Origin of the sequence: Actinokineospora spheciospongiae (assembly GCF_003182415.1) — a bacterium.
GTDB lineage: Bacteria > Actinomycetota > Actinomycetes > Mycobacteriales > Pseudonocardiaceae > Actinokineospora > Actinokineospora spheciospongiae.
Genome location: NZ_QHCP01000003.1, coordinates 680,264 through 725,013, shown reverse-complemented (window position 1 = coordinate 725,013; position 44,750 = coordinate 680,264). Strand labels below are relative to the sequence as shown.

At 73.3% G+C, this 44,750-nt stretch carries 22 protein-coding genes (1 of these 22 cut by a window edge); 4 read left to right on the top strand and 18 right to left on the bottom strand.

What is annotated here, in order from left to right; all coding sequences use genetic code 11:
• The 6 genes from DFQ13_RS33725 to DFQ13_RS10760 form a co-directional block, all read right to left on the bottom strand.
• Nucleotides 1–10,279: SDR family NAD(P)-dependent oxidoreductase (locus DFQ13_RS33725; protein WP_181399914.1), on the bottom strand; the 10,279-nt coding region annotated here is incomplete at its 3' end.
• A complete protein-coding gene (locus DFQ13_RS10780) occupies nt 10,276–23,877 on the bottom strand; it encodes a non-ribosomal peptide synthetase (protein ID WP_267897645.1) in 13,602 nt (4,533 codons plus the stop codon). The genes DFQ13_RS10780 and DFQ13_RS33725, both read right to left, overlap by 4 nt.
• Nucleotides 23,878–24,080: 203 nt before the next feature.
• Complete coding sequence (locus tag DFQ13_RS10775; RefSeq protein WP_110079644.1) at nt 24,081–24,953, bottom strand: DUF6039 family protein; 873 nt, start codon at nt 24,951–24,953, stop codon at nt 24,081–24,083.
• Nucleotides 24,950–27,274 (bottom strand): ACP S-malonyltransferase, encoded by a 2,325-nt coding sequence (gene fabD / locus DFQ13_RS10770; RefSeq protein WP_110079643.1) that lies wholly within the window; start codon nt 27,272–27,274, stop codon nt 24,950–24,952. The genes DFQ13_RS10775 and fabD overlap by 4 nt, the downstream gene beginning before the upstream one ends.
• A gap of 4 nt (nt 27,275–27,278) precedes the next feature.
• Complete coding sequence (locus DFQ13_RS10765; RefSeq protein WP_035283252.1) at nt 27,279–28,049, bottom strand: enoyl-CoA hydratase-related protein; 771 nt, start codon at nt 28,047–28,049, stop codon at nt 27,279–27,281.
• Nucleotides 28,050–28,053: 4 nt separating this feature from the next.
• Complete coding sequence (locus DFQ13_RS10760) at nt 28,054–28,953, bottom strand: DUF6039 family protein (protein WP_110079642.1); 900 nt, start codon at nt 28,951–28,953, stop codon at nt 28,054–28,056.
• A gap of 178 nt (nt 28,954–29,131) precedes the next feature.
• Between DFQ13_RS10760 and DFQ13_RS10755 the strand changes: the two genes are divergently transcribed.
• Nucleotides 29,132–30,328: a cytochrome P450 gene (locus DFQ13_RS10755; RefSeq protein WP_110079641.1), complete on the top strand. Its 1,197-nt coding sequence runs from the start codon at nt 29,132–29,134 to the stop codon at nt 30,326–30,328.
• 10 nt (nt 30,329–30,338) lie between these two features.
• Nucleotides 30,339–31,157 carry a PIG-L deacetylase family protein gene (locus tag DFQ13_RS10750; protein ID WP_110079640.1) on the top strand — a complete coding sequence of 273 codons (819 nt, stop codon included), beginning with the start codon at nt 30,339–30,341 and terminating at the stop codon, nt 31,155–31,157.
• Here the strand turns inward: DFQ13_RS10750 and DFQ13_RS10745 are convergent.
• Nucleotides 31,111–31,857: an AraC family transcriptional regulator gene (locus DFQ13_RS10745; protein WP_110079639.1), complete on the bottom strand. Its 747-nt coding sequence runs from the start codon at nt 31,855–31,857 to the stop codon at nt 31,111–31,113. The two genes, DFQ13_RS10750 and DFQ13_RS10745, sit on opposite strands and share 47 nt — an antisense overlap.
• Before the next feature lie 54 nt (nt 31,858–31,911).
• Between DFQ13_RS10745 and DFQ13_RS10740 the strand changes: the two genes are divergently transcribed.
• The gene (locus tag DFQ13_RS10740) at nt 31,912–32,289 is read left to right on the top strand and encodes a VOC family protein (protein ID WP_110079638.1); all 378 of its coding nucleotides are present in this window, start codon (nt 31,912–31,914) and stop codon (nt 32,287–32,289) included.
• Nucleotides 32,290–32,343: 54 nt separating this feature from the next.
• On the opposite strand, the gene DFQ13_RS10735 is transcribed toward DFQ13_RS10740, so the two are convergent.
• From DFQ13_RS10735 to DFQ13_RS10720, 5 genes are all read right to left on the bottom strand, one after another.
• Nucleotides 32,344–32,967, bottom strand: coding sequence for a hypothetical protein (locus tag DFQ13_RS10735; protein WP_146241189.1), 624 nt, complete (start codon nt 32,965–32,967; stop codon nt 32,344–32,346).
• A gap of 19 nt (nt 32,968–32,986) precedes the next feature.
• Nucleotides 32,987–33,469 carry a hypothetical protein gene (locus tag DFQ13_RS33055; RefSeq protein ID WP_146241188.1) on the bottom strand — a complete coding sequence of 161 codons (483 nt, stop codon included), beginning with the start codon at nt 33,467–33,469 and terminating at the stop codon, nt 32,987–32,989.
• Between the two features lie 284 nt (nt 33,470–33,753).
• On the bottom strand, nt 33,754–34,968 hold the full coding sequence (locus tag DFQ13_RS10730; protein WP_110079636.1) for an acyl-CoA dehydrogenase family protein: 1,215 nt from the start codon (nt 34,966–34,968) through the stop codon (nt 33,754–33,756).
• Nucleotides 34,969–35,000: 32 nt separating this feature from the next.
• On the bottom strand, nt 35,001–36,296 hold the full coding sequence (locus tag DFQ13_RS10725; protein ID WP_035283244.1) for an acyl-CoA dehydrogenase family protein: 1,296 nt from the start codon (nt 36,294–36,296) through the stop codon (nt 35,001–35,003).
• A gap of 233 nt (nt 36,297–36,529) precedes the next feature.
• The gene (locus DFQ13_RS10720) at nt 36,530–37,504 is read right to left on the bottom strand and encodes a D-2-hydroxyacid dehydrogenase (RefSeq protein WP_035283243.1); all 975 of its coding nucleotides are present in this window, start codon (nt 37,502–37,504) and stop codon (nt 36,530–36,532) included.
• Nucleotides 37,505–38,025: 521 nt separating this feature from the next.
• Between DFQ13_RS10720 and shbA the strand changes: the two genes are divergently transcribed.
• A complete protein-coding gene (gene shbA / locus DFQ13_RS10715) occupies nt 38,026–38,673 on the top strand; it encodes an RNA polymerase sigma factor ShbA (protein ID WP_267880600.1) in 648 nt (215 codons plus the stop codon).
• A gap of 135 nt (nt 38,674–38,808) precedes the next feature.
• On the opposite strand, the gene DFQ13_RS10710 is transcribed toward shbA, so the two are convergent.
• The 6 genes from DFQ13_RS10710 to DFQ13_RS10685 form a co-directional block, all read right to left on the bottom strand.
• Complete coding sequence (locus tag DFQ13_RS10710) at nt 38,809–39,423, bottom strand: class I SAM-dependent DNA methyltransferase (protein ID WP_233438343.1); 615 nt, start codon at nt 39,421–39,423, stop codon at nt 38,809–38,811.
• A gap of 33 nt (nt 39,424–39,456) precedes the next feature.
• Nucleotides 39,457–40,686, bottom strand: coding sequence for an alpha/beta hydrolase (locus tag DFQ13_RS10705; protein ID WP_110079634.1), 1,230 nt, complete (start codon nt 40,684–40,686; stop codon nt 39,457–39,459).
• Between the two features lie 60 nt (nt 40,687–40,746).
• Nucleotides 40,747–41,604 carry a MaoC/PaaZ C-terminal domain-containing protein gene (locus DFQ13_RS10700; RefSeq protein ID WP_110079747.1) on the bottom strand — a complete coding sequence of 286 codons (858 nt, stop codon included), beginning with the start codon at nt 41,602–41,604 and terminating at the stop codon, nt 40,747–40,749.
• 11 nt (nt 41,605–41,615) lie between these two features.
• The gene (locus DFQ13_RS10695) at nt 41,616–42,659 is read right to left on the bottom strand and encodes a ferredoxin--NADP reductase (RefSeq protein ID WP_110079633.1); all 1,044 of its coding nucleotides are present in this window, start codon (nt 42,657–42,659) and stop codon (nt 41,616–41,618) included.
• Nucleotides 42,660–42,797: 138 nt separating this feature from the next.
• Nucleotides 42,798–44,042 carry a hypothetical protein gene (locus DFQ13_RS33710; RefSeq protein WP_181399913.1) on the bottom strand — a complete coding sequence of 415 codons (1,245 nt, stop codon included), beginning with the start codon at nt 44,040–44,042 and terminating at the stop codon, nt 42,798–42,800.
• Nucleotides 44,039–44,750, bottom strand: partial view of an OmpA family protein gene (locus tag DFQ13_RS10685; protein WP_146241187.1) — the 3' portion only. 455 nt of this gene lie beyond the right edge of the window; 712 of the gene's 1,167 nt are visible here — the last part of the coding sequence; its start codon lies beyond the right edge, outside the window; the stop codon is at nt 44,039–44,041. Before DFQ13_RS10685 ends, DFQ13_RS33710 begins: the two co-directional genes overlap by 4 nt.

Here is a 44,750-nt window from a genome sequence, read left to right as displayed (position 1 = left end):
GCTCGAACCGGGAGATGATGTTCAGGCTGACCAGGGAATCCACCCCGAAGTTCTCGAACGTCGCGTACTCGTCCAGCGACGCGGCGTCGGACTTCAACACCTCCCCGAACACCGACCGCAGGTAGGTGCGCACGAGTTCGTCGGTCACCTCGCCGGGCAGGCTGCCCGCGTCGGTGTCCGGCGCGGAGTCCTCGACCGGCAGCTTCTGCGCGACCAGCAGGCACTGCTCCAGGTCGTCGGCGGGGGTGCCCGGGTAGCCGTCGACGCGGACCACGCGGAAGCCCGCGGCGGCCAGCACCTCCCGCCACTTGGTGGGGCTGAGCAGTGGGGCGTGCTCGATGCGGGTGTCGTCGGTGTAGCGCCACCAGCCGCCGGTCTGGCCGAAGGTGAGGGTGAGGAAGTCCGAGCGCCGGGTGACCTCGTTGACCAGCACGACTCCGCCGGGGCGCAGCATCTTGGCGATGTTGGTCATGGTCCGGGTGATGTCCTGGGTGGCGTGCAGGACGTGGGTGCCGAAGGCGACGTCGTAGCCGCCCGCCTCGAACCCGTGCGTCGCCGGGTCGTCCTCCACGTTGAGCAGCCGGAACTTCGCGAACGGGTTGTCCGCGCCGTAGGTCCGCTCGCCGAGCCGCAGGAACGACGCGGAGATGTCGGTGTAGTGGTATTCGACGTCGGCCCCGGAGTTCCGCAGCGCGGGGAGGACGAACACCGAGCTGGCCCCGGTGCCCGCGCCGATCTCCACGACCCGGGCGGTGCGGTCGCCGGCGCCGCGCACGGCCTCGGTGACGCCGGTGGCGAGCAGGCCGTTGTAGTAGTCGGACACGGCCTGGCCCTTGTAGATGGCCTCCACCAGCTCGGCGGAACCCTTGGGGAACAGCACGTCCATGGCGTTGCGGCGCCCGTCGAGGACCTCGGCGAGGGCGTCCACGCAGGTGCGCAGCAGCCGGATGTGCCCGGCCAGCTCGGGGAACTCGGCGGTGAACGCGGTCGGGTCCGCGGAGCCGGGGGTGCCGTCGAGCAGGGTGAACACGTCGCCGGTCTGGGTGGCGTGGCCGTCCTGGACGAGCATGGCCAGCACGGCGCGGAACAGCCGCTCGTACTCGGCGCGCACGCCCAGGGAACGGATCAGCGCGGGGACGGCGACCGGCGAGCCGACCTCGGGCCGCCCGGTCCACTGCGCGAACGCCTGCCGGAACAGCGCCCGGGACAGCGCCTCCAGCCGGGTGTAGCCGGTGCGGGAGTGGGACAGCCCGGTGTCGGGCGTCGCCACGGCGGGCACCACCGGCGCGGGCACCGCCTGCGCGGGAGCCCGGGTGCCGACGACCTTCGCCAGTGCGTCGGCGCGGGTCTGCAGCAGGTGGGTGGCGAGTTGGTCGATGGTCAGGTGCTCGAACAGCAGCGTCGAGGGCAGATCGCCCAGGTCCTGCTCGAACCGGGAGATGATGTTCAGGCTGACCAGGGAATCCACCCCGAAGTTCTCGAACGTCGCGTACTCGTCCAGCGACGCGGCGTCGGACTTCAACACCTCCCCGAACACCCGCCGCAGGTAGGCGCGGACGGCGTCCGCCTCGGCGGGCCCCTCCACCACCGCCTGCTCGACCACCGGCGCCGGGGCCAGCCCGGAGACCTGGATGCCCATCTCCGGCAGCCGCGCCCGGTCGCCCTTCATGACCAGCACCTGCGGCAGCCCGGCGTTGATCACCCGGCGCAGCGCGGCCATGCCGTCGGCGGGCTCGATCGACTCCACGCCCAGCCCGGCGAAGACCGCCCGCATCCGGTCGGTGGCAACAGCGCCCACGCTGCCCCAGAACCCCCAGTTGACAACGGAAACGGGGTGGTCGCGGCGCAGGTTGAGCCAGTGGGCGAAGGTGTCCTCGAAGGTGCTGGCCGCCGCGTAGTTGGCCTGCCCGCCCGCCTCCACGAACGACACCGCGGAGGAGAAGATCAGCAGGAAGTCGAGCGGTTCCCCGGCCAACACGTCCGCCAGCGCGGTGCAGCCCGCCACCTTGGGCGCCAACCCGGCCTCGAAGGTGTCGACGTCCATGTTGGCGATCGTGCGGTCGCGCAGGTCGAGCGCGGCGTGCACGGCGCCCCTGATGGGGCCGAAGGTGGCGCGGGCCTCGGCGACGGCGGCGCGCAGGGCGGTCGCGTCGGCGACGTCGGCGGACAGGTAGAGCGCCCGGCCGCCCAGGGCGGCGATCTCGTCGACCTTGCGCCGGTGGTCGGGGCCGAACGGGCTGCGGCCGATCCACACCAGGTTCGCCCCGGCGATCCGGGCGAGCAGCCTGCTCAGCGCGAAGCCGATCCCGCCTGCGCCGCCGACCAGCAGGTACGTGCCGCCCTCGACGAACGGGGTGGCGCCGACCGGTGGGGTCAGCCTGCGCGGCTCGAACTCGCGGACCAGCCTGCGGCCCCCGCGCAGCAGCACGACGTCCTGCGCGCCGGGTTCCGCGACGACCCGCTCGGCGGGCACCCCGGCGAGGCCGACGTCCACGCACCCGACGGTCCAGCGCGGGCACTCGGCGGCGACGGCCCTGGCCAGGCCGAGCAGCCCGGCCGCGTGCGGGCGGACCTGCTCGTCCGGCGCCGCGCCGAGCGCCCCGCCGAGCACGATCTTCACCGTGATCCGGTCCTTGCCGCGACCGGCGTCGAGCAGGCGCTTGACCAGGCGGAACAGGCCCAGCGTGCTGCGGTCGGCCTCCGGCGCCACCCCGGGTTCGGCAACGCGGGCGACGTAGTACAGCGTGTTGAAGGGGGCGTCGAGCGCGGACAGGTCGGGGTCGCCGACGTCCGGGACGACCACGGTGACCGCACCGCGCAGCCCCGCGGCGAAGGCGCCCGCGTCGGCGGTGTGCACGACGGCGACCCGACCAGGGTCGACGGCCGGGGCCGCGGGCGCGTCCCGCCAGACCGGGACGTAGAGGGTGTCCTCGATCGGGTTGCGCTGGGCGCGCAGGGCGAACCCGGTGTAGCGGACCAACACCCGACCGGTGCTGTCGATCAGCCGGACCGTGTAGGTGTGTTCGCCGCCGGAGCGCACAACATGTGAGTACGCCGGGACGACGTGCGGGTGGAACACCTCGACGGTGTCGATGGCGAACGGGATCAGCGGCGCGTCGCTGCGCGCCTCCAGCGCGGCGACGGTCTGCTGGGCGCCGTCGAGCAGGTTGGGGTGCAGGGCGAAGCCGAGGTCGGTGCCCGCCGGGAGGGCCAGCGCGCCCAGTGCCTCGTCGGCGCCGAACGCCACCTCGGTCAGCACCTGGAACGCGCGGCCGTAGTCGATGCCCGCGGCGGTGAAGTCCTCGTAGTGGCGGTGCGCGGGCACGCGCCCGGCGCAGCGGGCGCGGATCGCGGCGACGTCGACCGTCTCGGTGGTGCCGGTGAACGGCGCGACGGTGCCGCGGGCGCTCGGGGCGGCGGGATCGTCGGCGTAGAGGGAGAAAGCGGTGCCGTCGACGCGCAGGCGCAGGGTGCGGGTGGTGTCGGCCTCGATCAGGCGCAGCCACCGGACGTCGGACAGCCGCACCTGCTCGGCGCCCGCCCGGAGCGCGGCGGACACGGCGAGGTCGATGCCCGCGGCGCCGGGCAGCACGTTGTGGCCGCCGATGCGGTGCTCGCCGACGACCCAGTCGGTGGGGCCGAGGGTCAGGGTGAACACGCCGTCCACCGGTTCGCCGAGGTAGGGGTGCGCCGATCGCGGCGCGTCGAGGACCCAGTGGCGGTCGCGGGCGAACGGGTAGGTGGGCAGCGGGACGCGGCGGCCGGTGGCGGGCCACACCGGGTCCCGCCCGGCCACGTACTCCTGGGCCAGTGCGCTGGTGCGGGTCGGGCCTGTGGACAACTGTTCGCGCAATTCGGCGACGCTGCCTACGGTGAACGCCGTCCGGACCGCGAAGTGCGTGCGTCCGGTTTGGAGGGTGAACGCGAGATCGGCCAACGACAGGTCTTCGGTCAGGGCTGCGCGCAGCCGGTCGAGCGTTTCGGCCAACGCCCGCTCGGTGCGGGCGGAAAGGGGGATGACGTGATCGCCAAAGGACGGGGTCTTCGCCGCGGCCGGTGGTTCGGCGACGACCAGGTGGGCGTTGGTGCCGCTGAAACCGAAGCTGGACACGGTGGCGACCCGCCTGCCGTCGACCGCCCACGGGCGTCGGTCCGACACCACCTCGAACGGGCTGCTGTCCAGGTCCGCCTTGGGGTTCGGCTTGTCGAAGCCCGGTGCGGGCGGCAGCTCGCCGTGCCGCAGCGCGAGCAGGACCTTGAGCAGACCGGCGATCCCGGCGGCCATGGTGGTGTGGCCGATGTTGGCCTTCACCGAGCCGATCGCGCAGTAGCCGACGTCGGCGGAGGACCGGCGGTGCACCTCGGTGAGCGCCTTGACCTCGATCGGGTCGCCCAGCGCGGTGCCGGTGCCGTGCGCCTCGACCAGGCTGATCCCGCGCGGGTCGAGCCCGGCGCGGCGGTAGGTGTCGGCGAGCAGCGCGGCCTGGGAGGCGGCGCTGGGGGCGGTGATGCCGTTGGTCTTGCCGTCGCCGTTGACGCCGGAGGCCAGCAGCACCCCGTGCACGGTGTCGCCGTCGGCAATGGCCCGGTCGAGCCGCTTGAGCACGACCACCCCGACGCCCTCGCCGAGCACGGTTCCGTCGGCGGAAGCGTCGAACGGGACGCAGGTCTGACTCGGCGAGAGCATCCCGACCCGGCTGCCCCGCACGTGCAGTTGCGGGGTGACCATCAGCGCCACCCCGCCCGCGACGGCCATGGCGCACTCGCCGCGGCGGATCGCGTCGGCGGCCAGGTGCACCGCGACCAGCGACGACGAGCACGCGGTGTCCACGGCCATGGTCGGGCCGTCGAGGTTGAGGAAGTAGCCGATGCGGGCGGGCAGGATCGAGCTGGTGGTGCCGAGGAACGCGTGGCCGCTGTCGGCCCGGCCCGCCTCGGCCAGCAGCAGGCTGTAGTCGCCGGGCGCGCAGCCCACGAACACGCCGCAGCTCGTCTTCTCCGCCTTGCCCACCGCGTAGCCCGCGTCCTCCAGCCCGGCCCACGCCTGCTGCAGGAACAGCCGCTGCTGCGGGTCCATCGCCTCCGCCTCCAGCGGCGAGAGGTTGAAGAACGCCGCGTCGAAGCGGTCCACATCGGACAGCATGGCGCCGACCCTGCTATAGGTGCGGCCCTCGGCGAGCCGGTCGGTGCTGTGCACCGCGTCGACGTCCCAGCGGTCCTTGGGCACCGGGCGGAAGCTGTGCCTGCCCGCGACCAGGTTCGCCCAGAACTCGTCCAGGTCCTCCGCGTCGGGGAAGCGGCCGGACATGCCGATCACCGCGATGGGCGCGTCGGCGGCCGCGGGCCCGGTCGGCACCGGGGCCGGGCGGGGGGCGGGCCCGAGGTCGAGCACGTGGGTGGCCAACGCATCCATCGTCGGGTGGTCGTAGACGGCGACCGGGTCGACCTCGACGCCGAACCGCTCCCCGACCTCCCGCACGACCTCCACGGCGCCGACGGACTCCAGGCCCATCTCACTGAAGCTCAGCCGCGCGTCCACCTCGTCGCGGCGCAGGTACAGCCGCGCGCACACGGCGTCCTCGATGGCGGCCAGCACCTCGACGCGCGTGGCGCCCGCCACCGACGGCGAAGCCTCGGATCGCGGCTCCGCCACGGGTTCCGGCTCGGGTTCGGCGGCGATTTCCGGCTGGGGGGCGGCGGCCTTCCACTCGCCGAGCCAGTAGCGCTCCTCCTTGAACGGGTACGTCGGCAGCGGCAGCCTGCGGACCTGCCTGCCCGCGTGGCAGCGCGACCACGGCACGTCGGCCCCGCCGACCCAGCGCTCGGCCAGCTCGGCCAGCTCCCCGGCGGCGAACAGGTCCACCAGCTCGTCGGCGGTGGAGGCGTCGTCGCCCGCGCGGGCGGTCCACAGGCCGGGGGCGCGTTCACCCGCCAGGTAGTCCTCCAGCTTGCTGCGCAGCTCGCGGGCGGTGGTGGCCACGACCGCCACCCGCTCGGCCAGCATCGGGCGGCCGGTCTGCACGGTGTGGGCGATGTCGGCCAGGCTGACCGAGGGCGTGGTGGCACCCGCGTGCGCGGTCAGCTCGGCGCAGGTGCTCGACGGGCCCAGTTCGGCGACGGTCCCCGGCGCCCGCTCGGCCAGCAGCGCCCGGACCCGGTCCAGCCCGAGGGCGTCGACCCCCAGGTCGGCCAGGGACTCGTCGGCGGCGACCGCGTCCTCGGGCACGCCCAGGACGTCCGCGACCAGCGTCGTCAGGGCCGCGACCAGCGCCGGGTCACCCACGGCGTCGCGCTGCTCGATGGCGGCGAACAGGTCGACGAACTGCCCGGCGTAGGTGTGCAGGACGTCGCGGTCGCGGGCGCTGAGCACGAACAGGTGCGGCCCCGGCGTGTGCTCCGGCGGCGCGGGCGGCGGCGCGCTCTCCAGCACGACGTGGGCGTTGGCGCCCCCGGCCCCGAACGCGCTGACCCCCGCGCGCAGCACCGACTCCCCCGCCACCGGGTGCCAGGGGGCGCGCTCGCGCTGCACGGCGAACGGGGACGCGGCGAAGTCGATGTGCGGGTTGGGGGTGTCCGCGTGCAGGGACGGCACCAGCTCGCGGTGCAGCATCTGCATGACCACCTTGCTGATGCCGGCGATCCCGGCGGCGCTCTCCAGGTGGCCGATGTTGGACTTGACGCTGCCGATCGCCCGGCCGCCCGGCTCCAGGTCGCCGAAGGCCCGCCGGACGCCCTCGATCTCGATGGGGTCACCGAGGGACGTGCCGGTGCCGTGGGCCTCCAGGTAGCCGATGGTGTGCGCGGGGACACCGGAGTCCTCGACGGCCCGGCGGATGACCCCGGCCTGCGCGGTGGGGCTGGGCACGGTGTAGCCGCTGCCCTTGCCGGTGTGGTTGAGCCGGGTGCCCTTGATGACCCCGAAGACGAAGTCACCGTCGGCCCTGGCCTGGGCGAGGGGCTTGAGCAGCACCGCGCCGACGCCCTCACCGGGGACGTAACCGCTGCCCCCTTCCCCGAAGCTGCGGCACCGGCCGTCGGCGGAGAGGAACTGGCCCGCGCTGAGCTGGACGTACTTCTGCGGGTGGACCGACACGTTGACCCCACCGGCGATGGCCATGGTGGCCTGCCCCGCGCGCAGCGCCTCCACCGCCAGGTGCACGGCGGTGAGGCTGGAGGAGCAGGCGGTGTCGACGGCCATGCTCGGGCCGCTGAGGTCCAGGCAGTAGGAGACGCGGTTGGCGACGGTGCAGTGCATGGCGGTCGGGTGCACGCCGTCGGCCTCGAGCAGTTGGTAGTGGTTCCACATCACCCCGACGTAGACCCCGACGGTGTGCCCGGCGATGGCGTCCGGCCGGTACCCGGCGTTCTCGACGGCGCGCCACGCGGTCTTGAGGAACAACCGCTCCTGCGGGTCCATCCGCTCCGCCTCCCGGCGGGAGATGCCGAAGAAGGGCGCGTCGAACCGGTCGACCCCGTCGAGGAACGCGCCCCAGCGGCTGTAGCTGCGCCCGTCGGTGCCCTTGTCCGGGTGGAAGAAGTCGGCGTGCGCCCACCGGTCGGCCGGGATCTCGGTGACGCTGTCGACGCCGTCGGCGAGGTTGTGCCAGAAGGTGGTGAGGTCCGGCGCCTGCGGGTACTCCCCGGCGATCCCGATGATGGCTATGTCCTTGTCCTGCCCGTCCCGGGAGTCCGCGACGAGCCGCGACCCGGGCGCCTGCCCCGCTTCCCGGCCCGGCTCGGTGCCGTGGCTGTGCTGCTCGCCCTGTTCCTGCTGGGCTTGCGGCTGCGGGAACAGCGCCAGGACCCGGTCCGCCTCACCGTGGGAAACGACGAGGCGGCCGGTGCCGCCGAGCGCCGACCAGAGCAGGTCGAGGCCGACCTCGGTGGGCAGCGGCCAGGTGCCGGTGGCCTTCCCCGCCCGGAGCAGGGTCTCGTCGTCGACGCGCATCCCACCGTCGGCCCAGAAGGGCCAGCCGATCGCGAGACCGCCGTGCGCGGCGGTGAGGTGCTCGGCGTAGGCGTTGCCGTAGGCGTAGTCGCTCTGCCCGATGTTGGCCAGCGTCGCCGAGACCGAGGAGAAGGTCACGAACGTCTCCACACCGCCCGCCGCCTCGAGGAGGTTGCGCGTCCCCGCCGTCTTCGCGGCCAGGACCCGGGCGACGTCGGCGTCGTCCTTGCGGAAGAACAGCCCGTCCCGCACCAGCCCGGCGCAGTGGAAGACCCCGTCGACGGCACCGAAGACGGCCCGCGCGGTGGCGATGGCCGCCCTGGCCTGGGTCGCGTCGGCGATGTCGGCGCGCAGGTACTGGACCTGGGCGCCGGTGTCCTCCCAGCCCGCGATCCGGGTCGCCAGCTCCGGTGTGATCGACCGGCGCCCGATGAGGACGAGCCGGGCCTGGTACGCGGTCGCCAGCCGGTCGGCGAGGTGCAGCCCGAGCCCGCCCGCGCCGCCGGTGATGACGTAGACCCCGCGCTGCTTCGGCGTTCCCGGCGTGGTCGCGGCGGGCGCGAACCGGACCACCTCGCGGCGCCCCCGCACCCAGCGGACCTCGGAGTCGGCGAAGCCGTCGGCCAACTCCGCGAGGACGGTCTCGGCCGTGGGGTCGGCCTCGACCACCTTCGTGGTGAGCAGGGAGGTCTCGGCCGTCACCGTGCGGGCGAGCGCGGCCACAGCCGCGTTCTCCGGCCCACCCGGGTGCAGGAACACCACCCGGGCAGGCACCTTGGCCTCCACCAGCGACTTGGCCAACTCGGTGAACGCCCGGTACGCACCGGGAATCCCGGCGCCGACCGCTGCGGTGGTGCCTGCGGCGCCAGTGCCGGGGTCGGGGTCGGTCGGTGAGGGGGCGATGAGCACGTAGTCGGTCGCACCCCCGTCGACCAGGGTGAGGTGCCTGCCCAGCTCGGCCTTGAGCGCCGGGGTGGCCCCGAGCACGGTGACCGCGGTGGGCGTGGCGCCCGGGGTGGTGTCCTGGCGGGACCACACCGGGGTGAAGGCGTGCACCGTCAAGTCGGTCGGGATCGTCGTGGTCTCGGCGGTTCCCGGGGCGGCACCCGACTCGGGCGCCTGTGGGCTCGCGGCGGGTTTGTATGTGCCATGCAAGTGCTGTGCCAGGGAGGCGATGTCGGAGAACTCGAACAACAGGGTGGGGTAGAGCGCCGCCCCCACGTACGCCTCCAGCTCGCGGCTCATCCCGAGCATCGCGACGGAGTCCAGGCCCAGGGCGTAGAAGCCCGCTTTGGTGTCGACGGTGGACTTGTCGACACCGAGGGACGCCGCGACCATGCCGCGCAGGTGGTCGACGACCACCGCCAGCGGGGCAGGCCCCTCGGCCTGCGGCTGGGACTGGGGCTGCGGCTGCGACTGCGGCTGGGGTTGCACGGCTGCCTGCTCGGGCGTGGTGCGCGGGCCGGGTGCCGGCTGCGGGGCGGTGGGCTCGACGTCCAGCAGGCGGGTGATCAGCCCGGGGAAGCGGATGCGCTTGCAGGTGAGCTTGCCGAACGACGCCAGGAACCGGCCGTGCTCGTCGACGATCGTGTAGTCGTTGTGCATGACGTCACCGGACTCGGCGATGACCTCGGGGTGGGGCACGTAGGCGAACACCCGGCCGGTGATGGGGCGGGGGGCGCGGAACTCGCCGATGTGGACGGGGATGAAGGGTTCCTCGTTGAGCGGGGCGATCTGCCCGAACGCGGCGAGGGTGGAGCAGTCCAGCTTCGCCGGGTGGGCGTGGAACGCGCCGTCGGTGGCGGCCGTCTCCGCGTCGAGGGACAGTTCGGCCAGCAGGTGCCCCGGGCCGAGGTGCAGTTCGCCGAAGCAGCGCATGGCGTTGCCGTGCCGGATCTCCTCGGCCCTGGCCCTGGCGTACAGCTCGTCCATGTCGACGACCCTGGTTCCCGCCCGCAGCGCGGCCAGGTCCACCGGGGCGGGCTCGGGCAGGTCGGCGAAGACCAGTTCGGCCTGGAAGTTGTCCCGGTACTCCGAGACCGGCTCACCGCCGCGCAGCCACCGGCTCGACGCCGTGACGTGCCCGGCCGGGTCGATGCGAATCCGCACGTCCCGGTCGTGGCCGTCCTTGGTCACCATCGCCTCGTGGAACAGGACGTCGCGCACCACCGCCCGGGTGGTGTCGACGCCCTGGGCCGCCAACACCCGGAAGACGATGTCGAGGAAGGTGACCCCCGGCATCACCGAGACCCCGTGCACGCGGTGGTTGCGCATGACGAAGTCGGAGTGCGCCAGCACCAGGTGGCATTCGATACCGGTCGACATGGTCATCCCTCGGCTCGTGGGTGGGCGAAGGTCAGCGTGAGCAGGGAGGCGGTCAGACCCCCCTGGGCAGGCAGCTCGACCACTGGACTGTCCTGCGCGGAGGCCCCTCCGGGCTGCACAGGATTGAGCGGCGCACCCCCGACCTGCCCGACCGCTCCCGCGAACACGACCGCCCCACCCGGGGGCGACCCGCCGTCGGCCCCACCCACCCCGGGCGTCCAGCTCGCCGCCCCGGAGGTCGGAGCCGCCGACGCAGAGGCGCCCACCGGAGCAGTCGGGAACCCGACCGGCGAAGTCCCCTCCACCAGCCCGCTCACCGGGGTGACCGGTGCCTGCGGCCAGGCTGCCCGGGTTTGCGCCTCCTGCCGCCCGACGACCGGACCCGCCTGCGCCGTCCCCACCTGCCGGCGGGGCGTCGGCGGGTGGGGGCGGTCGAGCCAGTGGCGGGTGCGGCGGAACACCGGGGCGGGCAGGGGTTCGCGGGTGGGCGGGGTGGTCGGCACGTGCTCGGTGGCGATGAGGTGGGCGTTGGTGCCGCCGAGGCCGAAGGCGCTGACGGCGGCGGCCCGCGGCCCCGCGCTCTCCCAGGCCCGCAGCTCCGTGTTCGGTGTGAACGGCGACGCGGCGAAGTCGAACCGGGGGTTCGGGGTCTCGCAGAACAGCGTCGGCGGGAGTTGGCGGTGCTTGAGGGCCAGGACGACCTTGAGCACGCCCGCCATCCCGGCCGCGGAGAGGAGGTGGCCGATGTTGGACTTGACGCTGCCGATGGCGCAGAAGGCGGTGTCGGCGGTGGTGCGGCGGTAGACGTCGGTGAGGGCGCGGACCTCGATCGGGTCGCCGATCATGGTTCCGGTGCCGTGCGCCTCGACCAGCCCGATGTCGCGGGCACCGAGTCCGGAGGCGTCGAGGGCGCGCTGCACCACCTTGGCCTGCGCGGCCGGGTTGGGGGTGGTGAGCCCCATGGTGTGCCCGTCGTTGTTGACCGCGACGGCCCGGATGACCGCGTGGACGCGGTCGCCGTCGCTCAGGGCGCGGTCGAGCGTCTTGAGCAGGAGCACGCCGCAGCCCTCACCGGGCACGAACCCGTTGGCCCGCTCGTCGAAGGTGAAGCACCGGCCGTCCGGCGACAGGGCGCCCGCCGCGCTGAACTCCAGGTAGGGCTGCTCGTCGAGGAGCACGTCCACCCCACCGGCCACGGCCACCTCGGACTCCCCGTCGAGCAGGCTGCGGCAGGCGAGCTGGATGCCGACCAGCGACGAGGAGCAGGCGCTGTCCACCACCATGTTCGGCCCGTGGAAGTTGAACTGGTGCGACACCCGCGCGGCGACGAAGTTCTGGTCGGTCCCCATCCCCGCGGCCCCGCCGCGGGCACCGGTCCGCTCCCGGTAGTTCGACATCCGGGCCCCGACGAACACCCCGACGTCGCGCCCCCACAGCTCCCGCTCGCCGTACCCGGCGTCGGCCAGCGCGGCGGCGGTCCCCTCCAGGAACAGCCGGATCGTCGGGTCGAGGCACGTGGCCTCCTCGGCCCCCATGCCGAAGTACTCGGCGTCGAAGTCCTCGATCCCGTCGACGAACGCCCCCCACTTGCTGGTGGCCGTCCCCGGGTAGAACTCCGCGGCGTCCCACCGGCTGCCCGGCACCTCGGTGACCGAACACCTCTTGGCCGCGAGGTTGCGCCAGAACGCCCCCAGATCGGGCGCGTCCGGGAACCGGCACGCCATCCCGATGACCGCGATCTCCCGTCCCCCCGGCGCCCGCCCCGGCCGGGGCAGGTCCGGGGCGGGCGCGGACGGTCGCTCCACAGTGGAGACCAGGGGGTCACCCCCCACCACCGCGGCCGATCCGACACCGGCGACGCCCAGCGCACCGGCGAGTTCGCGGAGGGTCGGGTTCTCCAACAGCGTCCCGGGCTCCAACCGCCGCCCGAGCCGCCCCTCGATGGCCGTCATCAACTCGGCCAACATCACCGACTCGACCCCGAGGTCCTCGAACAACGCGGTGGAATCCAATTCCTCCGCCGCGATCCCCAGCAACTCGGAGAAAACCCCCACCAACCACGCGGGCGGCTCCCCCTCCCCCAAGATCATCCCGCCCTGGGAACCCCCGATTTCCACGCTACCCGAGGGAACCGACACTCCAGAAGCCCGCGCGGACAGGCTGTGGACAACCTCCGCACCGGCGTCCACGAAGGACGGAACCACACCGGTTCCCGCCGCCTCCCCGACCACTTCCAAGATCATCCCGGCCTGGGGACCCCCGATTTCCACGTTACCGGTTGGGGGTGACAGGGCGGGAGTGGTCGCGGCGGAGCTGTGGACAACTGCGGCGGGAGTGTGGATGGGCATGCCGGGGCTCTGGGTGTCGGAGCTCGGGTTGCCGGGGCTCGGGTTGTTGGAGCTGGGGTTGTTGGAGCTGGAACTGCCGGGGCTGGAACTGCCGGGATCGGGCTTATCGGCGCCGGGATCGCCGAGGTTCGGGTTTCCGGGGGCGGTGGGGCTCGTGGCGGTGGGGATGGGCTTGTGGGGTGGGTGGATCAGGGTGGTGGGGTCGGTGGTGGGGGTGAGGGGGCGGGCGGGGACGAGGCGGGGGTGGGTGGGGAGGGCGAGGATGCGGTCGAGGGCGGCCAGGCCCTCCGCGTCCGTCAGCGCGGCGATGCCCGAGGGCGCGCTGCTGTCGGGGGCGGTGGCGCCCATGCCGGTGGTGCGCCAGGTGGGCCAGTCGACCGCGCGGAACCACGGGCGGCCGGTCAGGGACTGGTGGTCGGCGTAGAGGTCGAGGTAGGCGTTGGCGGCCGCGTAGTCGAGGACTCCTCCCGCGAGGGCGGGGGCGATCGCGGAGAGCGAGGAGAAGAGGAGGACGAAGTCGGGGGTGTCCGGTTGGAGGTTGGCCGCCAGGGTGTGGAGCAGGTCGACCTTGGGGGACAGCACTTCCGCCAGGTCTTCGGTTTCCTTGTGGATGAAGGACGGGCGGCCCGCCGACGCCCGGCCCGCGCAGTGGATGACGCCTGCGATGGGGGCCGCGGCCCGGGTGGCGGCGAAGAACGCGGGGGTGAGGGGTCCGGTGTGGAGGGTCACCCGTGCGCCCTGGCGTTCCAGGTCCGCGACCAGCGCCCGGGTCTCGGGGGTGGGTGGGCGGGTTCCGGTGAGGACGAGGGTGCGGGCGCCGCGGGTGACGAGGTGGCGGGCGACCAGGGCGCCGATGCCCCGGGTGCCGCCGGTGATGAGGTAGGTGCGGTCGGGGTGGATCTTCGTGGGGGTGGGTGGGGTGGTGATGGGGTGCAGGGTCTGGGTGAGGCGGGTGCCCGCGCGGACGGCCACCCGGCCGGAGGGGCCCGCGGTCAGCTCGGCCAGGACCGCCTCGGGGGCGTCGGTGTCGATGTCCAGGACCGAGGAGGTGACCCGTTGGTACTCGGCGCCCAGGAGGGGGACGAAGGCCGCGACCACCGCGCCGGTGAGGGTGGGTGCGGGGCCCGCGGGACCGAGGAGGCCGCGGGTGACCTGGAGAATCCGGAGGTCTCGGCCGCGGGCCCCGGCGATGAGCGCGCGGAGTGCGGCGAGCCGGGGCTGCCAGGGGCGGTCGACGCCGTCGAGGTCGGTGAGGTCCAGCAGGGCCTCGGCCTCGGTGGGGACGTCGGCGGTCTCGGGGACCAGCCAGGCGCCGCCCGCCAACTCGGCGATCCGGTGGGCCAAGGCGGCGGTGGCCGCCGTGTGGCGGATGGCGAGCCGGGCTTCGGACGGGCGGGGGGTGAGCGGGGTGGGGGTCCAGTCCGGGCGCAGGAGCGGGACGGGCTCGTCGGCCAGCCAGTAGCGCTTGCGGTCGAACGGGTAGGACGGGAGGCCGGTCAGGCGCGGGCGGGTCCGGTGCAGGGTGGACCAGTCGACGCGGCCGCCGGTGACCCAGTGGCGGGCCAGGGCCTCCAGGTCTTGCGCGGCGTCGGCTACGGGGCCGGGTGGGACGGAGCCTCCGGGGGTGCGGCCGGTGACCCAGGGGTGCCCGGCAGCGGCCGGGCCTTGGCCGGAACCCGGGAACACCGGGTCGCCCGGAGTGCGGCCGGTGACCGGGAAGCCTGCCCCGGACGCCACGCCCTGGGCGGCGCCGACGACAGAGCCGGGCGGGACGGGGCCGCCGGGGGTGTGGTCGGGGGTTGACAGGTGTGGTTGGGCCACCGGGGCCCGGCTCGCACCGGTGGTGGGGCCGGATGGGGCGGCGGCGCCGGTGGCGGCCGGGGGGTGGGCGGGGGTGGCCAGGTAGGCGTCCAGGGTGGACAGGAGGTGGGTGTGGTCGCGGGCCACCAGGGCGAGGCGTTCGCGCAGGGGTTCGCGGCCGACCTGGAGGGTGTGGGCGATGTCGGCGAGCGGGGGCAGGGCGGGGGCCGTGGCTCCGGTGCCGCCGAGCAGGTAGGCGCTGAGTTCGGGGCCGGTGAGGTGGATCTCGCCGTCGGCGAGGCGGTGCAGGCGGCGGACGAGGGTGTCGTGGTCGGGCTCGGGGGTGGCGGGGGCGCGGAGGAAGTCGGCGAGGCGGGTGGCGACGGCGCGCAGGGTTGGGGTGTCGCGGGCGGAGAGGACGATGAGTTGCGGCGTGGTGTCCGCCCGGGGTGCCGGGGCGGGGACGAATTCCTCCACCACGACGTGGGCGTTGGCGCCGCCCGCGCCGAAGGAGCTGACGCCCGCGCGGCGGGGCAGGGGCCTGCCGTCGGGGGTGGTGGGGGGTTCCCAGGCGGCGGCGGTGGTCTGGACGCGGAACGGGGAGGACGACCAGTCGATGTTCTGGTTGAGGTCGGCCGCGTGCAGGGAGGGGGCGAGGGTGCGGTGGCGCAGTTGGAGGATCACCTTGGTGAGGGCGGCGATGCCCGCGGCGGCCTCGGGGTGGCCGATGTTGGACTTGACGCTGCCGATGGCGCAGGAGCCGGGGGGCAGGTCGAACGCCCGGGACAGGCCGGCGATCTCGACCGGGTCGCCGAGTTCGGTGCCGGTGCCGTGCGCCTCCAGGTAGCCGACGGTGGCCGGGTCGACGCCCGCGCGGCGCAGGGCGTCGGCGACCAGGGCGCCCTGGGCGACCGGGTTGGGGACCATGTAGCCGTTGGTCTTGCCGCCGTGGTTGATGGCGGTGCCCTTGATGACCGCGTGCACCCGGTCGCCGTCGGCGAGGGCTCGGTGCAGGGGTTTGAGCAGGACCGCGCCGACGCCCTCGGCGGGGACGAAGCCGTCGCCGCCCGCGCCGAAGGCCCGGCAGCGGTGGTCGGTGGAGTTCATCCTGAGGCGGTTCTGCTGGATGAACTTGTTGGGGTGCAGGGACAGGTTGACCCCGCCCGCCAGGGCGGCCTCGCACTCGCCGCGGCGCAGTGACTCCACGGCGAGGTGCAGGGCGGTCAGCGACGACGAGCACATGGTGTCGACGGCGAGGCTGGGGCCGGTGAGGTCGAGGAAGTACGACACCCGGTTGGCGATGCCCGCGACGGCGGAGCCGGTGTCGGTGGGGGTGCCGAGCTGGGTGCGCTCGACGCCGAAGAACGGGTACTCGTTGTACATCACGCCCGCGAACACTCCGACCTTGGCGGCGTGCCGCTCGGCGAGCCGGGCGCGGGTGTAGCCGGCGTCCTCCAGGGTTTCCCAGGCGATCTGGAGGAACTGGCGCTCCTGCGGGTCCATCAGTTCCGCGTCGCGGGGGGTGATGTTGAACAGCAGCGGGTCGAAGGTGTCCACGTCGGACAGGAAGCCGCCCCACATGAGGTCGGTGGGCCAGCCGGGGCGGGCCCGGTCGGGCGGGAGTTGGGTGACGCAGTCGCGGCCGGAGACCAGGTTGGCCCAGAACGACTCCAGGTCGTCGGCCAGCGGGTAGCGGCCCGCGACGCCGATGACGGCGATGTCGCCGGAGGGGGCGCCGCCGTGCCAGGGCCAGTCGCCCTCGGAGCCGGAGCCGGACTTGGTGTCCTCGTCGTCGTCATCGGGGCCGTCGCCCGGGGGTTCCAGGGCGCCCGCGACGCCCGCGAGGTCGGCGTGCTCGAAGAACAGGGTGCGCGGGGCGTCGGGGAACTCGGCCCGTAGGAGGGTGTTGACCTTGGCGATGAGCTGGGAGTTGAGCCCGTAGTGCTCCAGCGGAACCCTCGGGTGCAGGCGGGTGACGGGGATGCCGGAGGCCTCGGAGTAGGCGCGTTTGACGAACTCGACGGTGTCCTCGCTGGCCTCGCGGGGCAGCGGCCGGACCACCTCGCACACCTCGGGTTCGGGTTCGGGCTCCGGTTCGACGACCGCGGGCAGCCCGTCGTCGAGCCAGTGCGGTTCGACGGCGAACGGGTAGGTGGGCAGGGAGACCCGCGACGACGGCGGCAGCCAGTACCGGTGCCACTCGACGTGGTAGCCCTCGATCCAGCTTGCCAGGGCGTCGTACTTGTCGGCGGGTTCCACCCTGGCGGCGGCCAGGGCGGCGTCGACCTCGGCGGTGACCATGCCCTCGACGGGGCGGCCCGCGAGGTGCCCGCGCAGGGCGGTGAGCAGTTCCGGGATGTCGGCGACGGTCAGCGCGAGCCGGTGCGGCAGGTGCGCGCGGCCCGTTTGCAGCGTGTAGGCGATCTCGGCGAGGATCGGGGCGGTGCCGGAGGCGTGCCGGTCGGCGAGGAAGTCGTAGAGGTTGCGGGCGGCGGCCTTGAGCGCGGGGGCGGTGGCCGCCGACAGCAGCACCGGGTAGCGGCGGGCGCCGACCGGGCCGGGTTGCGGGGTGCGCGGTTCGGGGCCGCGCAGCAGCACGTGGCCGTAGGTGCCGGTGGCGCCGACGGCGTTGACCATGGCCCGGACGCGGCCGTCGGCGGCGGTGGCGCGCAGCGGCTGCGGGGCGTCGACCAGGGTCAGCGGCAGGTCGTGCCAGGCGACGAGGGCGGAGCGCTCCTCGGCGGCCAGGGTGGGGGCGATCTGGCCGTGTTCGAGTTGCAGCAGCACCTTGACGAGCTGCGACAGGCCGGAGGCGGCCTCCAGGTGGCCGATGTTGGGTTTGACCGTGCCCACCGGGACGGGTTTCGGGGTGTCGGCGAACACCGTGCCGAGCGCTTCGAGTTCGGCGGCGTCGGCGACGCTGGCCCCGGCGGCGGCGCACTCCACGTAGTCGATGTCGGCCGGGTCGCGGCCCGCCTCGGCCAGCGCCCTGGCCATGGACTCGGCGAGGGCGTCGGCGTTGGGGGCGCCGAAGCGGCTGGAGCGGCCGGAGTGCCCGACCCAGGTGCCCTCGACGATGCCGTGCACCACGTCGTGCTCGGCGGTCGCGGCGGCGGCCGGGCGCAGCACGACCACGCCGCAGCCCTCGCCGGGCGCCCAACCGGAGGCGGTGTTGTCGTAGGCGTGCTGCTCGCCCGCCACGACCAGGCCCAGGTCGTCGAGCAGGCGCAGGTGGTAGGGGTGGGCGAGCAGGTTGGCCGCGCCCACCACCGCCGCGTCGCACTCGCCGCGGCGGATGCTCTCCACGGCCAGGTGCAGGGCGGCCAGCGACGACGAGCAGGAGGTGTCGACGGCGAGGCTGGGGCCGCGGAAGTCGAAGAAGTAGGAGATGCGGTTGGCGATGTCGGAAGCGGTGGCGGACACCGTCGCCGCCTGCCCGCGCTGCCACGCCTCGGCGCCGACGTGGCGGTAGTCCTGCCACATGGTGCCGATGAACACCCCGACCCGGCCGGACTGGCGGCGCAGCGAGTCGGCGGTGTGCCCGGCGTTCTCCAGCGCCTCCCACACGGTTTGCAGCAGCAGGCGGGCCTGCGGGTCGAGGGTGCGGGCCTCGTCCGGGGAGGTGTGGAACAGCAGGGAGTCGAAGGAGTCGATGCGGTCGAGGAAGCCGCCGGTGAGGCCGCTGTCGCCGCCGGGGGTCAGCGCGGCGCGGCGGGCCGGGGGGACCGGGCCGGTGGCGCGCTTGCCCGCGCGCAGGTTGCGCCAGAACTCGCCGAGGTCGGAGGCGCCGGGGAAGGTGCCCGCCATGCCGATGACGGCGACCTCGCCGGGGTCCTTCCGGTCACGGCGGCTGCTGTCGCCCGCGGCTTCGCCCGAGTTCGCCGGGGTGGCGCCGAAGGAGCCGAAGGGGAACCGGGTGCCGTTGTGCGGGGGCTCGTGCTCGGCCGGGCCGCCCAGGAAGCCGTGCAGGAACACGTGCCCGTCGTCCAGGGCGAAGTCGGCGGTGACGCGGTCGTGGTTGACCGCGCCGATCGGGCACAGGCCGATGCCCGCGGCGGCTTGGCCGAGCAGCAGGGTCTGGCCGAGGTAGCCGGCTTCCAGGGTCAGGTAGCGGAGGGTTTCGTCCTGGTAGAGGGGTTTGATGCCCGCGGTCTGGCCGATCAGGTAGATGCCGAAGCCGGAGGCGTCGAAGAGGGGGCGGTTGTAGAAGAAGTGGTGCGAGCGGTCCAGTTGCGGGAACGCGTTCACGAGTCGTAGTGCGTTCGCGGTGGGGTCGTAGTAGTAGGCGCCCGCGGCGAGGCCTTCCACGGCGTTGGGGCGGATGTGGACGTAGACCTGCACCGAGTAGGTGTCACCGGCCGACGGGTAGAGGAACCGGGTGCGGCCCTCGACGGTGGTTTCCGCGAGCAGGCCCAGGAAGCGGCCGAACGCGTCGAACCGGACCGGGCCGGGGGCGAACTCGCGGCGGCTGGCCCGCCAGCCGAAGTACTCCGGGGCGACGGCGGCCCCGGGCAGCGGCACGACCGGTTCGCCCGCGGCGGGCCTGCGGTTGTGCCGGGCGCTCTTGAACGCCTTCTGCTGCTCGGGGGAGAACAGGTCCACGACCTCGTCGGCGGTCAGCGGGTCCGCGGCAGTCGCGGGAGGCGCGACGACGGCCGGGACGGGCGTGACCGGGAGCGCGGGTGAAGGGATCGGCGCGGCGGTCGGAGCGGGAGCTGCTGCTGCGGCGGTCGGGATGGCGGCGGTCGGGGCGGCGGCCTGGGTGCCCGCGAGCTGGCGGGCGATGGAGGCCACGGTGGGCTCGTCGAGCAGGGCCGAGACGGGGACGCGGGTGCCGTAGCGCTCGTGCAGGGCGTTGGAGACCTGGACCATGGTGAACGACGTCGCCCCCTGGTCCCACAGGTCGGCCTCGGGGTCCACGGTGGGCAGGCCCAGCCGCTCGGCGAAGATCGCGGTGATCTCGGTGACCAACTGCTCCAGCGACGGCCCGGCGGCGGGCTCCGGGGCGGGGGCGGTGGGCTTGGGCCGGTCGGTCACCGGCCAGGGCAGGGCGGCGCGGTCGAGCTTGCCGTTGGCGGTGGCCGGGAACGTGTCCACGAAGCCGATGAAGTTCGGCACCATGTACTCCGGCAGCGCCTGCCCGGCGTAGGTGCGCAGCTCGCGCACCGACGGCACGGCGTCACCCGCCGGGATGACGTAGGCGACGAGCTTGCGGTCGCCGGAGTGGTCCTCGCGGGCCAGCACCACGACCTCGGTGACGGCGTCGTGCTGGCGCAGCCGGTGCTCGATCTCGCCCAGCTCCACCCGGAACCCGCGGATCTTCACCTGGTTGTCCGCCCGGCCCAGGAAGCACAGGTTCCCGTCGGGGAAGTAGCTGGCCCGGTCGCCGGTGAGGTACAGCCGCTCGCCGGGGTGGAACGGGTCGTCGACGAACCGCTCGGCGGTCAGGTCCGGCCGGTTGACGTAGCCCTGCGACAGCACGGCGCCGCCGATGTAGAGGTCGCCCTCGACGCCGACCGGCACGGGTTCGCGGTTCTCGTCGAGCACGTGGTAGCGGGCGTTGTCGATCGGCCTGCCGTAGGGGATGCTGCGCCAGGCCGGGTCGACCTCGCCGATGGGGAACCAGTTCGACCACACCGTGGCCTCGGTGGCGCCGCCCAGGCTGATCATCTCCGCGTTGCCGAACACCGGGCGCAGCTCGTCGGGCAGCGACAGCGGGGTGTAGTCGCCGGAGAGGAAGACCAGCCGCAGGTCGCGCGTTCCGGGGTGCCCGGACTTGGCGGCCAGCAGGGGGGCGAGCTGGTTGAGGGTGGTGGGGGCGGAGTTCCAGAAGGTGATCGGCTCGTCGAGCAGCACGTCGAGCAGCAGCTCCGGGTCGCGCTGCTGGGCGGCGTCGGCGATGTAGAGGGAGGCGCCGACGCCGAGCAGGCCGAAGATGTCGAACACCGACAGGTCGAAGCCCAGCGAGGTCACGCACAGGCCGACGTCGGACGGTCCGAAGTGGAACATCCGGTGGCACCAGTTGAGCAGGTTGTGCACCGGCCGGTGGGTGACCGCCACGCCCTTGGGCTTGCCGGTGCTGCCGGAGGTGAAGATGATGTACGCGCGGTTGTCGACGTGCCCGGTGGGGACCGGGTTCACCTCCCCGCCGGTGGCCGCGGCGGTGTCGGTGTCGATGACCTCGATCGACGACGCGGCGGGCCAGCGGGTGGTGTCGGAGGTGGACAGCACGATGGAGCAGCGCGCCTCGGCCAGCATCACCGCGGCGCGCTCGGCGGGCAGGCCGGGTTCGACCGGCAGGTACACCCCGTCGGCCTTGAGGATGCCCAGGGCGGCGGCGATCATCCGCGGGCCGCGGGCCATGGAGATGCCGACGACGGTCTCCGGGCCGACCCCGCGCCGCTTGAGGGTCCAGGCGATGCGGTTGGCCTCGGCGTTCAGCTCGCCGTAGGTCTGCGTGCCGCCCGCCCAGCGCAGCGCGACCGCGTCCGGGGTGGCCGCGGCCTGCCGCTCGATGGGCAGGTGGATCGGGCCGTCGCAGGGGAAGTCGCGGGCGGTGTCGTTCCACTCGACCAGGATCTTGTGCCGCTCGGCGGCCCACGCGTCCACGGGGTCGTCGGTGGAGCCCGCGGTCCAGGCGGCGTCGTCGGATTCCAGGGCGGCGACGAGGCGGGCGAACCCGGCGAACAGGGCGGGGGCGTCGGCGAAGTCGGCCTCGACGACGTCCCAGCAGAACCGGGCGCCGGTCGCGTCGAACTCGCCGATGCAGTCCAGCGACACACCCGGGGTGCAGGTCAGCCACTCGCCGGTGCGCGCGCCCGCCGGGGTGTCGGTCAGGTCGAACAGGGAGGTGTAGACGACCGGGAAGCCGTACCCGCTGTCGTTCTTGCGCTCCCGCAGCACGATCTTGCGCAGCTCGGTGAGCCCGCTGACCGCGTCGGCCTCGGCGTCGGCGGCCAGCTCCGCGTCATGGGCCCGCGCCGCCTCCACGATGGACCGGCCCTCGGGCCCGCGGCGGACCCAGCTCAACGCGGTCAGCTCAGCGGGCCGGAACCGCCGCGCGTGCTCCGGGAACCGGACCACGGACACGGTGAAGTCCTCCGGGTGCGCGCTGCTCAGCGCCTTGCCCAGGGCCGCGAGCAGGACCGCGTCCGGGCTGACGCCGTGCCGCTCGGCGCGGGCGCGGAAACCCGCCCAGTCGGTGAAGGCGCCGGTCAGCCGGGTGCGGGGTGCGGCGGCGCGCGGCCGGTCGAGGACGGTCGGGCCCGGGGGCAGGTCGGCGAGGCGGTCGCGCCAGTGCTGCTGCCTGCGCACGAAGTCCTTGGCCAGCCGGGCGTGCTCGCGGGCGGCCCGCTGCTCGGCGTAGGGGACCTGCGGGCGCGGGTCGCCGCCGTCGAGGTAGACGCGGACCAGTTCGCGGGCGATGGCGTGGATGCTGACGGCGTCGGCGAGCAGCAGGTCGACCGCGAGGTGGATGGTGGCGCCCGCCCGGGAGCGGGTGGCGCGCAGGTCGAAGTGGTGCCAGCGGGCCAGCGGGAACGCCGCCGACACCATGGCCGCGCGGGTCGCCGCGTCGACCGCGGCGTGCTCGGCCGGGTCGGCGACCTCGGTCACCGGCACCCGCCTGCGCGCCGGGGTGTCGCGGCGCACCCGGATGCGGCCGTCGCCTGACACGGCGCTGCGCAGCACGTCGTACTCGGCCACCACCTTCAGCGCCGCGGCCTCCAGCCGGGTCCGGTCCAGGTGCGGCACGTGCAGGCTGGTGACCACCTGGCAGCCGTCCGCGGCGGCGTCCCCGGCGCGGGCGACGAAGTAGGCCTGCTGGAGTTCGTTGAGGCCGCGGATCTCCAGGTCCGGCGGGGTGGCCAGCTCGCGCAGGTCGTTGACCAGCGCGGCGAACGCGGCGTCGGCCACCCCGGGGGCGACGAACGCGTCGGCGACGTCCCACTGCAGGTGCAGCTCGCCGTGCTGCTGCCACATCTGGTGGTCCAGGGCCACCCCGGAGGTCTGGCTGACGGCGTAGTCCACCGACGCGGCGAACCCGCTGTCGGCGTCGGCGGGCAGGGCGTCGAACATGCTGGTGAACACCACCGGCAGCGCCACCTGGCGGCGGATCGCCCGCCGCGACCGCAGCTCCCGCTGCACGGTGACCCCGCAGACCGACGAGTGCTGCACCGCCTGCCAGAGCTGCTTGTGGGTGCGCGCGCAGGCGTCGTCGAGGCGGACCCCGGCGGTGGAGTCGGCGAGGAACACCGCGCTGGCGGTGAACGGCCCGACCAGGTCGGCGACCGCGCTGGGCAGCCGGACCCGGTTGTTGGTGGTGACCACGAGGGAGAACGGGGCGCGCGCGGCGTACCGGGCGAGGACTTCGGCGAAGAGGGTCAGCACCAGGGAGGTGGGCGAGACGTCCCACGCGCCCGCCAGCTCGCGGATCGCGGCCCACTCGCGGGCGCTGAGGGAGTCGCGCAGCGCCCGGCGCGGGCCTTCCTGGCCGGTGCCGCCGAGGTCGGGGCCGTCGGGCATGTCGCGCAGCAGCTCCACCCAGTAGTCCAGGTCGGCGGCGTGGGTGGCGCTGTCCTCTTGGGCCTTGAGCGCGGCCAGGCTGTCGCGGACGCTGACCGCCGGGGCGGGCAGGACGTGGTCCGGGTCGGTGTAGAGGGCGGCCCACTGGGTCAGCAGCAGGGCCAGGCCGTGCCCGTCGGTGGTGATCGCGTCCAGGCTCAGGTGCACCCGGCCGGTGCCGTCGGCGCGCTTGGTCACCTCGACGGTGAACGGGGTGTCCCCGGCGGCGTAGCGCTTGTGCGACAGGCGGGCGCGCACCTCGGCGGCCTGCCGCTCCTGGGCGGCGTCGTCGCCGGTCGGCTCGTGCACCCGCAGTGTCCACTCGGGGGCGTCGGGGCGGATGTACTGCTGCCCGGAGGCGGTGATGCCCAGCCGCAGCACGTCGTGGTGGCGCACGAGCCGCCGCCAGGCGCCGTCGAGCCGGGTCACGTCGAGGTCGTCGACCTCGAACTCGCGGTAGAGGTGGCAGCCCACGGCGTCGGCGGTCAGCTCGGCCTGCCTGCCGAGCAGGTACGCCTGCTGCATCGGGGTGAGCGGGAACGGCTGCCCGGCGTTGGCCGGGTCGGCGGTGACCAGGACCCCGGCGGCCCGCGACACACCGGTGGTCGGCCCCTCGGCCAGGTGCGCGGCGACCCGGTCGGCCAGCTCGGCGAAGCTGCGGCTCTTGCCCACCCAGTCGATCGGGATGTCGACGGCGTACTCGGTCTGCAACACCAGCCACAGCCGGGCCGCGGCCATCGAGTCGAGCCCGTAGGCCCGCAGGGACGCCGCGAGGTCGGGGGTGGTGCCCGCGGGCAGCAGCTCCGCGAGGACCCCGGTGACGGTGTCCCGCACCCGGGCGAGGACCTCACCGGTCCGGGTGGTGCTCCCCGCCGTGCCGTCTGCTGGCGCCATTGCAGTCTCCCGCGTGCGAAGGGTTGCCGTCTTCTGCTGGGGCGTTCCGGGGGATTGCTTTTGCCACGCAAGCATTTCCCCGGTCGGCTGCCGCGGTTCCGACGCTAATGCGGGGTCTGCCGGATGCCTGCTCACGTTTGAGCAGGGCCCGGACGCGCCGAAAGGGGCCACCGGTGTCCGGTGGCCCCTTTCGGCGGGTCGCGTCAGAAGCGGTCGGGCCGCAGCGGGGTGAAGGCGACGTCGCCCATGCTGCCCTCGACGAAGATGCGGTTCCAGGTGCCGCCGCCCTTGGCCGGGGCGATGATCTCGTTCAGGTAGATGTCGCGGGTGGCCTGGTCCATGCGCTGGTGCATGTCGATCAGGTCGTAGTAGGAGTCCAGGTCCTTCATGTGGATGAGCCAGTGCACGTGGTCGGCGCCGCCGAAGGCCTCCTCGAACAGGAAGGAGGTGCTGACCCCGGGCAGGTGGGTGTTGATGTCCTCGGTGATCTGGCGGGCGAACATGCGGGCCTCGGCGCGGAAGGCGTACTTGGTGACCGCGCTGCGGTGGATGACGATCTCGGAGTTGCCGGAGTGGACCAGCGAGTCGGCGGGCAGCGAGGTCTGGCCCGCGGCGGGCGGCACCACCAGGTTCGGCTTGGCGGTGTCGATCCCGGCGCCCTCGGGCAGCGCCTCGTCGGTGCCGTACATGCCCCAGTGCTGCGGGATCAGCAGGGTCTCGGTGACCGAGCCGTCGACGTACATGGGGTCGGTGCCCGCGCCCTCGCCGGTGCCCTCCAGGCCGTCCTCGAACAGGTCCGACACCGCCGCGTAGTCGTGCAGCGAGCGCAGGTGCAGCAGCCAGTGCAGGCGGTCGCGGCGGCCGAACGCCTCCTCGTAGACGAAGACCGTGGCGGCGCCCTGGTGCTTGTGGTTGATCTGCTCCGCCAGCTCCAGCGCGGTCTTCTTGCCCACCGAGCGGAACTGCGCGCGCAGTTGGGCGGTGCGCTCGACCACCACCCCGGAGTTGACCGAGTTGAGCAGGTCCTCCGGTGCCAGCGTGGTCTGGGCCTGCGCGCCCACGGCGGTCTCGGTCACGGTCGTCCTCCACACATCCCGGCGAGCACCTCGGCGGCGCCGCTCATCAGTCGTTCCGCGATGACCTCGACGTGGCGGGCCCGCCAGTCCTGGAGGTCGGTGCCCGCGGCGAAGCGGTTGAACGCGCCGATCGCCGGGCCGCACTGGATCTGGTAGTTCACCCGCTGGTCGGGCACGCCGTCGAGGCCCCAGCGGACCGAGCGGGCGAAGTACCACTGGAAGGCCAGGGCGAGCTTCTGCTTGCCGCTCAGCCTGCTCAGGTCCTTGCCGCGCCCCTGGTGGTAGGCCGCGGTCTCCGCCCACACCTCGGCGTAGGGGCGCTTGAAGTAGGTGTCCTCGATGCTCTTGCGCGTCCGCTCGTCGATCTCCTCCCAGGAGTCGTAGCGGCGGTAGAGCTGGTGGAGCTTGTTGCCGCGGGCGGCGAACAGGGTGCCCTTGCGGACCACCTGCACCCGGGCGCCGATCTCGAACATGTCCCCGGCGGGGGCGTACGCGGTGTCCTGCACGTCCAGCGACGCCAGGATGTCCTTGACCGCGTCGGAGGTCCCGCTCTCCGGGGTGCACTGGTTGACCGACCCGGTGAGCACGAAGTCCGCGCCCAGCACCAACATCGCGGCCACCGCCTCCGGGGCGCCCACGCCACCGGCCGCGCCGACGCGCAAGCGCTTGGCGTAGCCCTCCTCGGCCATGACCTCGTCGCGCAGGCGCAGCATGGACGGCATCAGCGTCAGGGCCGCGCCGCCGTCGGTGTGCCCGCCGGAATCGGCCTCGACGCAGATGTCCTCGCTGACCGGCAGCACCAGGGCGACCCTGGCCTCCTCGTCGGTCAGCAGGCCCGCGTCGCGCAGCTTCGCCACCACGGCGGGGGCTGCCGGGCGCATGAACGCGGCGGCCACCTCCGGGCGCGACACCTTCGCCAGCACCCGGTGCGGGGCGTGGCAGACGCCTGCCGCGTCGATCCGCGCACCGTGGTAGCGGAAGCGGACCACGGCGGGGGTGACCTGGGTGAAGCCCGCGGTCTCGACCGCGCGGACGCCGTGGCGCAGGTACAGCTCGACCACGGCGTCCTCGAACGCCGGGTCGTCCAGGGAGTGCAGCAGGTTCATGCCGTAGCGGCCGTCCGGGCCCAGAGCGGACTTGATCTCCACCAGGGCCGCCTCGACCCGGTCCGGCTTCAGCCCGCCCGCGCCGAAGAAGCCCAGCAGCCCGGCCCGGCCCAGCCGGATCACCAGCTCGGTGGAGGCGATGCCGCGGAACATGGCCCCGGCCAGGTAGGCGTACCGGACACCCCAGTCCCGGCGGAACTCCGCCGACCCCAGGTCCTCCGCGCGCAACCCGACCGGTCGCGTGGGCACGGCGGTCGTGGGAATGGCCGCCGTGGGAGCGGCCATCGCGGGAACGGCGACTGTGGAGGCGGCCATGGCGGGAGTGGCGGGCCGGGGAGCGGGGATCAGCGGCGCCGCGGTCGGGGCGGGCACCGGGTCGGTGACCGCCGCCTTCCACAACCCGGCCAGCACCCGCCCCGGACCCAGCTCCTCGACCTCCTCGACACCGTGGTCGATCAGGTGGCGCATGGACTCCGCCCAGCGCACCGGCCTGCGGATCTGCTCGGCCAGCAGGGTCGCGACCTCACCCGGCCGGTACGGCTGGGCGGTGACGTTGGAGATGACCGGCACCATCGGGTCGGTGAAGGTGACCCCGGCCAGCACGGCGGCGAACTCCTCGGCCGCGGCGGCCATGTACCGGGAGTGGAACGCGGCGCTGACCTTGAGCGGCACGCAGCGCGCGGCCTTGTCCCGCTCGATCAGGATCGTCGCCGCCCGGATGCCCTCCGGCGGGCCGGACAGCACCACCTGGGTGCGGGAGTTGTGGTTGGCGATGTCCACGCCGGTGTCCGCGCCGCCCGCGAGCAGCTCGACCACCCGGTCGAGGTCCACGCCGATGACCGCGGTCATGCCGCCGCCACCCGCCCGGCCCATCAGCTCGCCGCGGCGGCGCACCAGCTCCACGCCGGTGGAGAAGTCGAAGCAGCCCGCGGCGAACAGCGCGTCGTACTCGCCGAGGCTGTGCCCGGCCAGGAACTTCGGCGCGGGCAGCTCGCGGGCGCGCGACAGGTGCGTCAGCGCGTTGACCACGAACAGCGCGGGCTGGGCGAACTCGGTGCGCCGCAGCCGCCCGTCCGGGTCGTCGGCGCACAGCTCCCGCAGCGACCAGCCGAGGACGTCCTCGGCCTGGCGGGTCAGCTCCGGGTAGCGGTCGAACAGCCCGGCGCCCATGCCCTTGCGCTGCGAGCCCTGACCGGGGAAGACCAACGCGACCATGGTGCTACGCCTCCCAGGGGAACTTCCGGTGCGTGGTGAAGTCGGAGATGCGCCTGGCCACGGTCTCGTCGGCCATCAGGCGCGCGAACTCGCGCAGCGCCAGCTCCTCGCCCGCGGCCGAACCGGACCACTGGGCGCGGCAGTACCGCTTGAGGTCGGCCACGGTCGCCGCGTCCATGCGGCGCAGCCGGGCCAGCAGGGTGCGCAGGGCCGTGTCCGGCCGCTCGGTCAGCTCGTCCACCAGGTGCCAGCGCTCGGCGGCCTCGGCGGGGACCGACTGGGTGGACAGCGACATGGTGTAGGCCTTCTGGAAGCCCACCCGGCGGATCAGGAACGGCAGCACGCAGCACGGCAGCAGCCCCCACAGCGCCTCCGGGAGGCCGAACTGGCTGCGCGCGGTGGCGAAGACGAAGTCGCTGGCGGCGACCAGGCCGACCCCGCCACCGGAGGTCCAGCCGTCCACCAGGGACACCACCACCCTGGGGGCGAGGGTGAACCGGCGCAGCAGGCCGAGGAATTCCTCCCCGCCCACCCTGGCCAGCTCACCCCCGTCGCCCAGGTGCTCGGAGGCGTCGGCGAAGTCCATCCCGGTGCAGAACACCCCGTCGGCCCCGTGCAGGGCGACGACGCGGCAGTCCGGGTCGGCCTCGGCCAGGTCCAGGGCGGCGTGCAGCTCGGTGAGCACGGTGCCGCCGATGGCGCCGCGGGTGAGGCCGACCCGCAGCAGGCCGGGGGCCCGCTCCAGGCGCAGCGTGCTGAACTCCGCCGTGGTCATGGCGTCAGAAGCCGGAGGCGGTGGTGCCGGACCGCAGCGGGGAGAGCACCAGGTCCTGGATGGTGCCGTCGACGAAGGTCTTCTCCCAGGAGCCGCCGCCCTTGGCCAGCGCGACCCGGCGGGCGCCGAGGATCTGCTTGTAGGTCTCGTCCTTGCCCAGCTCCACCAGCTTGAGGTAGTCGTTGAGCGTCTTGAAGTGCAGGGTCCAGTGGATGCGGTCCTGGCGGCCGAAGGTCTCCTCGAACAGGAACGCCGACACCGAGCCGCGCAGGGTGTTGTTGATGTGGTTGGCCCACTCGTAGGCGAACTGGCGGGCCTCGTCGCGGAACTCGTACTTGCAGTGCGCGGTCCGCATGATCGTGATGCCCGCGTTGCCGGTGTGCAGCAGCTCGCCCTCGGGGACGGTGGTCTGGTGCGAGGCCGGGTCGGCGAAGTACGTCGGGTCGTCATCGTCGTCGTCGTGGTCCCCGACGCCGTGCTGGGGGACGATGACGCGCTCGGAGAAGGTGCCCTCGGTGAACATCCGCTCCCAGTTGCCGCCGCCGCCCTCGGCGAGGCGGTCGCGCTCGGTGATGTCCTTGAAGGTCTTGTCGTGGTCGACCAGGTCCAGGATGACGTGGTAGTCGTTGGGGTTCTTGAAGTGCTGCACCCAGTGCACCCGGTCCTGCTGCCCGAACAGCTCCTCGAACACGACGATGGTCGCCTTGCCCGCCAGCGGCTTGTTCAGGAAGCCCGCCAGCTCCAGGGCGAACTCCCGGCCCTCGCGGCGGAACTCGTGCCGGATCTGGCCGGAGCGGTGGATGACGAACCCGCTGTTCGAGGTGTTGAACGCCGTCGGGGCCTGCGTGGGCACCCCGGTCTCGTCGGTCTCCGCGAGCACGGGGCGCTCGATGATGTCGGTCATGGCCACGGTCCCCTTCGGTGGTCTGCTGTGCTGCTCGCCACCCTCACCCCGCCGGCGGCGGGGGTCTGCTCAGTACTGCGCAGAGGGTCCGGCGGCGGCTGCCTACCTTCGTGGGGAAGGCAGAACTGCGCAGGAAGCTTGTTCGGGGTGAGCGTTCCGGGAACGAGGTGCGCCTGAGATGGCGGAAACCCAGCGGGTGCACGTGTACCCCTTCGGCGAGGTGACCGGACTGGAGGTGCACCCGGTGTTCGCCGAGCTGCGGGAGTCCGAACCACTGGCCCGGGTGCGGCTGCCGCACGGCGGCGAGGGGTGGCTGGTCACCCGGTACGCCGACGTCAAGCTGGTCAACTCCGACCCCAGGTTCACCCGGTCGCCGGTGGGCGGGGGCGTTCCGCGCACCACGGCGCTGCCGCGCCGGGCCGACTCGATCCTGGGCATGGACCCGCCCGGGCACACGCGGCTGCGCGCCCTGGTGTCGAAGGCGTTCACCCCCCGCCGGGTCGAGCGGCTGCGACCGCGGGTCGAGCAGGTCGTGGCCGCGCTGCTGGACCGGGTGGAGGAAATCGGGCCGGGGGCGGACCTGGTGGCCGGGCTGAGCCTGCCGCTGACCATCACCGTCATCTGCGACCTCCTCGGCGTCCCCTACCGCGACCACGCCGAATTCCGCCGCTGGTCCGACGCGATGATGTCCACCACCGCGGTCGACCCCGCCGAGGCCGCGCACAGCGAGGCCGCCCTGCGCGCCTACCTGGCCCGCCTGGTCGCAGAGCGCCGCGCGCACCCCCGCGACGACCTGCTCGGCCACCTCGTCGCGGCCCGCGACCGCGGCTCCCGGCTCACGGAGCCGGAACTGGTGTCGTTCGGCGTGACGCTGCTGATCGCCGGGCACGAGACCGCCGCGAACCAGCTTTCGAACTTCGCCTACGTGCTGCTCACCACCCCGCCCCTGCTCGCGGCGCTGCGCGCGGACCGGGGCCTGCTGCCGGGGGCGGTCGAGGAGCTGCTGCGGTTCGTCCCCCTGGGCAACGGCATCGGCAACGCCCGGGTCGCCCGCGTCGACGTCGAGCTGAGCGGCGGCGTCGTCCGCGCGGGCGAACACGTCTTCGCCGCCGGGGTCAACGCCAACCGCGACCCCCGCGCCTTCCCCGACCCGGACACCCCCGACCCGCGCCGCACGCCCAACCCGCACCTGGCGTTCGGGCACGGCCCGCACTACTGCCTGGGGGCGCAACTGGCGCGGATGGAACTGACCGTCGCCCTCGGCGCCCTGCTCGACCGCTTCCCCGCCCTGGCCCTGGCCGTGGACCCCGGGGACGTGCCGTGGAAGCGGGGCAGGCTCCTGCGCGGCCCCGACCGACTGCCCGTGCGCTGGTGAGGAGAAGCCCGTGACAACCCCGTCGACCACCCCAGACCTGCGCGGCCACACCGCAGTGGTCCTGCACGCCCACCCCGACGACGAGGCCATCTTCACCGGCATCACCATGCGCCGCCTCGCCGACGCGGGCGCCAGGGTCGTCCTCGTCTGCGCCACCGACGGCGACCTGGGAGAAGCCCTCATCCCCCTGCGCCCGCACGAGACGCTGGCGGGCCGCCGCCTCCTGGAACTGGAACGGGCGGGCGACATCCTCGGCGTCGACCGCCTGGTCCTCCTGGGCTTCCGCGACTCGGGGCTGCCCGGCTGGCCGCAGAACCACCACCCGATGGCCCTCATGCGCCAACCGGTAGGCACCCTGTCCCGCCGGGTCGCCGAGATCATCGAAGCCGAACAGGCGGAGATGATCCTGCACTACGACTGGCGCGGGATCTACCGCCACCCCGACCACGTCGCCGTCCACCGCATCGGCCGCCAAGCCGCCCGCCTGGCCGGGGTGACGTCGTACGAGGCCACAGTGGACAGAACCCACCTCACCCGCCTCGGCGACAACGCCCACCTGGTCCACGCCGCAGCCCGCTCCACGGACGTCCCGTTCGGCCTGTTCCCCTCGGAGATCACGGTGACGCTGCGGGCGACCTACGCGGAGCTGTCGGCGAAACTGGCCGCCATCGTCACCCACGCCAGCCAGGTCACCGGCGAGGCGGTCGCCCACGCGACCTTCCCCGACGCCTACCGCTTCGAGTGGTACCAGCGCATCGGCCCCCCGACGGTGCTGGAAGCGCTCACCGCGGAAGGAATTGCCGTGGGGTCCGCCCCAGCTCGGCCTTGAACGCCACGACGAAGGCGGACGGGGTCGTGTACCCGGCGGCGACCGACGCGGCGGTGACGGAGGCCCCGGAGGCCAACAGGTCCAGGGAGGCCAGGACGTGCGCGCGCCGCCGCCAAGCCCCCAGGCCCAACCCGGTCTCGGCGACGAACAGCCGCTCCAACGTCCGCCTGCCCACCCCGACCCGCCGGGCCACGGCGTCGAGGTCGGCGGTCGCGTCGGCGAGGATGCCGGTGGCCGCCGCGGTGGCGCGCGGGTCGCGGGGCCAGGACAGGCGCAGCGGCTCCGCGGGCAGCATGCGCAGCTCGGCGGTGAGCACGGTCAGCAGGGCGGCGTGGACGGGGTCGGCCAGGTCGAGGGGGCAGGTGCGCACGGTGTGCAGCACCAACGCCCGGGCCCAGTCGGTCACCGTGACGACCCGGACGTCACCGGGCAGGGTCCCGAGGGTGGAGTCGAAGTAGAGGGTCCGCACCGCGACCCCGGCCCGGTTGCCCACGGTGGCCGGAGCCCCGTCGGGAACCCACAGCCCACGCCCCACCGGCACCGCCCACACCCCGGCGGGCGTCGACACGGTCATCGCCCCGGCCTCCGCGCAGATGAACTGGTCCCACCCCGCCTCGACCGGCAGAACGGCCCGCCCGGCCGGGTGCGTCACCGCGTACCCCCGGACGGCGGGCTCACCACCCTGTCGTGATCTCAACATCTTCCGGCGGAGAATAGAAGGCCCGCCACCCCACCGCAATGCCACGATCCCCGCATGAACCTCGCCCACTTCGCCCTCAACGCCGACGACGTCCCCCGCAGCAAGGCCTTCTACGAGTCGGTGTTCGGCTGGAAGTTCACCCCCTGGGGCCCACCCGGCTTCCACCGCATCCAAACCGGCCCCGACCACAACCCCGGCGTCCCCGGCGCCCTCCAACAGCGCCGCCTCCTCCTCCCCGACACCCCCACCACGGGCGCCGAGTGCACCTTCACCGTCCTCGACCTCAACGCCACCGCCGAGACCGTCCGCCGCGCGGGCGGCACCCTCCTCACGGACCGCTTCACCATCGAGGGCGTCGGCCACCTCATCTTCTTCGCCGACCCAGCGGGCAACCCCATCTGCGCCATGCAACCCACCCCCGGGTCCCCCTGATCACGACATCGACGATCCACTGCCCCGTCCCACTCGAAGTGGAACACACTGGAATCACTCCGCTTCCGCGCCTTCCGGTGGCGCGGGAGCGACAGAGCGGCGATTCCTGATCGCGTCGACAACGGGCAGGGCCACGAAGATCGCCAACGTCGAACCAAGAACGACGAGTGTCACGTACATCGGAACATCGCGGTCTTGAGAGCTGAGCATCGGGAACACAAAAGGCGATCCCGCAAAGAAGATCGAGAACACGATCGGCAAGAAAAGCCAAGGGTGCAACACTTGACTGGGGGGCGCCTTCTTCTGCGCGAAAGATCGAGGATCGCGGCCGTACAAGCGCATCCGAGCCCGCCGAACTTCCCGGGCCTGACCGTCGAGGGTGTTCCACTCTTCAACCAGAACCAAACTCGCATCCCTCAGCGCCACAGTCGCCCAGAAATTGGAGAACAGACATGAAGCATTGCTGAGCGCTCCGAGAGTGGCGATCACCAACAAGCAGACACCGAGGCTGTGGCCTCCCCGAAACTTGTCCGAGTTCGCAATCAGGACAGCCATCGCGCCCACGAGGAAACTGTTGAGCGTCATCAACCAGCCCATCCTGTGACCGATGACGTCGTGCTCGAACTTCAACCGCTCCGCAAACACCTCTTCCAGAGGCTTCGCAGGTTCGCCGTCCATGAGCACCATGGTAGCCCCGTCAACCCAACCGTTGCGCCCACTTCTCCAGATCAGGCAACACAAGCGGGTCCATCGGACCATCGATGCTCAACACCAGGATGCGCACGGAAACTCCCGAGGAGAACGCGGCCACAGTTCGATGTGAACCATCGAGCAGAAGTTGCCTGTCGTCGACGCGGTAAGCCGGTACCGCCAGCACAAGTTGCCCGCCACTTCCACCAAAGCTGTGCGCCAGCGTTTTCAATCGCTCTCGCCGTTCCGGAGGCCAGGCAGTCGGTGTGGATGCAGCCTCGGCAACCGTCATCGGTACAGCTTGCCCGTCTCGCCAATCTCCCGGAGTCCGGTCAGCCGTCATGTACCACACTGTCAGCAAATCCCCGTGCTGCTCGCGCTGCGAGATGACCTGAAGGCCGACAGTCGCATCGCTGAGTGCGAGTCGATCCCAGTCGATCCACACCCTCATGCTTTCCGCGAACAGTTCACGGAACTCAACAAGGTCCACCAGGCCTCACTTGGCAATCCGAGATGGGGTTCGATCTTTCGATCGACAGATTACCGAAGGCGCATTGGGCCATTCCAGGCGGAGACCTGCGCCCACCTCGTGCCGTCCAGCGGGGAGCGGGCTCGGCGGACCGCCGACACGGTCTTCCAACCGCGGCCTGGCCTTCGCTCAGACGGCCCGACGACGGCCTGATCACGGAACCACCCGTGGCAGCCACCACGCAGAGCAGCGCCCGAGTCCACAGGGGACTCGGGCGCTGCCGTGTCAGAACTGTTGTCACCGCATCACTTCAGCTCAGACGACGACTTCCCGAGCAGGCGGCGGGCCACGATGAGCTGCTGGATCTGCTGGGTGCCCTCGAAGATGTCCAGGATCTTCGAGTCGCGGGCCCACTTCTCCAGGAGCGAGTTCTCGCTGTAGCCCAGCGATCCCGTCAGCTCCACGCAGCGCAGGGTGACGTCCGAGCCGGTGCGCCCGGCCTTGGCCTTGGCCATGGAGGCCTGCAGCGAGTTGGGCTTGCGGTTGTCGGCCATCCACGCCGCTTCCAGGGCCAGCAGGTACGCGGCCTCCCAGTCGGCTTCGAGCTGGAGGAAGGTGGCGGCGGCGGCGGACTGGGTCTGGGCGGGGCGGTCGTAGTCGATGACGACGCCCGACTCCTCCAGGATGCGGCGGGTTTCCTCGAGCGACGCCCGGGCCACGCCGATGGCCATGGCGGCCACCAGGGGGCGGGTGTTGTCGAAGGTCTGCATGACGCCCGCGAAGCCCTGTTCGGTGTTGACCTCGGGGCTGCCCAGCAGGTTGTCCTTGTGGACGCGGACGTTGTCCAGGCGGAAGTGGGCGGTGTCCGACGCCCGGATGCCCAGCTTGTGCTCCAGGCGCACCAGTTCGAAGCCGGGGGTGCCGCGGTCGACCACGAAGGACTTGATCGCGGCCTTGCCCAGGTTGCGGTCGAGGGTGGCCCAGACGACCACGCAGTCGGCGCGCTCGCCGGAGGTCACGAAGATCTTCTCGCCGTTGAGGACGTAGTGGTCGCCGTCCTTGACCGCCGTGGCGCGGATGGCGCCGGAGTCGGAGCCGGTGTCGGGCTCGGTGATGGCCATGGCGGCCCACTTGCCCTTGTAGCGCTCCAACTGCTCGTCGTTGGCGACCGAGGCGATGGCGGCGTTGCCCAGGCCCTGGCGCGGCATCGACAGCAGCAGGCCCACGTCGCCCCAGCACATCTCCATGGTGCCCAGGAGGAGCTGGAGGTTGGAGCCGTTGCGGTTGCCCTGCTCCTTGTCCTTCTTGCCGTCGCCGCGGCGGACGCCGCCCGCGCCGGTGCCGTTGCCGGAGGCCGAGAGGCCGTCCAGCAGGGCGGCCAGCATGTCGAGCTCCTTGGGGTAGGTGTGCTCGGCCTGGTCGTACTTGCGGGAGTTGGGCCGGAAGAACTCGGCGGCGGCGGCGTGGGCCTGCTCCACGAGCTGCTCGAACTTCTTGGGGATCTCGAGGTTGATCGTCATTTCCCTGTGTTCCTTACGCCTCGTGTGGGCCCTCAGACGAGGACGATGCCTTCGACCAGACCGATGGCCCGCAGGTCGCGGTACCACCGCTCCACGGGGTGCTCCTTGACGAAACCGTGGCCGCCGAGGAGCTGCACGCCGTCGTTGCCGATCAGCATGCCCTTGTCGGCGCACAGCTTGCGGGCCAGCGCGGCCTCGCGGGCGTAGGGCTTGCCCTGCTCGGCGCGCGAGGCGGCCTTGTAGGTGAGCAGGCGCATGCCCTCGAGCTCGATGCCGATGTTGGCGACCATGAACGCCACGCTCTGCCGGTGCGAGATGGGCTCGCCGAACGCCACCCGGTCGTTGACGTAGGGGATGACGTAGTCGAGCACGGCCTGGCCGGTGCCCAGGGCGAGGGCGCACCAGCCGATGCGGGAGAGCCGCACGCACTCGGCGAACACGTCGGCCTTGCCGCCGCCGAGCAGGGCGGTGGCGGGCAGCGCGACCTTGTCCAGGCGCAGGCGGCCCATGCCCGCGGCGCGCAGGCCCATGGCGGGCTCGGACTCGACCGTGACGCCCGCGGAGCCGGACTCGACCAGGAACAGCGCCGGGCCGCGGCCGTCGAGGTCGGCGGCGACGATGAACAGCTCAGCCTGGTTGGCCCGCGGCACCAGGGACTTGACGCCCTCGATGACGAAGCCGCCCGCGGTGCGGTAGGCCTTGGTCTTGAGCTTGAACGGGTCGAACAGCGGCGTGGGCTCCTGGATGGTCAGGGCCGCGGCCGGGACGTTGTCGCCGACGAAGGCGGGCAGGTAGGTGGACTGCTGGGTCTCGTCGCCCCACTGGACCAGGGCGGTGCTGACCGCCGAGGGCGCCAGGCAGGCGACCGCGAGGCCCATGTCGCCGTGCGCGAGGGCCTCGGCGACCAGGACGTTGGTGACCGCGGAGCGCTCGGTGCCCAGGCCGCCGAGCTCCTCGGGCACGCCCACCAGGGTGACGCCGAGTTCCTGGATCTGCGAGAGCAGGCCCTGCGGCGCCTCGCACTTGGCGTCGGCGTCGGCGGCGATGGGGCGGATCTGCTCGGCGGCGAACTCCACCACCGTCTCGCGGATCATGCCCTGCTCCTCGTCGGGCGTCAGGTCGAACAGACCGCGCTCCGGGGCCGAGGGCAGGCGCTTGGGCTTGCTCTGCTTGGTGGCCGAGGCGAACGTGCGGCTGGCCGCGCCGACCGCGGTGAAGCCGCTCCTGGTCGCCTCGTAGAGCCCGCGCTCCACCGGCTTGCGCAGGCCGAAGCGGTCGAGCACCTCCGTGCTCGCCAGCTTGTTCAGCGCCGCGAGGACCGTGCCCATGGCGTCCCGCCTGGGCTGCGCGGTGCCCGTTCCCTCTTTCGTGGCCATGGTGCTCCCACCTCAGTGTCGAACCGTCCGATCTGGCTTACCTACTCTAGAGTAGCAACCGGGTTCGTTCGACCTCTGTGACCGGCGTCACCTGTTTGCCGCAGTGCCCGAACTATCCCCCACCAGAGTGAAAAGTGCAGGCCAAGACCGATTTCCGCCGACTCCGGGGGCGCGGCAAATCGACGTCACGAACCGCCGCGCACGTACCCGCGGCGCTTGTCCACCAGGTTCACCAGCGGCCTGCCGTCGCGGAAGCGCTCCAGGTTGTCCTGGAAGCGGCGCACCAGTTCCTCCCGCCAGCCGACCACGTCACCGGACATGTGCGGGGAGATCAGCACGTTCGGCATGTCCCACAGCGGCGAGGACGGCGGCAGCGGGTCGTCGCGGAACACGTCGAAGGCCGCGCCCGCGATCTCCCGCGAGTCCAGCGCGTCGATCAGGTCCGGCTGCACCACCAGCCCGCCGCGGCCGACGTTGACCAGCCGGGCGGTGCCGCGCATGGCGCGCAGGGCGGCCGCGTCGATCAGTCCGGTCGTCTCGGGGGTGAGCGGGGCGGCGAGGACCACCCAGTCGTGGTGCGGCAGCGCGGAGCGCAGCCCCGCCATCGGCACCACGTCCCCCAGGTCGGGGTCGGCGGCCCTGGCCACCCGGCCCACCCCGGAGACGATGACCCCCGCGGCGCCGAGCTTGCGGCCGATGGCGCGGCCGATCGGTCCGGTGCCGACCACCAGCGCCCGCGAGCCCGCCAGCCGCTCGGTCTCCCGGTGGCTCCAGTGCCTGCGCTGCTGCAGGCGGATGGTCGTGGGCAGGTCCTTGGCGAAGGCGAGCACCAGGCCGAGCACGTACTCGGCCATCGGCTCGTCGAACACGCCGCGGGAGTTGGTCAGCAGCACGTCGCTGTCGCGCAGCCCCGGGAAGAGCAGGTTGTCCACACCCGCGCTGGCCGCGTGCACCCACCGCAGCGAGTCCGCGGCGTCCCACACCCGGGCCAGGACCGGGGTGCGTGAGTCCCACACGAACAGTGCGTGCGCCCCGTTGAGGGCCGACCACAGCCCGCCCGCGTTCGTGTAGCGGACCCGCGACAGCGCCTCGACCGGTCCCATCGCGGGTGGGCGGTCGGCGCCGTGCAGGACCACGACGATCGGCTGGCTCATGTCCATGGCGAAATGCATCCCCGTTCGGGTGGGCCGGGTTCGACGACGCCGCGCCAGGTGCCATTACTCCATTCGAGCAAGGCATCACTCGTTCGGCGTAGCGCCGCTCACGCTGCCGGAAGCACGGCCGCACTGTTGTCCACCGTTTGCCCCGGAACGGGGCAGGCTGTGGTCCCCGTCGCGCACCTCAAGGGTACGTCGGTTGTCGGGATTCGAGAGATGCGCAGGTGAGGGGCCGGGCGGGGCGGCCGGTGGGGGCTGGGCCCGAACTGCGTACGGCCGTGTCCGCATAGGGACCTTGGACCCTAACCATCCTAAGGTTGAATCCAGAACCATCCCTCGTATGCAGCAGTCGCGCCTCTGGTGCGGAGCCAAAATCCCGGCTACCATCACTCTCCGTCAGGGCCACCATCGAATCCGACTGTCACGCGGACGGGTGGAGCGGTGAGCCGGGACAGCAGCGCCGTCGCGGATTCCGACGGCGTGTCCTCTCCTCTTTCGGCGTGCCGCTATCTCTGGGGGCTCAAGTGAGTTCAGCTACCCCGTCCGTTCCGGACACAACCGCCCGTCCCGGCCGCTCGGCCTCGACGGACGCCGTCTTCACCCGGCTCAAGAGCACCGCGTTCCACGAGCTGGTGGCCGCCTCGCTCGCCGGGGACAGGGAAGCCCAGGGCACGCTGTTCACCTGGATCAACCCGGCGATCATCCGCTACTGCCGCGCCCGCATCGGCCGCACCGGCAGCGCCTTCTCCTCCGCCGACGACGTCGCCCAGGAGATCCTGCTCGCCGTCCTCGGCGCCCTGCCCCGCTACTCCGACGACCGCGAGTCCTTCCTGCCGTTCGTCTACGGCATCGCCTCGCACAAGGTCGCCGACTACTACCGCCGCTCCGGCCGCGACCGCTCCGACCCCGTCGCCGACGTCCCCGACACCATCGACCACGGCCTGGGACCCGAGCAGACCATGCTGCGCGGGGAGATGCGCGAACGCCTGGTGGGCCTGCTCGACACCCTCGCCCCCCGCCAGCGCGAGATCCTGGTCCTGCGCCTGGTCGTCGGCCTCTCCGCCCAGGAGACCGCCACCGCCATCGGCCTCACCGCCACCGCCGTCCGCGTCGCCCAGCACCGCGCGCTCAACCGCCTGCGCGGCAGCCTGACCGCCGGTGAGTGGCTGTAGGACTGCTCCCGGTTGCGGAAGGGGCCCGGCGGTCGACGCCGGGCCCCTTCCGCTTCCCGACCGGACGGGCTCCAGGCAGGACACGAACAGGACACGGCGGCGGCCCGGTCCCGCGGAACCGGGCCGCCGCCGGGGTCACTTCGCGGTGGCGCGCAGGTAGAGCTGGACCTCGATGCGGCCGGGCTCGGCCTCGGCCTCGAACTCGCGCAGGTCGAGCACGTCGAAACCGGCGTCCGCCACGACCCGGCGGAGCTGGTCCGGCGGGTAGGCGGTGACCGTGGTCGGCGAACCGAGGAAGTTCACCGGGAACGCGTCGAAGTCGCCCTGCACCATGCTGATCACCAGCAGCTTCGGGCCGCGCAGCAGCCCGCGGAGGGCGCGCAGGGTGGCGGCGATGTCGGCCTTGGGCAGCATCAGCAGGGCGAAGAAGGTGGCCACCGCGTCGAATTCGCCCAGGTCGGCCAGGTCGCGCAGGTCGCCGTGGACGAACGTGGCCCCCGGGGCGTGCGCGCGGGCCAGGTCGAGCATCACCGACGACTCGTCGACGCCGACGACCTCCAGGCCCGCGTCGACGAACTGCTTGACGGTGGGCAGGCCGCTGCCGCAGCCCAGGTCCAGCACCCGCGACCCGGCGGGGAGCTGGTCGATCAGCCACTGCGCCTCGGCGATCTGGACGTCGCGCTCCACGAAGGACTCGTCGTAGCGGCTGCCGATGAGGTCGAAGGCGGGGACGGGGGGGTTCTCGGTCACGCCGCACAGCATGCCTGTGGTCACCGCACCGGTCTAGGCCGTGTTTCGGTAGGTCCACTCCAGGAACCGGGCCACCCCGCGCAGCACGTGCGCGCTGCGGATCGAGGGGAAGACGTCGAACGCGTGCTGCGCGCCGCTGATCTCCGCGTACGCGACCGGGTTCGCCGACACCGCCCGCAGGCGGCGCACGAACTCGCGCGCCTCCGGCACCGGGACCAGCGTGTCCGCGGCGCCGTGCACCACGAAGAACGGCGGCGCGTCGGCGCGCACCTGCGCCAGCGGCGACAGGCTCCGGTACAGCTCCGGGTACCGGCGCGGGTCCTTGCCGACGACGTAGCGGCTCAGCAGCAGCGACAGCCGCACGGTGGCGGCGCGGGTCTCGGTCTCGGCGGCGAGGTCGTAGACGCCGTAGTGCGGCGCGCAGGCCTGCACCGAGGTGTCGGCGTCCTCGAACCCGGGCTGCCACCGCGGGTCGTTGCCGGTCAGCGCCAGCATGGTCGCCAGGTGCCCGCCCGCCGACCCGCCGGTGACGGCGATGAACCCCGGGTCGCCGCCGTACTCGGCCGCGTGCTCGCGCACCCAGGCCACCGCCCGCTTGAGCGCGACGAGCTGCTGGTCGACCCGGGTCTTCGGGGACAGCGGGTAGTTCGCCGAGACGCACAGCCAGCCGTTGGCGGCCAGGTGCAGCATCAGCGGGATGCCCTGCTGGTCCTTGCGACCGGTCAGCCACGCGCCGCCGTGCACCTGGACCAGCACCGGCCGCTTCGCGCCCTGGTCGCGGTGGTGGTAGACGTCCAGCTCGAAGCGCCGCCCGCCGGGGGCGTAGGGCAGGTCGCGGCGGCGCACCACGGTCGGGTCGGCCAGCCGGAACGGCAGCAGCACCTGCCGCCACGGCACCGCCAGTTCCGCCCGGGTGGGCACGTGGTCGAGGCCGTCGGCGTAGTCCTCGCCCAGCGCCTCGCGCAGCCCGGCCTCCACCGCCGCCGCCGCCTTGCGCCCGGACAGCGCCAGCGCGGCCAGCCCGGCGACGGACAGCCCGCCGAGCACGGCGGCGACCCGGTCGTCCCGGTCGCGCAGGCCGCGGCGGGCGAGGCCGGTGAGCGTGGCCGCCGTCTCCGCGGCCAGCAGGTGCGGTGACAGCTCGGCGGTGAGCCAGCCCGCGAGGAACGTGGGCAGCGAGGTCCACGGGTTCCGCAGCGGGCGCAGGGCGTTGACCGTCAGCGCCAGCAGCCCGGCCTTGCGCAGCACCCGCTTTCGTCCCATGAACCGATGCTAAGCCGGGCAGGCGGTTTCGGGAGTGGTCGGGTGGCGTTGAAGACAGCCCTAGGCCCAGCTCAGTTCCACGTCGTCGAGGGCGGGGGCGTCGTCGCGGGCGGGGACGGTGGTGCGGGCGCGCAGGGACGACTCCGACAGCCAGGCTCGGGTGCGCAGGGTTTCGCCCGGGTAGACGACGCCGGTGAAGCGGGCGCCGAAGTCGGTGACCGGGTCCGGGTCGCCGTCGAGGACCGCGCCGATGAGGGCCTTGCAGACCACCCCGTAGGTGCACAGGCCGTGCAGGATGGGGGCCGGGAAGCCCGCGGCCCTGGCGAAGGCGGGGTCGGCGTGCAGGGGGTTGCGGTCGCCGCACAGCCGGTAGAGCAGGGCCTGCTGCGGCAGGGTCACCGAGTCGACGGTGAGGTCCGGCGGGCCCGGTGGGGTCCACCGCTCGGCCTTCGGGCCGCGGTCGCCGCCGAAGCCGCCCAGGCCGCGCACGACCAACGTCGACCTGCTCGTCCACAGTGGACCGGCCTGCGCGTGCGCCACCGAGTCGACCACCAGCACCGCGCTGGAACCCTTGTCCCAGAGCTGCGTCAGCGACCGCTCGACGCGCACCTCGCCCTCGGTCGGCAGCGGCAGCCGCACCGACACCGTCTGGCCGCCGTGCAGCACCCGGGACAGGTCGGCGCGCACCCCGGGCAGGGTCAGCGCGGGCGGGTCGAACATGCCCAGGCTCGGCACGAGGGCGCCGTAGGTGGGCAGCACGCGCAGACCGTCCTCGTGGGCGTAGTGCAGTTCCCTCGGGTCGAACGGGTCGCTGCCCGCGCCCAGGGCCAGGTGGTAGCGCTGCACGTCGACCGGGGACCAGCGGTGGTCGACGTCGGGCAGCCGGGCACCGAGCGCCGCCCCGGGGTCGATCGGCATCGGGGCGGTCCTCACTCGTAGGCGATCTCGACCTTCTCGGTCAGCGGGTGCGACTGGCAGGCGAGCCGGTGGCCGTCGGCCTTCTCCTCCTCCGACAGCGGGTCGTCGGCGTCCATCCGCACGTCGCCGGAGACGAGCTTGTAGACGCAGCTCCCGCAGGAGGCGGCCTGGCAGGAGTAGGGGGCTTCGATCCCCGCGTCCAGCAGGACGTCGAGCAGGACGTCGCCCACCGGCCAGTCCACGGTGTGCGTGGCGCCGTCGAGCTGCACGGTCACCACGGCGGTCTCCAGCGGCTTCACCTCGGCCGCCGCCTTCGCCGCCGCCTTGGCCGCGGCCTGCTCCAGCCGCTCGAACGGGTTGGCCGCCAGGGACACGAACCGCTCCATGTGCCTGCGCTCGCGCGGCACCCCCAGCTCGGTCAGCGCCTCGGTCACCGCGGTCATGAACGGCTGCGGGCCGCAGGTGTAGACGTCGTGGTCGGCGTGCGGGCGGGCCAGGTCGACCAGGTCGGCCAGGGCCGGGATGCCGCGCTCGGACTCCAGCCAGTGCGCCACGGTGAGCCTGCCCGGGTGCGCCGCGGCCAGCTCGGCCAGCCGGTCGGCGAAGATCACCGACCGGGGGTCGCGGTTGGCGTAGACCAGGGCGACCTCGCGGTGGCCCTGGTCCAGCGCGGACTTGATGATCGACATGATCGGGGTGATGCCGGAGCCGCCCGCGAACAGCAGCAGGTCGTGGTCGTAGTGCTTGGGGCCGAACACGCCCGAGGGTGCCAGCACCTCGATCGTGTCGCCGGGGGCGACGTTGTCGCAGACCCAGTTGGAGGCGTAGCCGTCGGCGGTGCGCTTGACGGTGACCTGCGGGCGGTCGCCGGTGTGCGGGGAACTCGACAGCGAGTAGCAGCGGGCCACCGAGCCGCACTCGTCGCTGGGCACCCGCAGCGTCAGGAACTGGCCGGGCCGGTAGTCGAGCTGCGCGTCGAAGACGATCGAGCGGGCGTCGGGCGTCTCGGCGATCACCTCCGCCACCGTCAGCAGGTGCGTCGTGAGTGCGGCCACCGCGGAACCTCCTCGTTGTCTCACCGCGCGCCGCGGGGGCGCACCGTCCGTGCTCGCACCGCATCATCCCGCTCACGCACGGTCGCGCGATACCCCTGGGCGGGGGTCGCACCGACGAAGGGTGCGCCCCCGCCCGCGTCACCACTCGCGGCGGACCAGCGCCTCCTCCCGGCCGAAGCGCTCGTCGGCGGGGCCGCCGGTGCCCGCCACCGCCTCCCGGATCGCCTGCGCCTGGACCAGCGCTCCCGCCGACTGCTCCAGCGCGGTGTCGAGCATCGGGCACGCTGGCGGTGCCTGCTTCCCCACCACCTGGTCGTTCCCCGCGCAGGAGCGGGCCAGCAGGACGGTGCGCCGCGCGCGCAGCAGGTGCCGTTCGACGCGCAGGTCGATCCGCGCCCGCTCGCGCCGCATCCTGGCGTCGATCGACCGCGCGTCGGCGATGGCCCGGTCGGCCCGGCGCAGGCCGCGGGCCCGCTCGACGTCCGCCCGGTGCACCACGGCGGTGAGCCCGGCCACCAGCCGGGTCGTCGGCGACCCGTCGAAGGCGTGCTGGAGCACCAGCACCCACGGCGCCGCGACCGCGCAGCCCGCGAGCACCAGCCCCACCACCGACGCCACCCCCACCTGGTCGACCGACTGCCCCTCGTACCTGATCCGCAGGAAGACCGACGCCGCCGCTCCCGCGCTGATCGACCCCAGCAGCAGGCACAGCAGCACCAGCACCGGGCCGCGCGGCGGGAACTCCTCCGCCGGGTCGTGCTCGGTGTCGGGGCGGGCACTGGCCACCCGCCAGGCCCAGACCCGCTCCCCGACGGCGACCGCCAGCTTCGCCTGCACCCCGGCCCCGAACAGGGCGAACGCGCAGGCCGTCACAAGCTCCGGGACGCCGGGGTCGGTCCAGTCGAGGTTGAGCAGCAGGCCGAACACCACCAGCAGCGCCACCGCGTCGACCAGCAGCAGCAGGTGTGCCAGCACCGTCGCCGCCCGGCCGCGGGCGTGGTCGTGGACGGCCACGCCCCGCTCCCGGTCGGCGCGGATCGCGGCCCTGGCCGCGGCCAGCTCGCCGCGCGCCGCCCGGGCGGTGGTCGACCACCCCGACCAGGCCGTGGCCCGCTTCCCCCCGACGACCCGGTCCCGGTCCTCGGCCGCGACGACGTCCGCGCAGCGCAGCTCCGCCGCCAGCGCCGCCCGCTGCGCCCTGCCGCTCCACCGCAGGACCCGGCGCCCGCGCCGACCGAACACCCGGTTCGCCGCCGACTCGGCCAGCGACCCGTGCGCCGCCTCGGCCGGACCGCCCCCGCCACCCCGCCGGGCGAGGGAGGTCGCGGTCGAGGACCGCCACGGGTGCCGCAGCCACTCCGCGGTGCTCAGGTGCCGCCTCACGACCGCCCACCCCCCGCGGTCACCTCGACCACGACGGCGCGGTTGCGCTGCGCCGCCACGGGGTCCAGGGCGCCGTCGGGTCCCACGTCGACGGCAAGGGGTTCGTCGAACCCCACCCCGAGGACGGTCACCGCCGACCCCGGCACCCCCAGCGCCACCAGGGCGTCGCGGACCGCGGTGGCCCTGGCCAGGCTCAGCCGCCGGGCGGTGTCGGCGGGTCCGACGGAGGCGGTGTGCCCGGTCAGGGTGATGCCCGCCCCCGGCGGGAGGTTCCCGGCGAGCTGCCGCAGCACCGGCCCGGCCGATTCCAGCAGCACGGCGGAGTCGGGTCCGAACAGCACGTCGCTGGGCAGCGCGATCGGCGCGGCCTGCGGGACCGGCTCCGAGATGACCGGTGGTTCGGGGACCGGGACCGTGGGCACCGGTGTGGTCGAGACCGGCCGCCCGCCGGTCACCGGGTCGGGGTCCACCGCGCACTCCGCCGCGCCGCCCGCGCGGCAGAGCCCCGTCCAGAAGTCCACCAGCCGGTTGCGCAGTTGCGGCGGCAGCGGCCGCTGCGGTGCCTCGGTGTCCCCGATCCCGCTGAACACGACCCGCTTCCCGGTCAGGTCCGGGACGAGCCCGAGCGACCGGGCGCGTTCCACGGTCGCCCCCGCCCCGACCCGGTCCCAGCCGAGGACCGCGGTGGCCAGCGGCCCGGTGGTCTGC

Coding starts and splice junctions, on each gene's coding strand:
- DFQ13_RS10725 (WP_035283244.1), bottom strand. CDS start 36,296: ATGGGCACGGTCCTCGCGGCGCTGAACAAGCTGGCGAGCACGGAGGTG.
- DFQ13_RS10760 (WP_110079642.1), bottom strand. CDS start 28,953: ATGACCGACATCATCGAGCGCCCCGTGCTCGCGGAGACCGACGAGACC.
- DFQ13_RS10755 (WP_110079641.1), top strand. CDS start 29,132: ATGGCGGAAACCCAGCGGGTGCACGTGTACCCCTTCGGCGAGGTGACC.
- fabD (WP_110079643.1), bottom strand. CDS start 27,274: ATGGTCGCGTTGGTCTTCCCCGGTCAGGGCTCGCAGCGCAAGGGCATG.
- DFQ13_RS10720 (WP_035283243.1), bottom strand. CDS start 37,504: ATGGACATGAGCCAGCCGATCGTCGTGGTCCTGCACGGCGCCGACCGC.
- DFQ13_RS10765 (WP_035283252.1), bottom strand. CDS start 28,049: ATGACCACGGCGGAGTTCAGCACGCTGCGCCTGGAGCGGGCCCCCGGC.
- DFQ13_RS10705 (WP_110079634.1), bottom strand. CDS start 40,686: ATGGGACGAAAGCGGGTGCTGCGCAAGGCCGGGCTGCTGGCGCTGACG.
- DFQ13_RS10740 (WP_110079638.1), top strand. CDS start 31,912: ATGAACCTCGCCCACTTCGCCCTCAACGCCGACGACGTCCCCCGCAGC.
- DFQ13_RS10700 (WP_110079747.1), bottom strand. CDS start 41,604: ATGCCGATCGACCCCGGGGCGGCGCTCGGTGCCCGGCTGCCCGACGTC.
- DFQ13_RS10735 (WP_146241189.1), bottom strand. CDS start 32,967: ATGGACGGCGAACCTGCGAAGCCTCTGGAAGAGGTGTTTGCGGAGCGG.
- DFQ13_RS10745 (WP_110079639.1), bottom strand. CDS start 31,857: ATGTTGAGATCACGACAGGGTGGTGAGCCCGCCGTCCGGGGGTACGCG.
- DFQ13_RS10780 (WP_267897645.1), bottom strand. CDS start 23,877: ATGGCGCCAGCAGACGGCACGGCGGGGAGCACCACCCGGACCGGTGAG.
- DFQ13_RS10730 (WP_110079636.1), bottom strand. CDS start 34,968: ATGACGATCAACCTCGAGATCCCCAAGAAGTTCGAGCAGCTCGTGGAG.